The sequence below is a fragment of the Bradyrhizobium sp. SZCCHNR2028 genome (assembly GCF_032380995.1).
Lineage (GTDB): Bacteria > Pseudomonadota > Alphaproteobacteria > Rhizobiales > Xanthobacteraceae > Bradyrhizobium.
In genome coordinates this window covers 56,643-110,844 of sequence record NZ_JAUHJF010000021.1, presented here as the reverse complement: position 1 = coordinate 110,844, position 54,202 = coordinate 56,643, and the positions used below count along the sequence as shown (strand labels likewise).

The window sequence follows — 54,202 nt, the reverse complement described above, 5'->3', positions numbered from 1 at the left end:
GTGGTACCTGCCGCCTGCATTTTTTCTCGCAGGCGGGCCGCAGGCGTCAGCCGACGCCTGGCCTTCCCTGCGCCCTCCGCATGAGAGGGCGAACCATATCAGCAAGCCCCGGGCGTGATTTCGCCGCGGGAACGCCGGATCATGTCATTTGCCTTTGCGCGCAGGCGGGTCTTACGATGCTGCGCGTGACCGAGCCCCTCGGCGGCTTGTTCTTTTGCATCGCACAACATGATGTCGGACGCCGCTTGTTGACTCCCGCGAAGATCGTTATAAAACATAACTATTCTGAACAGGACACAATCAAGCGATGGGAAACGCCGACACCGCCACGCCAGCGGGCGATCCGTCTCTGCTGCAGATCGAGCAGCAGGGCGCCGTCCTGACGATCGGGCTCAACCGCCCGGCCAAGCGCAATGCGCTGAATGACGGCATCATCCTCGCCATCGGCGATTGCTTCACCAGCCTGCCTGAAGACGTCCGCTGCGTCGTGATCCACGGCATCGGCGACAATTTCTCCTCCGGCCTCGATCTCTCCGAGCTGCGCGAGCGCGACGCGACCGAGGGTCTGGTGCATTCGCAGATGTGGCATCGCGTGTTCGACCGCATCCAGTACTGCCGCGTGCCGGTGATCGCCGCGCTGAAGGGCGCCGTCATCGGCGGCGGCCTCGAGCTCGCCTGCGCCGCGCATATCCGTGTCGCCGAGCCGTCGGCCTACTTCGCGCTGCCCGAGGGCCAGCGCGGCATCTTCGTCGGCGGCGGCGGCTCCGTCAGGTTGCCGCGCCTGATCGGCGTCGCCCGCATGATGGACATGATGCTGACCGGCCGGGTCTATTCGGCGACCGAAGGCTCGTCCTACGGCTTCGCGCAATATCTCGTCGAGGCCGGTGCCTCGATGACCAAGGCGATGGAGCTGGCGGCGAAGATCGCGAACAACGCGCCGCTGACGAATTTCGCGGTGCTGCAGGCGCTGCCGATGATCGCCGAGGCCAATCCGCAGACCGGCCTGCTGATGGAATCGCTGATGGCCACCGTCGCGCAGAGCGACAAGGAGGCCAAAAATCGCATCCGCGCCTTCCTCGATCACAAGACCGCAAAAGTGAAGCCGACGTGACATGACCGCACAAACAATAACAAGCACACAGGGAGGAACGGACAACACGGCGCGCAGCGCCAGTGTTCATCCGTTGCGCGCGATCTCGTTCAACGATCCGGCTGTCACGGTCGACCGCCGCGACGACGGCACCATCTATCTCCGTCCGAAGCAGCCGCTCGGCGACTATCCACCGCGGATCACCGACCGGCTGCATCACTTCGCCAAAGCCACGCCTGAGCGTGTGTTCATGGCCGAGCGCGTCGGCCCGGAGGGCTGGCGCGAGCTGACCTATGCCACGCTGCTGGCGGCGAGCCGGCACATCGCGTCGGGGCTGCTCGCGCGCGGGCTGTCGCCGGACCGGCCGGTGATGATCCTGTCGGGCAATTCGATCGACCATGCGCTGGTCGCGTTCGGCGCGCTCTATGCCGGCGTCCCGTTCTGCCCGGTGTCGCCAGCCTATTCGCTGGTGTCACGCGACTATGGCAAGCTCGCTTATCTGATGAAGCTGCTGACGCCGGGCCTCGTCTTCGTCGACGACGCCGACAAGTTCGCCGACGCGCTCGTCGCCAACGTGCCCGAGGGCACCGAGATCGTGGCGTCGTTCGGCTCGGTGCCGGGCCGCAAGATCACGATGCTCGCCGATCTGATCGCATCGCCGCTGTTCGGAGGCCTCGACGCCGCCCACGACAAGATCGGCCCCGACACGATCGCGAAGTTCCTGCTGACCTCGGGCTCGACCGGCAACCCGAAGGCCGTGATCAACACCCAGCGCATGATCTGCGCCAACCAGGTGATGATCCGCGAGACGCTCGCGTTCCTGAAGGACGAGCCGCCCGTCATCATCGACTGGCTGCCCTGGAATCACACCTTCGGCGGCAACCACAACATCGGGCTGACGCTGTTCAATGGCGGCTCGATGTATCTCGACCAGGGCAAGCCGGTGCCCGGCGGGATCGAGGAGACCGTGCGAAACCTGCGCGAGATCTCGCCGACGGTCTATTTCAACGTCCCCAAGGGCTACGAGTCGCTGCTGCCCTATTTCCGCGAGGACCCGGCGCTGCGGAAGTCCTTCTTCCAGCGGCTGCATGCGATGTTCTTCTCCGGCGCCGCGCTGGCGCCGCATGTCTGGAACGAGCTCGATGAGCTCTCGGTGGCCGAGACCGGCACTCGCGTGCCGATGCTGACGGGCCTCGGCTCGACCGAGACCGCACCGTTCTTCATGTCGGTCAATCCGCGCACCAGCCGCTCCGGCCATGTCGGCCTGCCGGTGTCGGGCAACGAGGCCAAGCTCGTGCCCAACAATGGCAAGATGGAGGTGCGGGCCAAGGGGCCGAACGTGACGCCGGGCTATTGGCGCCTGCCTGAGGTCTCGGCCGCGGCCTTCGATGACGAAGGCTACTACAAGATGGGCGACGCGCTGAAGCCCGTCGATCCCGACGACTTCAATGCCGGCTTCGACTTCGACGGCCGTGTCGCCGAGGACTTCAAGCTGGCGTCCGGCACCTGGGTCTCGGTCGGCCCGTTGCGGGCGCGCTTCGTCGCGGCCTGCGCGCCGCTGGCGCGCGACGTGATCATTGCCGGCATCAACCGCGACGAGATCGCTGCCATCGTCGTGCTCGATCCCGACGGCTGCCGGCTGATCAACGCGACCTTGCCGTTCGACGATCTCGCCGCCACAGCGGCCGATCCGCTGATCATCGAGGCCTTCCGTGAGCGCTTCGCAAAATTCCTGCAGACCGCGACCGGCTCGTCGACGCGCATCACGCGCGCCGTCCTGCTCGGCGTGCCGCTGTCGATCGACAAGGGCGAGGTCACCGACAAGGGATCGATCAACCAGCGCGCCGTGCTGGAGCACCGCAAGGACCTGATCGAACGTATCTACGCCGCGACGCCGGACGACGACATCATCATCGCCGGCTGATCGACGCATCCAAGGGAGAAACGACATGTTGTTGAAGGATCAGGCCGCCATCGTCACCGGCGGCGCTTCCGGCCTCGGGGCCGCCACCGCCCGCAAGCTCGCTGCCCAGGGCGCCAAGGTCGCCGTGTTCGATCTCAATGCCAAGCTGGCCGAGGAGGTCGCCGCCGAGATCAAGGGCGTGGCCGTGGTCTGCGACGTTTCCGATGCCGCCGGCGCGGAAGCCGGCGTCGCCAAGGCGGTCGAGGCGCTCGGCCAGCAGCCGCGCGTGCTGGTGAACTGCGCCGGCATCGGCGTCGCCAAGCGCGTCGTCGGCCGCGACGGTCCGATGCCGCTGGCCGATTTCGAGAAGGTCATCAAGGTCAACCTGATCGGCTCGTTCAACATGCTGCGTCTGGTCACCAACGGCATGACCAAGCTGGAGCCGCAGGCGACCGGCGAGCGTGGTGTCGTCATCAACACCGCCTCGGTCGCGGCCTATGACGGCCAGATCGGACAGTCCGCCTATTCGGCCTCGAAGGGCGGCATTGTCGGCATGACCCTGCCGATCGCGCGTGAGCTCGCACAGTTCGGCATCCGCGTGCTGACCATTGCGCCCGGCCTATTCCTGACGCCGCTGCTCGCCAACCTGCCGCAGGAGGCCCAGGACTCGCTCGCCGCCGCGATCCCGTTCCCTCGCCGCCTCGGTCACGCCGATGAGTTCGCCGCACTTGCGCTGCATATGGTCGAGAACGCCTATCTGAACGGCGAGGTCGTCCGCCTCGACGGCTCGCTGCGCATGGCGCCGAAGTGATTTTCCGTCATTGCGAGCAGCGTAGCGACGACGTATCCGCCGCAGCCCATCGGGCGAAGGCGGAAGCAATCCAGAGTCCCGACCCGGCCCTGGATTGCTTCGCTTCGCTCGCAATGACGGAGAGAGCCGTAGGGTGGGCAAAGCGCAGCGTGCCCACCGGCCCGGAAAATGGTGGGCACGGCGCGTCGTGCCTTTGCCCACCCTACCGACCGTTGTTGTTGGCGTAGCGAGGCTTAATCGATGTTCGTTCACCGCCGCGACGTGCAGATCCAGTGGGGCGACTGCGATCCCGCCAACATCGTCTACTATCCGCGCTATTTCGCGATGTTCGACGATGCGACCTCTGTCATGTTCGAGGCGGCCGGGTTTTCCAAGCAGGACATCGTCCGCCGCTACGGCCTGGTCGGGATCCCCATGGTCGACACCCGCGCCAAGTTCTACATCCCCTCCACCTATGGCGACTGGATCACGATCGAGAGCCGAATCGAGAGCATCAAGCGCTCGTCCTTCGACGTCACCCACAAGGTGTTCAAGGGTGAGGGGCTGGCCATCGAAGGGTTCGAGACACGGGTGCTGGTCGGGCGCGATCCGGCCGACCCGGACAAGCTGAAATCGGCGCCTTTCCCGGAGGAGATGCGAGCCAAGTTTCTCGGGGAATGAGGCGCGGAAATGGGTGCGACATGCGGCCGTCTTAAGGATGAATCGTCGTCGTGCTTTGGTCGACTGGTGAGAGGTGATCTTCTCGTGTTCAATGCTATGATCACGTTTGGACACGCATCGGCCAGCCGAGATGGAAGACGCCCCTGTCGGGGCGGGACTGCAAACAGGATCGGCGGATCACGAGCTGAACCGAAAAGATTGAGGGAGGATTTTATGAGGAAGGCCTATCTGGCGGCGGCTGGCGTCATTGCGATGCTGGCATCAGCGCCGGCGCTGGCGCAGACCAGCGAGATCACCATCGGCATCACCACGACCACGACGGGGCCGGGCGCGGCGCTCGGCATCCCCGAGCGCAATGCGCTCGAGTTCGTGCCGAAGGAGATCGGCGGCGTGCCGCTCAAGGTGATCGTGCTCGACGACGGCGGCGATCCGACCACGGCGACGACGAATGCGCGGCGCTTCGTGACGGAGTCGAAAGCCGACATCATCATGGGATCGGCGCTGACGCCGCCGACCATCGCGGTCTCCAACGTCGCCAATGAAGCCGGCATTCCGCATTTCGGCCTGGCGCCGTTCCCGGTCACGCCCGAGCGCACCAAATGGTCGGTGGTGATGCCGCAGCCGGTGCCGATCATGGGCAAGGTGCTGTACGAGCACATGAAGGCGCACAACATCAAGACCGTCGGCTACATCGGCTATTCCGACTCCTACGGCGATCTCTGGTTCAACGATCTGAAGAACCAGGCGGTGCCGATGGGCATCACGATTGCCGATGAGGAGCGGTTCGCGCGTCCCGATACTTCGGTCACCGGCCAGGTGCTGAAGCTGGTTGCCGCCAATCCGGACGCCATCCTGATCGGCGCTTCCGGCACCGCGGCGGCGCTGCCGCAGACCGAGTTGCGCGAACGCGGCTATCAGGGCCTGATCTATCAGACCCATGGCGCCGCGAGCATGGACTTCATCCGCATCGCCGGCAAGGCGGCGGAGGGTGTGATCATGGCGTCCGGTCCGGTGATGTCGCCGGAGACGCAGGACGACAGCGCGCTCACCAAGAAGCCGGGCATGGAGCTCAACAAGGCCTATGAGGGCAAATATGGCCCGAACAGCCGCAGCCAGTTCGCCGGCCACTCGTTCGACGCGTTCGAGATCCTCAAGCGCGTGATTCCGGTGGCGCTGAAGACCGCCAAGCCCGGCACGCCGGAGTTCCGCGAGGCCATCCGCCAGGCGCTGCTGACCGAGAAGGACCTGGCGGCCTCGCAGGGCGTCTACAACTTCACCGAAAAGGATCGCTCCGGCCTCGACGACCGCGCCCGCATCATCCTGACCGTGAAGGACGGAAAATACGTCCCGGCGAAGTGAGCTTGCGGGGACCATAGCTTCGATCAGGAAAGGCCGGCTCGGTGAGCCGGCCTTTCGGCCATCAGGACCATGACTTTTAGAGTTTTTGCCGGAAAGCCCGCCATGATCCCTGCGCCCACTGGAGCCACCCGGCTCCACATCATCATCGGCGATCCCATCGCTCAGGTGCGCGCGCCGGCCGGCGTCAGCCAGGCCTTTGCCGATCGCGGCAGCGATGCGATCCTGGTCGCGGTGCAAGTCGCGCCGGCTGATCTCGCCGACTTCCTGGCGACGATGACCCGCGTGAAGAATCTCGACGGCATCGTCGCGACCATTCCGCACAAATTCGCCTGCTATCGCGCCTGTGCAACCGCGACCGAGCGCGCGCGTTTCATCGGCGCCGTCAATCTGATGCGCCGCAGCCCGGACGGCGGCTGGCATGGCGACATGGTCGACGGTCTCGGCTTTGTCGGTGCTGCGAGGGCAAAAGGCTTCGAGCCCGCCGGTGTGCGCGCGCTGCAGGTCGGCGCGGGTGGTGCCGGCTCGGCGATTGCCCTTGCATTGATCGATTCGGGCGTGCGCGAACTCGCCATTCACGACAGCGATCCAGGTCGTCGTGACGCGCTGATCGCGCGCCTCAATGAACGGGGTAGGGGCCGCGCGCTCGTCGGCAGCACCGATGCCGGTGGCTTCGACATGGTCGCGAATGCGACGCCTGCGGGCATGCAGCCCGGCGATCCCTTGCCCGTCGATATCGCGACGATCAACTCGTCAGCCTATTGCGGCTGCGTGATCACGCGGCCGGAGGTGTCGCCGTTCATCGCCGCCGCACGCGAGCGCGGTTGCCTGACGGCGACCGGGACGGACATGTACCGGGCGCTGGAGCGTGTGATGGTCGATTTCCTGCTGTCGAAGGAGGCGCCCTCCTGAAGCAGCGCCTCACCCCATCGACATCAGGCTCAGCTCGCGGCCGTCTCGGCAAAGCCGAGATAGCTCGCCGCCACGCGCTCGTCGGTGGCGATCTCGCTGGCCTTGCCGTTGAGCACGAACTCGCCCAGCTCCATGACATAGGCGCGATCGGCGACGTTCAGCGCGGCCTTGGCGTTCTGCTCGACCAGCAGCACCGAGACGCCTTCCTGGCGCAGCTTGGCGACGATCTCGAAGATGCCGGCGACGATGATCGGCGCCAGACCGAGGCTCGGCTCGTCCAGCATCAGCATCTTCGGCGCGCCCATCAGCGCGCGGCCCATCGCCAGCATCTGCTGCTCGCCGCCGGAGAGCGTGCCGGCGAGCTGCTTGCGCCGTTCCTTCAGCTTCGGAAACAGCGTGTAGACGTGCTCGAAGCCGCGTGCGGCGTGCGCCTTCGACATTCTGAAAGCGCCGAGCTGCAGATTATCCTCGACGTTCATGGTGGCGAACAGCTCGCGATGCTCCGGCACCAGGCACAGACCGCGCGCGACGCGGTCCTCGATCTCCAGCCGGGCCATGTCCTCGCCGAGGAACGCGACGCGGCCCTTCAGCGGAAACACGCCCATGATGGCACTGAGCAGCGTGGTCTTGCCGGCGCCGTTGGCGCCGATGATGGTGACGATCTCGTTCTCGGCGACGGTGAGCGAGACCGAGCGGACCGCCTCGACCTTGCCGTAGGAGACGTGGGCGTCGGTGACTTCCAGCAGCGTGCTCATGCGGTGGCTCCGAGATACGCCTTGATGACCTCGGGATTGGTCTTGATCGCGGCTGGTGTGCCCTCGGCGATCTTGGTGCCGAAATCGAGCACCACGATGCGGTCGGCGAGGTCCATGACAAATCCCATGTCGTGTTCGACCAGCAGCACCGACATGCCGCCGGCGCGGAGGTCGCGCAGCAGCGCGCCGAGGCGCTGCTTCTCCATGTGGCGCAGGCCCGCGGCCGGTTCGTCGAGCAAGAGCAGCATCGGATCGACGCACAGCGCGCGGGCGATCTCGACGATGCGCTGCTGGCCCAGCGACAACGAGCCGGCGAGCTGGTGCATCTGGTCGCCGAGCCCGACGCGCTCGATCTGGCGCGCGGCCTCGGCGAGCAGCTTGGCTTCGTCGCCGCGGTCGAGCCGGAACATGCTGGAGAGCGCGCCGGAGTGGCCGCGCAGATGCGCGCCGATCGCGACGTTCTCCAGCACCGTCATGTCCGGCACCAGCTTGACGTGCTGGAAGGTGCGGGAAATGCCGAGCTTGACGACGTCCTGCGGCGGGGCGTTGCCGACGGCCTTGCCGAGCACCGCGATGTTGCCGGAGGTCGGCGGCAGCACGCCGGTGATCAGGTTGAAGGTCGTGCTCTTGCCGGCGCCGTTGGGACCGATCAGCGCCACGATTTCGCGGGCCTGGACGTCGAACGAGACGTTGTTGACCGCGACCACGCCGCCGAACTGCTTGCGCGCGTTGTCGACCTGCAACAGTACGTTTGGAGTCGTCGCAGATCGCTCCCGCGCCGGCAGCTTGACCGACGTGTCCGGCTGCTTGGCAACAGGCTTGAACGGCAGCCGCGCCGTCAGCCACGGCCACAGGCCGGTCGGGGCGAGCTGGAGAAGCGTGACGAGGAGGATGCCGAACACGATGGTTTCGAGCTGGCCCTCGCCATGCAGCAGCAGCGGGAGGTAGCTCTGCAGCACCTCCTTCAGGATCACGACGATCGCCGCGCCGAGCACGCCGCCCCAGACATAGCCGGCGCCGCCGACGACGGCCACGAACAGATATTCGATGCCGGCCTGGGCGCCGAACGGCGTCGGGTTCACCGCGCGGGTGAAGTGCGCATAGAGCCAGCCCGAGAGGCCGGCCAGGACGGCCGCGTAGATGAACACCAGGAGCTTGGCGCGAGGCGCGTAGACGCCGAACGCTTCCGCTGCGATGTGACCCCGGCGCAGCGCGCGGATGGCGCGGCCGGTGCGGGAGTCCAGCAGGTTCATCGTCAGCAGCGCGGAGATCAGCACGGCAGCCCAGATCGCGAAATAGATCGTGCCGGGATCGAGCATCTTGAGGCTGCCGATCGACAGTGGCGGGATGCCGGAAATGCCGTCATTGCGGCCCAGGAACGCGAGCTTGCTGAACAGATAGAACAGGCCGAGGCCCCAGGCGAGCGTGCCGAGCGGCAGATAGTGGCCGGACAGCCTGACGGTGACGAGGCCGAGCAGAACGGCGGCGAGGCCGGACACCAGCAGCGACAGCGGCAGGGTCAGCCACGGCGATACGCCGTAATTGGCAGACAGCACCGCAGTCGTGTAGGCGCCGAAGCCGACAAAGGCGGCCTGGCCGAACGAGGTCAGACCGCCGACGCCGGTCAGCAGCACCAGCCCCATCGCGACCAGCGCGGAGAGGCCGATATTGTCGAGCAGCACGATCCAGAACGGCGGCATGCCCGGGATGAACGGGATCGCCGCGACAATGACGGCAAAGACGATGAGAGGCCAACGCTCGCGCACGACTCAATCCTTATCTTCTTCGACCGCGGGCGCGGCGAGCGAACGCAGCAGCAGAACCGGGATCAGCAGCGTGAAGACGATCACTTCCTTGAAGTTCGAGGCGTAGAACGAGGAGAACGCCTCGACGATGCCGACGACGAGTGCGGCGACCGCGGTCAGGGGATAGCTGATCAGGCCGCCGATGATCGCGGCGATGAAGCCTTTGAGGCCGATCAGGAAGCCGGTGTCGTAATAGAGCGTCGTGATCGGGACGATCAGGATGCCCGAGAGCGCGCCGATGGTGGAGGCCAGGAGGAACGCGATCTGGCCGGAGAGCGTGGTGCGGATGCCGACGAGGCGGGCGCCGAGCCGGTTGACGGCGGTGGCGCGCAGCGCCTTGCCGTAAAGGGTCAGGCCGAAGAACAGCCAGAGGCCGACGATGAAGGCGACGGTGATGCCGTAGACCGCCATGCCCTGGCCGGTGAAGCGCAGCGAGCCGAGCGTGGCGCTGGCCGTGAGCAGCGTCGGGCCGCGCTGGCCCTCGGCGCCGAAGAACAGCAGGCCAAGGCCCTGCAGCGCCAGATGCACGCCGACCGAGGCGATCAGCAGCACCAGCACCGAGGTGTGGGCGAGCGGCTGGAACACGATCCGATACAACGACAGGCCGATGCTGGCGACGATCAGCAGCGACAGTACGAGGCTGACGCCGGCCGGCATGCGCTGATCGGCGGCCCACATCGTGGCGAGCATGACGACCACCGGGAAGGCGACGTTGAGGCCGAAGGTGCGAAGGATCTTCGGCATGTGCAGCGTCTTGCGCATCGCATAGAGGTCGAAGGCAAAGGCCACCAGGCCGATCACGACGGCAAGCTTCGCGGTCCCCGGCGTGCGGCCGGCCGCGAGCGAGGCATAGGTGAGGGCGCCGTAGGTGACGAATTCGCCCTGCGGGATCAGGATCACCCGGGTGACGGCAAACACCAGCACGAGCGCCAGCCCGAGCAGCGCGTAGATCGCGCCATTGGTAATGCCGTCCTGCAACAGGAACAGCAAGATCGTTGTGTTCAAGACAGGACGCTCCCCCTCTGTGGTGACCGGGCGCGGCCGGCGCCCTGCGCCATCCACCGGTCTTGGGCAGTTGAATTCGGCTGCCCGTGTTTGATATAGTGGATAACAATTATCGATTATAATCTCAAGGCCGCTGTTCCGGCTGCGGCATTCGGGACCGGGGATGGAAGCCACTGTGATGAATTCGGCGGATCGTGATGGCCGATAGCGCCAAGCCCGTCGGCAAGAGGGAAGGCCGGAAGGAAGCTGCCGTAGCCGTCGAGGAGACGCAAGCGGTCCAGCTCGGCGAGCTGTCGGATCTGCTTGGCTATGTGCTGAAACGGGCGCAGTTGAAGGTGTTCGAGGACTTCCTGCGCTGCGTCGCGCCGCTGCAACTGACGCCGGCCCAGTTCTCGGTGCTGCTGCTGCTCGACGCCAATCCGGGCCGGAACCAGACCGAGATCGCCAACACCCTGGGCATCCTGCGGCCCAACTTCGTGTCCTTGCTGGACAGCCTCGAGAGCCGCGACCTGTGTGCGCGGGTGCGTTCGGCGAACGACCGGCGCTCGCACATCCTGATGCTGACCGAGAAGGGCCGCGCCGTGCTGGCACGCGCCAAGAAGCTGGTGGTGTCGAAGCACGAGGCGCGGCTCAACGAGCTGCTCGGCCCGGATGGGCGCGAGGCGCTGCTGGCGATGCTGACCAAGATCGCAGAGGAGTTCTGAAGGACGCAGTCGCGCCCCTCAATCGACCAGGATGACCCTGACGTCGTTGACGTTGGTGAGCGTCGGTCCCGTCTGCAGCAGGCCACCGGTCGCGGCGAAAAATGCGGTGGCGTCGTTGTTGGCGAGATAGGCCTGCGGATCCAGCCCCTGCGCCCGCATCGCGGCGATGACCTCGGCGTCGACAAGCGCGCCGGCCGGATCGGAGGCGCTGCCACCGCCGCCATCGGCGCCGTCGGTGTCGCCGGCGAGCGCCGCGACGCCCTCCATGTCCTTGAGCAGGTCGGCGAGCGCGAGCGCATATTCCTGGTTCGGGCCGCCGCGGCCCTGGCCGCGCACCGTCACGGTGAGCTCGCCACCGGAGATGATCGCCATGCGGCGGCCGAGCGCGCGGGCCTCCCGCGCCAGCTTGGCGTGATCGGTCGCGACCTCGCGCGCCTCACCTTCGAGGTCGGCGCCGAGATCGAGCACGTCGTAGCCGGCGGCCTTGACACTGGCCATGGCGGCTTTGAGCGAGCTCGCGGGACGCGCGATCAGCTCGAACGAGGCGCGGGCAAAGGCGGCATCGCCGGGCTTGCAGCTCTCGTTGGCAGCATCATCGAGCGCCCGGGCGATGGCCGGGTCGACCTCGAGCTTGTACTTCGCAACGATCGCGCGGGCATCGGCCAGCGTGGTCGGATCCGGCACCGTCGGCCCCGATGCGATGGCCGAGGGATCGTCATGCGGCACGTCGGAGATCGCCAGCGTCACGATCTCGGCCTTCTGCCCGGCCCGCGCCAGGCGTCCGCCCTTGATGCGCGACAGATGCTTTCGCACCGTGTTCATCTCGCCGATCGGCGCACCCGAGCGCAGCAGCGCACGGGTCAGCTGCTGCTTCTGCGCGAAGCTCACGCCATGGGCCGGCGCAATCCAGTTGGCGGAGCCGCCGCCGGAGATCAGCACCAGCATCAGGTCGTCGGCTTCGGCCGTCGCCGCCAGCTGCAACGTGTCGTCTGCCGCTTTCAGCCCGGCCTCGTCCGGCATCGGGTGGCCGGCTTCGATCACCTTGACCCGCCGGGTCGGCACGCCATGACCGTGACGGGTGGTCGCAATTCCGGTCAGCCTCGCCGGATCGAACCCGAGCGTGTCCAGGTAATGCCGCTCGGCGGCCACCGCCATGGCCGCGGCGCCCTTGCCTGCGGCGAGGCAGATGATCCGCCCCCGGGGTGCCACCGGCAGATGCGCCGGAAGCACCACGTTGGGATGCGCCGCGGCGACCGCGGCATCGAAAATGGCGCGCAACAGCGGACGGCGGCCGGTCATGCGGCGCCGCCCGTCTGACGTGCAGGGCCTATTTCAGCTCGCCGCTCATCACGTCGCCGAACAGCTGCCAGCGCTCGCCCTTGAACTGCATCAGCTGCAGTTGCTCGATCGGCTGGAAATCGTCGGGACCCGTGGTCAGCGTGATGCCGGGCAGCAGCCCGCCTTGCGCAAACTGCTTCAGGCTTGCCGCCTGCTTCATGACATTTGCGCGGGTCAGTTCGTCGCCGCATCGCTTCAGCACCTCGACCATCGTGGTGGCGATGTTGTAGCCGGTCAGCGCCGACGAATCCACGGGGTTGATTTCCGGCAGATATTTGGCGAGCAGCTCCCTGAACGCGCCGAGGCCCGGGTCGTTGGTCCATTGCGGATCGGACGCGTCCTTGGCATAGGCCGCCGAGATCACCCCTTGCGAGTTCTCGACGCCGGCCGGGCGCATCACGGCCGCGGTGGAGGCACTGACGTTCGAGATGATGGTCAGCGGCTTCCAGTTCATCTCGCCGAGCTTCTTGATCGCCTGGGCTCCGGACTTCGGCGTGGTGAACAGCACGACGATGTCGGGGTTGGCCGACTTCATCTTGACGATGTGCGATTCAACCGTGGGTTCGGCGATCTCGTAGCTCTCTTCCAGCACCAGGCGCGACGCATCACCGAGCCCGTCCTTGAGGCCCTTCAGGTAGTCCTTGCCCATGTCGTCGTTCTGGTAGAGCACGGCGATCTTGCCGGCGGGCTGCTGCGCGGTGAGATACTTCGCGTAGATGCGCGCCTCGGACTGGTAGCTCGGCAGCCAGCCCATGGTCCATGGAAATGTCTTGGGCTCATTCCACTTGGTGGCGCCGGTCGCGACGAACAGCTGCGGCACCTTCTTGGAGTTGAGATATTTCTGGATCGCTGTATTGGGCGCGGTTCCGAGCACGCCGAACAGGAACAGCACCTCGTCGCTCTCGACCAGCTTGCGCGCCTGCTCGACCGTCTTCGGCGGCGAATAGGCGTCGTCATAGGAGATGAAGTTGATCTTGCGGCCGTTGATGCCGCCGTCGTCATTGACCTTCTTGAACACGGCCGTCATCGCCTTGCCGACCGAGCCATAGGCCGACGCCGGGCCGCTATAGGGCACGATATTGCCGATCTTGATCTCGGTGTCGCTCGCGCCGGTGTCGTATTTCTTGTCGGCATGGGCGCTGCCGGCAACTGCGCCGGCCAGGGCGAGACCGAGCATGCTGGAGACGGTGCGGCGGGTGAGGGCAGTGGTCACGTGGGGACTCCTTCTCGGCCTTGGAGCTTGGCCTTGTTGTTGGATCCGCCCGCAAGGCGGGCGACTCGTTTCACTCCGGACGAGTCCCCATAGCGCAGCCGCGCGCTCGGCGTAACCGCCGCCGCTGCATGACCGCCTCTCTTTCAACTCCTAGCTTAAGAAATTCTTGGCAAAGACAGCAAAGATGCTTGGAGAGAGCGCCGCCTGCGGCGGGAGGCCGCAGGAGGCGGTTTCAACTGCGTTCCGTCGTTAGCCGCCGACGTCGGCGGAGATCACGTCGCCGAACAGCTCCCACTTCTCGCCCTTGAAGCGCATCAGCTGCAACTGGCTGACGGGTGCGAAGTCGGTCGCCGAGGTGTTGATCGTGATGCCAGGCAGCAGCATCTCGGTGCGGAAGTTGCGCAGGGATGCGGCCTGCTTCATGACGTTCTCGCGGGTGAGGTTGTCGCCGCACTGCTTCAGCACTTGGACCAGCGTCTGCGCGACGCTGTAGCCGACGACCGTTCCGCCGTCGAGCTTGTCGCCATCGGGAAAATCCTTGGACATGAAGTCGAGGAATTGCTTCATCCCGGCATCGTCCTTCCATTGCGGATCGGAGACGTCCTTCAGATAGGCCGCCGAGATGATGTCCTGCGAATTCTCATAGCCAGCTGGCTTCAGGACGCTGCCGACGGAGGCGGAGACGTTGTTGAGGATATGCAGCGTCTTCCAGTCGATCTCCTTGACCTTCTTGATTGCCTGCGCCGCAAATTTCGGCGTGGTGATGTTCACGAATACGTCGGCGCCCGTGGACTTGAGTTTGACAATGTGATTGTCGATCGAGGGTTCGGCGGTCTCGTAGCTCTCCTCCATGACGATCATTGAGGCGGCCTTGGCGCCAAGCCCGTCCTTCAGCCCTTTCAGATAGTCCTTGCCGTAATCATCGTTCTGATACAGCACAGCGATCTTGGCGTCCGGCTTTTCCTTCAGCAGATATTTTGCGTAGATTCGGGATTCGCTCTGGTAGTTTGGCTGCCAGCCCATGGTCCAGGGGAAATCCTTCGGGTCGTTCCACTTGGTGGCGCCGGTGGCGACGAACAGCTGCGGGACCTTCTTCGAGTTCATGTATTTGTGGATTGCCGAGTTCGGCGGCGTGCCCAGCGAATTGAAGATGAACAGCACCTCATCGCTCTCGACCAGCTTGCGTGCCTGTTCGACCGTCTTTGGCGGCGAATAGGCGTCGTCATAAGAGATGAAGTTGATCTTGCGACCGTTGATGCCTCCCTCGGCGTTGATCTTCTTGAAGTAGGCCGCTTCCGTCTTGCCGATGATGCCGTAGGCCGAGGCCGGCCCGCTATAGGGCATGATGTTGCCGATCCTGATCTCGGTGTCGGAGGCGCCGGTGTCGTACTTCTTGTCGGCGGCGATTGCGGAGCTCGAGGCGAGGACGATGGCGGCGGCCGAGGCGAGGGCGGCCCTTCGCGTGATCATCATGGTGCGTTTCTCCCGTGTTGGTTTGGTTGACGTGTCGCGGCCGCCTTGATGGAGGCTCTTGTTATGCCCGGAACTATAGCAGAGCTGCACCGGGGTGGTTGCGACATCACGGCACGGTCCGTGTTTTCGCGGTGCCTGGGCGGTCCATGTCATGTGCAACTGCGAGAGATCGGCGCAATCTCCGCGAGTGAGTGCTCTGCAAGAACAGCCTGAGATAAATGGCTCGATGCCGATCCAGATATGAAAAAGCCCTCCGCGCCGATAGCGCGGAGGGCCAGTGGAGATCGGCACCGCTTTCTGCGGCGATGCGCGATTACTCGATGGCGCCGCTGATCGCCTCGCCGAACAGCTCCCACTTCTCGCCTTTGAACCGCATCATCTGCAATTGCTCGATCGGCGCGAAGTCGGTGGCCGAGGTGTTGATCTTGACGCCCGGCAGCAGCGTGTCGGGCGCGAAGTCCTTCAGGCTCGCGGCCTGCTTCATCACATTGGCGCGGGTGAGGTCGTCACCGCACATCTGCAGCACCTTCACCAGCGTCTGCGCGGCGCCGTAGCCATAGACCGTCGAGCTGTCGAGCTTGTTGGCGTCGGGATAGTGCTGCGCGAGGAAGTCGAAGAACTTCTTCATGCCGGGATCATCGTTCCACTGCGGATCCGCAGCATCCTTGGCATAGGCGGCCGAAAGAATCCCTTGCGAGTTCTCGAAGCCGGCCGGCTTGATCACACTGCCGACGGAGGCCGACACGTTGACGACGAGATGGGTCGGATGCCAGTCGATCTCGGCGAGCTTCTTGATCGCCTGTGCAGCGAATTTGGGCGTCGTGACGCTAAAGAACACGTCGGCGCCCGAGGCCTTGAGCTTGACGATGTGGCCGTCGATCGAGGGCTCTGAGGTCTCGTAGCTCTCTTCCATGACGATCATGGACGCGGCCTTGTCGCCCAGGCCGTCCTTGAGGCCCTTGAGATAGTCCTTGCCGAAATCGTCGTTCTGGAACAGCACCCCGATCTTGGCGCCGGGCTTGTCCTTGAGCAGGTACTTCGCGTAGATGCGGCCCTCGCTCTGGTAGCTCGGCTGCCAGCCCATGGTCCACGGGAAGTTCTTCGGGTCGTTCCACTTGGTGGCGCCGGTGGCGACGAACAGCTGCGGGATCTTCTTGCCGTTGAGATATTTTTGGATCGCCGAGTTCGACGGCGTGCCGAGCGGATTGAAGACGAACAACACCTCGTCGCTCTCGACCAGCTTGCGCACCTGCTCGACCGCCTTGGGCGGCGAATAGGCGTCGTCATAGCTGACGAAGTTGATCTTGCGGCCGTTGATGCCGCCCTCGGCGTTGATCTTCTTGAAATACGCCTCCTCGGTCTTTCCGATCACGCCGTAGGCGGACGCGGGGCCGCTATAGGGCATGATGTTGCCGATCTTGATCTCGGTGTCGGAGGCGCCGGTGTCGTATTTCTTCTGGGCGAGTGCTCCGCCCGAGGTGAGGGCGATGACCGCCGTCGCGAGCGCGGCGATTCGTAGTTGCTGAACGAGCTGCAAGAGTTCCTCCTTAGTTCTTTCTGAGTTTGCCGAGCAGCTGCTGCGCCACCATCGCCACTTGCCGCGAGCCGTGCGGCACGAGGAAGATGACGAGGAACAGCAGCACGCCGAACACCGCGCCGGACAGGCCCTTCGAAATGCTTTCGGCGATATTGGGGACGAAGATGATGAAGGCGGCGCCGACGAACGAGCCGGGCAGCCAGCCGACGCCGCCGACCACCATGCCGAGGAACAGCGATATCGCGAGCACGATCGTGTAGCTGTCGGGCGCCACGAACTGCACCGCGATGGCGCCGAGACCGCCGGCGACGCCGGTGATGCCGGCGCTGACGCCGAACGCCAGCGTCTTGTAGGTCGCGACGTCGATGCCCATGGCGGAGGCCGCGATCTCGTTGTCGCGGATCGCCATGAAGGCGCGGCCGGAGCGCGAGCGCAGCAAGTTGACCGAGAACACGTAGATCGCGATCGTGATCGCCAGCGTGAAGTAATACAGCCACATGTCCTGCGACATCGGCAGGCCGAACGGCGCGTCCGGCTTGGTGACGACGAGGCCCTGCACGCCGCCGGTCCATTCCTCGAAGAAGCCGAGCTTGAGGATCTGCGGCATGGCGGTGGCGAGCGCGAACGTGGCGAGCGCGAGATAGACGCCTGACAGCCGCAGCGCCGGCTGGCCGAACAGGAAGCCGAAGCCGAAGCAGATGACGCCGGCGACCGGCAGGGTCAGCGCGTAGTTGACGTTGTACTGCTCCATCAGGATCGCCGAAGTATAGGCGCCGACGGCATAAAACGCGCTGTTGCCCAGCGAGAACTGGCCGGAGCCGCCGGTCAGGATGTTCAGCGCCAGCACGGCCAGCCCGTAGATCAGCAGCATCGTCATCTGGAAGATGATGAAGTTCTTGACGAACAGCGGCACCACCAGGAGCAGCAGCACGATCACGAAGGTCGTACCGGAGCTCAAGGTCATGGCCCGCTTCGGAACGGCCTCGACCGCGGGCGCCTGGGATGTGATGTCCTCGATTGCGCTCATGATCAGACTCGCTTCACGATGCTGCGGCCGAACAGGCCGGCGGGCTTGATGACCAGGACGGAGATGATGAGGGCCAGCGCGATCGGCAGCTTCATCTCGTTGCCGACATGCGGGATGTAGGTTCCGGCGAGATTCTCGAAGATGCCGACCAGGAAGCCGCCGAGCACCGCGCCGAACGGGCTGGTGAGGCCGCCGAGCACGGCCGCGGCGAACCCGTAGATCAGGACGCCGCCCATCATGTTGGGCTCGAGGAAGACCACCGGCGCGATCAGCATGCCGGCGATCGAGCCGATCGCCGCCGCCATGCCCCAGCCGAGCGCGATCATCCAGGACGTGTTGATGCCGACCAGCCGCGCCGATTCCGGCACCGCTGCCGCCGCGCGCATCGCAAGCCCGACCCTGGTGTACTGGAAGAAGAAGTACAGGCCGATCAGCAGCAGCAAGGTGATGCCGATCATGCCGGCCTGATGCGTCGAGATCAGCTGGCTGCCCAGGAACGGCGACGATCCGAACGGTGTCGGATACTGCTTGATGGTGAAGTCCCAGGTCAGTCCGGCAAACGAGTTGATGATCGAGTACAGCGCGATGAAGCCCGCGACCTGGGTCAGGATCGGCGCCTTGGTGAGCGGCTTGAACAGCACGCGCTCGATCGCGATGCCGCCGGCAAAGGAGAAGGCCAGCGTCACCACGAAGGCAACCCAGTAGGGCAGGCCCCATTGCATCAGCTGCCAGGAGATGAAGGTCGAAAACATCGCCATCTCGCCTTGCGCGAAGTTGAGATGGTCGATCGCCTGGTAGATCATCACGACCGCGAGCGCCATGCAGGCGTAGATCGCACCCGTCGCAATGCCGGCCAGGACCTGGTTGGTGAACAGCTCCATTGTCCCGCCTCCGTTAGTAGCCCAGATAGGATTTGCGGACGTTCTCGTCGTTCGCGATGTCCGAGGCGACACCCGACATGACGATGCGGCCGGTCTCGATCACATAGGCCTGGTCGGCGAGCTCCAGCGCGAGCTGCGCGTTCTGCTCGACGACGAGGATCGATACCTTTTCCTCGCGGTTGATCTTGCCGAGGATGCCGAAGAGGTCGCGGACCACCAGCGGCGCGAGGCCGAACGACGGCTCGTCGAGCAGCATCAACCTGGGACGCAGCATCAACGCCCGCGCCACCGCCAGCATCTGCTGCTCGCCGCCGGACAGGGTGCCGGCCTGCTGGGTGTGGCGCTCCTTCAGCTTCGGGAAGTAGGAATACATCCGCTCGATGTCGGCAACGATGCCGGCCTTGTCGCTGCGGGTGATGGCGCCGAGCTGCAGGTTTTCTTCCACCGTCATGTTGGTGAAGGTGCCGCGGCCCTGCGGCACATGGGCAATGCCGAAGCGCACGATGCTCTCGGTCGACTTGTTGTTGAGCGGCTTGCCCTCGAACTCGATCGCGCCGGTCGAGCGCACCATGTTGCAGATCGCGCGCAGGGTGGTGGTCTTGCCTGCGCCATTGGCGCCGAGCAGGGTCGTCAGCGAGCCTTCGTTGAGGGAGAAGGAGAGGCCGTGCAGGGCCTGGACCTGGCCGTAATAGGCGCGCAGGTCCTTGACGTTGAGCAGCGGCGTCATTGATCCTTGCTCCCGAGATAGGCCTTGATGACGTCGGGATCGGCCTGCACCTGGGCGGGCGTGCCCTCGGCGAGCTTGCGGCCGAAATTCAGCGCCACGACGTGGTCGGCGATCGACATCACCAGTCCCATGTGATGCTCGACCAGCAGCACGGTCACCTTGCGGTCGTCGCGGATGCGCCGGATCAGATCGCCCAGCACATGGACCTCCTCGTGATTGAGGCCGCCGGCGGGCTCGTCGAGCAGCAGGATCTTCGGGTCGGCGGCGAGCGCGCGCGCCAGCTCGACGCGCTTCTGGGTGCCGAACGGCAGCCCGGACACGGTCTTGTGCGCGACCTCCTCGAGGTCGAGATAGGCGAGAATCTCGTGAACCTTGGTGTTGACGGAATTCTCGCTGCGCCGGACCCAGGCCAGACGCAACGAATCCGAGATGATGTCGCTGGAGGTGCGCGCGTGGGTGCCGACGCGGACGTTGTCGAGCACGGAGAGATTGGGAAACAGCGCGACGTTCTGGAAGGTGCGGCCGATGCCGATCTCGGCGATGCGGTGCGGCGGTCGCTTCAGGATGCTGCGGCCTTCCATCAGGATGTCGCCGGAGCTCGGTTGATAGAGGCGGCTGAGGCAGTTGAACAGGGTGGTCTTGCCGGCGCCGTTCGGGCCGATGAGGCCGAGGATCTGGCCCTGGCGCATGTCGAACGAGACGCCGTTCAGCGCCACGATGCCGCCGAACACGACGCTGACGTCGCGGACGGCGAGCAGCGGATCGTTGGTCTGGGCGAGTTGTGCCTGCGTCATCTCGTCTCGCCCCTCCCGAATTCGTTCAGGTCAGGACGCGGCGCCAGCCGACCGCGATGATGCAGGCTATCTGATACCCTCGGCAACACGGGCAACTTTTCCTCCTGGCTTCGGCTTCTTATTGAGTTCTTTGTTTGATGGGCTGCTTGTTTGATTAGTTGACAGCGCGAGGCCGCCGAGCGCCGCTTCGATGTTCCTTACCATCGCGACGAGACGAGGTCCAATGTCGGTCCGCAAACGCTCTTCCGTGAAGCGGAATGCCGGTGCTCCGCAATTCACGGCGTAGGGACCGGTTCCGTCGTTCAGCCTCAACGCGACGCCGACCGCATGAACGTCGTCCTGCCATTCGCCGGCCGAGATCGTGAAGCCATATTTCGCGACGGTCTCGCCGGCGCGTTCGATGCCGTCGCGGATCTTCGGCCAACGGCTGCCATAATGCTCGCGCATCTCCCGCATCAACGCGGCGCGGTCCTCGTCCGGCAGCGCCCAGATGTAGGCGCGGCCCATTGCTGTCGTTGCAATCGGAATGCGCGATCCGACGTCGAGTTGAACGTTGACGACGCCGTGACGGCTCTGGCCGAAATAGATCATGCTGAGCCGGTCGCGGCCGCCGATCGCGACCGCGCCGCCGGTCTCGCGCATCAGCTGCTCGCGGAATGGCTCGGAAAGATGGCGGATGCCGAGGTTGGCGAGCGCGGCATAGCCCAGCGCCAGCGCCGATGGCGCCAACTGGTATTTCTCGAAGCGCGGCACTGGGGTGAGATAGCCGAGCTTGGTGAGCGTGTAAGTCAGGCGCGAGACCGTGGCCTTCGGCAGGTTGGTGCGCGCGGCGATTTCCTGATTGCCCAGCAGGCCGTCATTCGGCCGGAATGCCCGCAGCACGTCCAGGCCGCGCGCCAGCGCGACGACGAAGCTCCGATCGGTCGCTGGTTTCTTCCCTGGGCGTTTCATGTCATCGGCTGTTGATTGATGAGCCTCGTTGACAACGCTCGTGCTTCAAAATAACCCTGGATGTCAAGATGTGGAATTAGATTTCGCACTGCGGAATTGACGTTCAGCAGCGGGTAGACGCAAGCAAGGCTGATACTCTGCGCAAATGAAAAGCCAAGAATTGGCCGGCACGTTAACCGGCCGCAAAGAAACGACATCCCAAGGAGCTTACGCGTGAGCGAAGTGGCAAAGCTTGATCGTCATGACATCATCGGCATCGTCACCATCGACAGTCCGCCCGTCAATGCGCTGAGTGCCGCAGTGCGCGGCGGCATCCTGGACAACGTCAAGGAGGCGATCGCCGATCCCGCGATCAAGGCGATCGTGCTCACCTGCGGCGGGCGCACGTTCATCGCCGGCGCCGATATCACCGAATTCGGCAAGCCGCCGAAGCCGCCGGCGCTCAACGACGTCTTGAGCACGATCGAGAACAGCCCCAAGCCGGTGATTGCCGCCATTCATGGAACGGCCCTGGGCGGTGGTCTCGAAGTGGCGCTCGCCTGTCATTATCGTGTCGCCACCAAGGAGGCGAAGCTCGGCCTGCCCGAGGTGAAGCTCGGCCTGCTGCCGGGCGCGGGCGGCACCCAGCGCCTGCCGCGCGCCGTAGGCCCCGAGCTCGCGGTCAAGATGATCGTTGGCGGTGATCCGATCGGCGCAGCGGAAGCGCTGAAGGCGGGCCTGATCGAGGAGATCGTCGAGGGGCTGGCATCGGGCGGCGAGGCCTTCGCGCGCAAGGTGGTGGCGGAGAACCGTCCGCTGCGCAAGTTGCGTGACGACGATTCCAAGCTGGCGGCCGCCAAGGCCGATCGCTCGATCTTCACCAGTGCGGTGGCGGCGATCACCAAGAAGTCGCGCGGCCTCGAGGCGCCGTTCGCGGCCGCCGACGCGGTCGGCTACGCGATCGACCTGCCGTTCGACGAGGGCCTGAAGAAGGAGCGCGAAGGCTTCCTCAAGCTCCTCACCAGCGATCAGTCCAAGGCGCAGCGCTACGCCTTCTTCGCTGAGCGCGAGGCGGCCAAGATCGCCGGCGTGCCCGAGGGCACCAAGGGTCGCAAGGTCGAGCGCGTCGCCATCATCGGGGCCGGCACCATGGGCGGCGGCATCGCGATGTCGTTCGCCAATGCCGGCATCCCGGTCACGCTGATCGAGACCGCCGAGGAGCAGCTCAAGCGCGGCATGGGCATCATGCAGAAGAACTGGGAGGCGACCGCCGCGCGGGGCGGCATCCCGGCCGATGCGCCGGCCAAGCGCATGGCGCTGATCGATGGCAAGGTCGGACTCGAGAACGTCAAGGATGCCGATCTCGTGATCGAGGCGGTGTTCGAGACCATGGCCGTCAAGAAGGAAGTGTTCGGCAAGCTCGATCAATACGCCAAGCCCGGCGCCGTGCTGGCCTCGAACACCTCGTATCTGAACATCGACGCCATCGCCGCAGAGACCAGCCGCCCGCAGGACGTGCTCGGCATGCATTTCTTCTCGCCGGCTAACGTCATGAAGCTGTGCGAAATCGTGCGTGCGGAGAAGACGGCGCCGGATGCGCTCGTCACCGCGGTGTCGATCGCGCGCAAGATCGCAAAGGTGCCGGCCGTGGTCGGCGTCTGCGACGGCTTCGTCGGCAACCGCATGCTGGCGCAGCGCGGCAAGCAGGCCGAGAAGCTGTTGTTCGAAGGCGCGCTGCCGCAGCAGGTCGACGCCGTCGTCACCAAGTTCGGCATGCCGATGGGCCCGTTCGCGATGGGCGATCTCGCCGGCCTCGACATCGGCTGGCGCTCGCGCAAGGACCGCGGCATCAAGAGCGAGATCGCGGACGCGCTGTGCGAGGCCGGCCGCTTCGGCCAGAAGACCGGCAAGGGCTATTACAAGTACGAAGCCGGCTCGCGTGCGCCGCTGCCGGATCCCGATGTCGAGAAGCTGATCGACGAGACGCTCGCCAAGCTCGGCCTCAGGCGGCGCGCGGTCAGCGACGAGGAGATCCTCGAGCGCATGATGTATCCGATGATCAACGAAGGCGCGAAGATTCTCGCCGAGGGCATCGCCGCGCGGCCGTCGGATATCGATGTCGTCTGGCTCTATGGTTATGGCTGGCCGATCTATCGCGGCGGTCCGATGTACTGGGCCGACAGCGTCGGTCTGAAGCACATCGCCGAGCGGCTGGCCTACTACGCCAAGGAGACCAACGATCCGTCGCTGGAGCCGGCGCCGCTTTTGAAGAAGCTCGCCGACGAAGGCAAGACCTTCGCGTCGCTGGCACAGGGGAAGGCCGCTTGAGGCTTCGCTCTAGCTCCGTGCTCAACTGCGCCCCCCTCCCCCTTGCGGGGAGGGGTTGGGGGTGGGGGTCCACAACGGCAGTCTCGCCTGGGGCCACCCCCCTCCCTGGCCCTCCCCCACAAGGGGGGAGGGAACGGAGAGAGCGGGGCCGCCTTACGGCAAGAAATACAGAGTCCTCATGACCCATCCCGGCGAACAGTTCTATCCCGAAGGCGTCCGCTGGGACGCGCCGATCGCGCGCGGCACCTTGCCGGACCTGTTGGCGCAGGCGGTGAGCGAGTTCGGCGAGCGCGATGCGCTCGAATTCCGCGATCGGCCGGTCACATTCAAGCAGCTCGAAGCGCTTGCCAACCAGGCCGCCGCGGCCTTCCTGCGTGCGGGCTTTGGCAAGGGCGCCTCGATCGCGCTGTTCCTCGGCAACACGCCAGATCATCCGATCAACTTCTTCGGCGCGCTCAAGGCCGGTGCCCGCGTGGTGCACCTGTCGCCGCTCGATGGCGAGATCGCGCTGTCGCACAAGCTCAGCGATTCCGGCGCGCGCATCCTGGTGACGTCGAACCTCAGCGCGCTGCTGCCGACGGCGTTGAAGTTCCTGGAGAAGGGCCTGCTCGATCGCCTGATCGTCTGCGAGGACGACCATTGGGGCAAGGTCGGCACGCCGCAAACGCCGTTGCCGGATAGTCCCGCCGTGATCACCCACCGCGCCTTCGTCGATGGCGCCGTCGCGCCAGCCGCGTGGCCGGCCATCTCGCCCGACGACATCGCCCTGCTGCAATATACCGGCGGCACCACCGGCCTGCCCAAGGGCGCGATGCTGACGCATGGCAATCTCACCTCGGCGGTGTCGATCGCGGAGATCTGGGGTCGCGCGACGCGCGCGAACGGCAATGGTTCCGACCGGGTGATCTGCGTCTTGCCGCTGTTCCACATCTATGCGCTGACGGTGGTGCTGCTGACCTCGCTGCGCCTCGGCAGCCTGATCTCGCTGCACCAGCGCTTCGACTTGGAAGCCGTGATGCGCGACATCGAGGTCAAGCGCGCGACCTATTTTCCCGGCGTGCCGACGATGTGGATCGCGATCGCCAACCTGCCGGATCTCGACACGCGCGACCTGTCGTCGCTGACCAGCGTCGGCTCCGGTGGCGCGCCGCTGCCAGTCGAGGTCGCGCGCATCCTGGAGCGCCGCGTCGGCATGAAGCTGAAGAGCGGCTGGGGCATGACCGAGACCTGCTCGCCCGGCACCGCCCATCCCAAGGGTGGGCCGGACAAGCCCGGCTCGATCGGGATCACGCTGCCCGGCATCGAGATGGACGTCGTGTCGCTCGAGGATCCCTCAAAGGTGCTTGGCGTGAACGAGGTCGGCGAGATCCGGATCAAGGGGCCAAACGTCACCAAGGGCTATTGGAACCGGCCGGAGGAAACGGCGCAGTCGTTCGTCGGCGATCATTTCCTGACTGGCGACATCGGCTATGTCGACGCCGACGGTTTCTACTTCCTGGTCGACCGCAAGAAGGACATGATCATCTCCGGCGGCTTCAACGTCTATCCGCAGATGATCGAGCAGGCGATCTACACCCATCCGGCGGTGCAGGAGGTCATCGTGATCGGTATTCCCGACGCCTATCGCGGCGAGGCCGCCAAGGCCTTCATCAAGCTGCGCGACGGCGCAGCACCGTTCCCGGTCGAGGATCTCCGCGCCTTCCTCACCGGCAAGCTCGGCAAGCACGAGCTGCCCGCGGCGCTCGAGTTCGTCGACGAGCTGCCGCGCACGCCGGTCGGCAAGCTGTCGCGCCACGAATTGCGCCAGCAGCAATCACCCACGTCTCACAGCAAACATCCGTAACAACAACAGGAGGTCCGCCCATGACCGATGCCGTCATCGTTTCCACCGCCCGCACGCCAATCGGCAAGGCCTATCGCGGCGCGCTCAACGCCACCGGCGGCGCGACGCTGCTCGGCCACGCCATCGGCGAGGCCGTCAAGCGCGCCAAGGTCGATCCGGCCGAGATCGAAGACGTCGTGATGGGCGCGGCCCTGCAGCAGGGCTCGACCGGCGGCAACATCGCGCGCAAGGCGCTGCTGCGCGCCGGCCTGCCGGTGTCGGTTGGCGGTACCACGATCGACCGCCAATGCGCCTCCGGCCTGCAGGCGATCGCGCTGGCTGCGCGCTCGGTGATCTTCGACGGTGTCGAGATCGCAGTCGGCGGCGGCGGCGAGTCGATCTCGCTGGTCCAGAACGACAAGATGAACGCCTTCCAGGCCACCGATCCGGCGCTGCTCGAGATCAAGGGCGACGTCTACATGCCGATGATCGACACCGCCGAGATCGTCGCCAAGCGCTACGGCATCTCGCGCGAGCGGCAGGACGAATATGCGCTGGAGAGCCAGCGCCGCACCGCGGCCGCGCAGCAGGGCGGCAAGTTCAACGACGAACTGGCGCCGATCACCACCAAGATGGCGGTGACCGACAAGGCCACCGGCAACATCTCGTTCAAGGACGTGACCTTCTCGCAGGACGAAGGCCCGCGTCCGGAGACGACCGCCGAAGGTCTCGCCGGCCTCAAGGCCGTGCGCGGCGACGGCTTCTCGATCACCGCCGGCAATGCCAGCCAGCTCTCCGACGGCGCCTCGGCCTGCGTGATCATGAGCGACGCCAACGCGGCCAGGCGCGGCCTGCAGCCGCTCGGCATCTTCCGCGGCTTCGTTGCGCATGGCTGCGAGCCCGACGAGATGGGCATCGGCCCGGTGTTCGCGGTGCCGCGGCTGCTCAAGCGCCATGGTCTCACGGTCGACGACATCGGCCTGTGGGAGCTCAACGAGGCGTTCGCGGTGCAGGTCCTCTATTGCCGCGACAAGCTCGGCATCGACCCGGACAAGATCAACGTCAATGGCGGCGCCATCGCGGTCGGCCATCCCTACGGCATGTCGGGCGCGCGCCTGACCGGCCATGCGCTGATCGAAGGCCGCCGCCGCAAGGCGAAGTACGCCGTCGTCACCATGTGCGTCGGCGGCGGCATGGGCGCCGCCGGCCTGTTCGAGGTGCTGCAGTAACTTGATTGTCGTCCCGCGCGAATCTCGCGCGGGATTTTAACAGGTGTCGTCCCGGGCAAGCTTGCGAGCGCGCGAGCGCTCGCAAGTGCAGACCCGGGACCCATACCGCGTGTTCTAACTTGGGGCATTCCGTCAGAGGCCCGTGCCCCCAAACGTGAGCCGGTGGATATGGGTCCCTGCGTTCGCAGGGACGACAGTGGAGCAAGACGCGCCAACCGAATACCGAATTGAATAGTCAGGGAGGATCCGATGGATCTTGCATTCACGAAGGAAGAGCAGGCGTTCCGCGAGGAAGTGCGGCAGTTCTTCAGGGACAATGTGCCGCCGGAGACGCGGCGGAAGATGATCGAAGGCCGCCATCTGTCGAAGGACGAGATGGTGACCTGGTGGCGCATCCTCAACAAGAAGGGTTGGGGTGTCTCGCACTGGCCGGAGGAATATGGCGGCACCGGTTGGACCTCGGTGCAGCACTACATCTTCAACGAGGAGCTGCAGGCCTATCCGGCGCCGCAGCCGCTCGCCTTCGGCGTCAGCATGGTCGGTCCCGTCATCTACACCTTCGGCAACGAGGAGCAGAAGAGGAAGTATCTGCCGCGCATCGCCAATGTCGACGACTGGTGGTGCCAGGGCTTCTCCGAGCCGGGCTCGGGCTCCGACCTCGCCTCGCTGAAGACCAAGGCGGAGCGCCGCGGCGACAAGTGGATCATCAACGGCCAGAAGACTTGGACCACCTTGGCTCAGCACGCCGACATGATCTTCTGCCTGTGCCGTACGGATCCCGCGGCGAAGAAGCAGATGGGCATCTCCTTCATCGTCTTCAGCATGAAGTCGAAGGGCGTGACGGTGCGTCCGATCCAGACCATCGACGGCGGCCACGAGGTCAACGAGGTGTTCTTCGACGACGTCGAGGTGCCCATCGAGAACCTGATCGGCGAGGAGAACAAGGGCTGGGACTACGCCAAGTTCCTGCTCGGCAACGAGCGCACGGGGATTGCCCGCGTCGGCGTCTCCAAGGAACGCATCCGCCGCATCAAGGAGCTCGCCGGCAAGATCGAATCCGGCGGCCGTCCGGTGCTGGAGGATCCGTCGTTCCGCGAGAAGCTCACGGCCTGCGAGGTCGAGCTGAAGGCGCTGGAACTGACGCAGCTGCGCGTCGTCGCCGACGAAGGCAAGCACGGCAAGGGCAAGCCCAATCCGGCCTCCTCGGTGCTGAAGATCAAGGGCTCCGAGATCCAGCAGACCACGACCGAGCTGTTGATGGAGGTGATCGGCCCGTTTGCCGCGCCGTATGACGTGCACGGCGACGACGACAGCAACGAGACCATGGATTGGACCGCCCAGATCGCGCCGAGCTACTTCAACAACCGCAAGGTCTCGATCTACGGCGGCTCCAACGAGATCCAGCGCAACATCATCGCCAAGGCGGTGCTGGGGCTCTGACATGTGAGCCGCAGCGCCTCGACGACGCACGCTGTCATGGCCGGGCTTGACCCGGCCATCCACGCCGCCCGCACAACGGCACGACGTGGATGCCCGCGACAAGCGCGGGCATGACGGAGAATGGGGATACTGGAGAGTCAACCAATGGATTTTGATCTCACCGAGGAGCAACGCCTCCTCAAGGACAGCATCGACGGCCTGCTGGCGGATGCCTATGATTTCGACAAGCGCAAGAAGTACATGAGCGAGAAGGGCGGCTGGAGCCATGCGATGTGGTCCAAGCTCGCCGAGCAGGGCCTGCTCGGGCTGCCGTTCTCCGAGGACGATGGCGGCTTCGGCGCCGGCGGCGTCGAGACCATGATCGTGATGGAGGCGATGGGCCGCGCGCTGGTGCTCGAGCCGTATCTGGCGACCGTGGTGCTCGCTGGCGGCTTCCTGCGTCATGGCGGCTCGGCCGCGCAGAAGGCGGCGCATCTGCCGGGAATCATCGACGGCAGCAAGACGTTTGCCTTCGCCCAGCTCGAGAAGCAGTCGCGCTACGACCTGTTCGATGTCGCCGCCTCAGCGAAGAAGAAGGGCGACGGCTATGTCATCGACGGCGAAAAGTTCGTCGTCCTCAACGGCGAGAACGCCGACACCCTGATCGTCACTGCGCGCACCTCGGGCGGCCAGCGCGACAAGTCCGGCATCGGCGTCTTCATCGTGCCGGCGGATGCGAAGGGCGTCACCCGCAAGGGCTATCCGACCCAGGACGGCCTGCATGCCGCCGACATCACCTTCACCGGCGTCGAGGTCGGCGCTGACAGCGTGATCGGCGATCCCGCGGGCGGCCTGCCGCTGATCGAGCGCGTCGTCGACGAAGCCCGCATCGCGCTGTGCGCCGAGGCGGTCGGCCTGATGGACGAGTCGCTCAAGACCACGGTCGAGTACATCAAGACGCGCAAGCAGTTCGGCGTCGCGATCGGCTCGTTCCAGTCGCTGCAGCACCGCGCCTCCGACATGTTCGTCGCGCTGGAGCAGGCCCGCTCGATGTCAATGTTCGCCACCATGGCCGCCGAGTTCGACGACGCCAAGGAGCGCGCCACATCGATTGCCGCAGCCAAGGTCCAGATCGGCAAATCGGCCAAGTTCGTCGGCCAGCAGTCGATCCAGCTCCATGGCGGCATCGGCATGACCATGGAGGCCAAGATCGGCCACTACTTCAAGCGGCTGTCGATGATCGAAACGACGTTCGGCGACACCGACTACCACATGCGCCGCGTCAGCGAGGCCGGCGGGTTGATCTAAGCGAATGCGTCGTTGCCGGGCTTGGCCCGGCAACCCATCGCTCTCTGAGATGGATGCGCGGGCCTTCGCCGCGCCGAAGGGGCTTCGGCCCCGCAGGCGGGTCAAGCCCGCGCATGACGGATTTGAGAGAGCTACGTTGCCGGCGTCGACTGGCTCCGGAGCAATTTGATCGTCGAGCCGTCATTGCGAGCGGAGCGAAGCAATCCAGGGCGTCACGCGCAACTCTGGATTGCTTCGTCGCTTCACTCCTCGCAATGACGCGGAGGAAGCAGATATGACCCCCAATCCCTTCGACCTCTCCGGACAGGTCGCCGTCGTCACCGGCTCCAGCCGCGGCATCGGCCGCGCCTCGGCGGAGCTGCTCGCGCAGCTCGGCGCCAAGGTGGTGATCTCCAGCCGCAAGCTTGACGCCTGCGAGGAGGTCGCGAGCGGCATCCGCGCCAACGGCGGCGACGCCCATGTCATCCCCTGCAACATCTCGCGTCGCGCCGAAGTCGACGCGCTGATCGACGGCGCTGTGAAGCGCTACGGCCAGGTCGACATCCTCGTCTGCAATGCGGCGGTGAACCCGTATTACGGTCCGCTGCTCGACATATCAGACGAGGCCTTCGACAAGATCATGGCCTCCAACGTGAAGAGCAATCTCTGGCTCTGCGCCAAGGCGATCCCGCCGATGGCCGCGCGCGGCAAGGGTTCGGTCATCATCGTCTCCTCGATCGGCGGCCTGCGCGGCTCGACCGTGATCGGCGCCTACGGCATCTCCAAGGCCGCCGATTTTTCGCTGTGCCGCAGCCTCGCCGGCGAATGGGGTCCGCAGGGCGTCCGCATCAATTGCGTCGCGCCGGGCCTGGTCAAGACCGACTTCGCCCGCGCGCTGTGGGAGGACGAGGCCCGCCTGAAACAGCGCTGCGCCACCACGCCGCTCCGCCGCATCGGTGAGCCGCACGAGATCGCCGGCGCGGTCGCCTACCTCGCTTCGGATGCGTCGACCTTCATGACCGGCCAGACCATCGTCGTCGACGGCGGCGTGACCACGGCGGCGGTGTAGCGGGCTCCTACCTAACCGAGCAGCAGCGATCGATTTCCTCACCCTCCCCTGGAGGGGGAGGGTCGCCTCGCGACGAGCGAAGCGAGACGTGAGGCGGGGTGGGGTGATCTCTTCACAAGCACCAGCTCACAAGCACCAGCGTCCGTGGCTTCACCCCACCCCGCTCGCCCGCTGCGCGGTCGATCGACCCTCCCCCTCCAGGGGAGGGTGGACAGGGCACGTGCTGCTCGACCTTGACCTCGCCCGCCTGATCCGCTTGCTTGTCGGCCCAACGTCGTCAACCTCCCGGGAAGAAACCCCATGTCCTTCGTGCTGGCCATCGATCAGGGCACCACGTCCTCGCGCGCGATCGTGTTCCGCTCCGACATCTCGATCGCCGCGGTGGCGCAGCAGGAATTCCCACAGCATTTCCCGGCGTCGGGCTGGGTCGAGCACGAGCCGGAGGACATCTGGACCTCGACCGTGATGACCTGCCGCGACGCGCTGACGAAGGCGGGCCTGGCCGCGAAGGACATCGCCGCGATCGGCATCACCAACCAGCGCGAGACCACCGTGGTGTGGGACCGCGCCACCGGCCAGGCGGTGCACCGCGCCATCGTCTGGCAGGACCGCCGCACCGCCGACATCTGCGCGCGGCTCAAGGCGGACGGCCATGAGCCGGATGTCAGCGCCAAAACCGGCCTGATCATCGATCCCTATTTCTCCGGCACCAAGGTCGCCTGGATTCTCGACCACGTGCCGGGCGCGCGCGAGCGGGCCGACCGCGGCGAGCTGATGTTCGGCACCGTCGACTGCTACCTGCTGTGGCGCCTGACCGGCGGCAAGGTCCACGCCACCGACGCCACCAACGCCTCGCGCACGCTGCTGTTCAACATCCACACCGGGCAGTGGGACGAGACGCTGTTGAAGCTGCTGCGCGTGCCGCGCTCGATGCTGCCCGAGGTGAAGGACTCCTCCGCCGATTTCGGCACCACCACGCCCGACCTGTTCGGCGGCCCGATCAAGGTCGCGGGCATCGCCGGCGACCAGCAGGCCGCGACCATTGGACAAGCCTGCTTCACGCCGGGCATGATGAAGTCGACCTACGGCACCGGCTGCTTCGCGCTGCTCAACACCGGCGCCACGCCGGTGAAATCGAACAACAAGCTGCTGACGACCATCGCCTATCAGCTCGACGGCGTCAGGACCTATGCGCTCGAAGGCTCGATCTTCGTCGCCGGCTCCGCCGTGCAATGGCTGCGCGACGGGCTCGGCATCATCAAGCATGCCGCGGAAACCGGCCCGCTCGCCGACAAGTCCGACTCGATGCAGTCGGTCTATCTGGTGCCGGCCTTCGTCGGCCTCGGCGCACCCTATTGGAATCCGCGCGTGCGCGGCGCGCTGTTCGGCCTCACCCGCAACACCGGGCCGGCCGAACTCGCGCATGCGACGCTGGAAAGCGTCTGCTACCAGACCTACGATCTGTGGGCGGCGATGCGCGCCGACTGGCCCGATGCGTCCGCGGCCACGATCGTGCTGCGCGTCGATGGCGGCATGACCGCCTCGGACTGGACCATGCAGCGTCTCGCCGACCTGCTCGACGCACCGGTCGACCGTCCCATGATCCAGGAGACCACCGCGCTCGGCGCCGCCTATCTCGCCGGCCTGAATGCGGGCGTCTATCCGGAGCCGGAGAAGTTCGCCGACAATTGGCGGCTCGAGCACCGCTTCCGGCCGGCGATGAGCGCGGCGACCCGGCAGCGCAAGCTCGCCGGCTGGGCGCGCGCCGTGAAGGGCGTGCTGGCGAGCGACGAGGGCGAGTAGGGCGCTCACGTCCCACAGCAGCTAAGCCAGGAACGCAGCAAGGTCGGCATTGACCTGCTTCATGTGGGTCACGAACAGCCCATGCGGGCCGCCGGGATAGACCTTCAGCTCGGCGCCCTTGATGCCCTTGGCGGTCGGCCGTCCCGTCATGTCGAGCGGCGCCGAGACGTCCTTGTCGCCGTGCAGGATCAGCACGGGACGGTCGATCTTCGCAAGCACCGGCCGCAGGTCGGTCGCGATCAGCGCGCGGTTGGTGGCGACCGCGACGGGAATGGGCATCTGGCGCATCATCGCCGCGACCCATTCCATCATCTGCGGCGAGGCGTCCTTCGTGAAGAACGGCAGCTTGTTGTCCTCGATCCATTTCGGAAAGTCGCTCTGCCACGCGGCCCAGCACTGCTCGAAATAGCCGTGGGGCGCGCCGAGCGCATTGTCCGCGGTCTGCAGCGGAAACGGCGTCGTCGGTCCGAGCATCGCGATGCGCGAGATGCGTCCCGTGCCGTGCCGCGCGACGTAGTTGAGGATCTCGTTGCAGCCCATGGACATGCCGACCAGCGCGACGTCATCAAGGTCGAGCTGCGCGATGACCTCGGCGATGTCGTCCGCCAGGCGGTCGAGCTCGTAGCCGCTGCCCGGCACGTCGGAGCGTCCATGGCCGCGGCGGTCGAAGGCAATGCAGCGCAGCCCGCGCTGGCTGAGATCGGAGATCTGGTAGGTCCACATCGCGCTGGTCAGCGCCCAGGCATGTACGAACAGCACCGGCCGGCCGCTGCCCCACTCCTCGTGATAGAGCGTCACGCCGTCGCTGCAGCGGATACGCGGGCGCGCCGCGGTCGGTGCGGCGGCGAGGCTCGCTCCCGTCGCCGCGAAGCTGGCTGCTGCCGCGGTCAGCAGCACGTCTCGTCGTTGCATGGGCATGGCTCCTGATGTTGAATGCGCCGACCATGCCGGGACCGCTGTGCGGTTCCAATTACGTCCGGGGTAAGCAAGTTGCCGATCACTCTTCAATCAGGTCGTCTTGAGTGACCATTCCCGACGGATATTTCGACGTCCCGCCCGGCAAGGTCGCGGCCGTGGTGACCTCGCTGGAAATGCTGGCACCGCCAGTGCTGCCGCCCGATCCGATCGGCGACTGGAGCATTCGCCGCGTCGCGCAGCCCGATCTCGCTTGGTACCGCGACCTCTATGCCCGCGTCGGCTGGGAGTGGCTGTGGTCGCAGCGCACGCGGATGAGCGATGCGGAGCTTGCCAAGACGATTCGCGCTGACGGAGTCGAGATCTACACCTTGGCGCATGACGGCGGTGATGAAGCCCTGCTGGAGCTCGATTTCCGCAAGAAGTCCGATTGCGAGCTGGTGCTGTTCGGCGTCACGTCGAAGCTGATCGGCACCAGCGCCGGCCGCCTGCTGATGAATCACGCACTGCGCCGCGCCTGGGCGCAGCCGCTGACGCGGCTCTGGGTCCACACCTGCAGCTTCGATCATCCGCGCGCGCTCGCCTTCTACCAGCGCTCCGGCTTCCGGCCCTATCGCCGCCAGATCGAGATCGCCCCCGATCCGCGCCTCGACGGCACGCTGCCGTGCGATGTCGCACCGCATGTGCCGCTGCTCGCCTGAACATGGGAGCTGACAACGGCGCCGAACGGCGCTTCAATGCGCCGCACAGGAGGATAACCGATGTTCCTGATCGGCCAATACGACTCGCCTTTCGTCCGTCGCACCGCGATTGCGCTCAGGCTCTACAGCCTGCCGTTCGAGCACAAGCCGTGGTCGACCTTCGGCGATGCCGACAAGATCGCGCCGTACAATCCGCTGCTGCGCGTGCCGGTGCTGGTGCTCGACGACGGCGAGGCGCTGATCGATTCGGTCGCGATCCTCGACCATCTCGACGAGACCGTCGGGCCCGAGCGCGCGATGCTGGCGCGGAGCGGCGCGCTGCGCCGCAGGCAGCTGCATACGATCGCGCTCGCGACTGGCTTGGGCGACAAGGCCGTCAGCCTGATCTATGAGCGCGTGCTGCGCAAGGACCGCCTGGCCCTGTGGGTCGCGCGTTGCGAGACGCAGATCTCGGGCGTGCTGGTGATGCTCGAGGCGGAGCGCGCCGCAATCACGACAGACTACTGGCATGGCGAGCGAATCGGCCATGCCGACATTGCCGTCGCCTGCGTGCTGCGCTTCACACGCGAGGCGCATCCGCATCTGTTCGACGCCACGCGCTATCCGGCGCTGGCCGCGCATGCCGCAAGGTGCGAGGCGCTGCCGCCATTCCAGGAGATCGTCCAGCCGCTGGCCCCGCCGAGCGGGGATTGATGGAGTCCATCGAGACGTCAGACCGTGCCGCTTGCTCGGTGCTCACCCTCCCCTGGAGGGCCTGGAGGGGGAGGGTCGCCTCACGATGAGCGAAGCGAAACGTGAGGCGCGGTGGGGTGATCTCTCCATCAGCAGCAGTGCTCGTGGCTTCACCCACCCCGCACGCCCGCTGCGCGTGCGAGCGACCCTCCCCCTCCAGGGGCGGGTGGGCAGCAGCGCGCGAGGCGTGGGCCGAACGGCGCGCCCCTCACGGCCGGAAATACACGTCCACCTTCATGCCCACCGCGAACGGGCCCGGCTCGGCCAGATCGACCAGCACCTCGACGACATCGACATCGGTCATGTTGCGCTGGCTGAGCGCAGCAGCGCGGCTGCTCTCGACCAGGGGGGCGATGGCGGCGACCTTGCCGGCGACGTCGCGGCCGCGGAAGGCGTCGGAGCGGACCACGGCCTGCTGGCCGACCTTGATCTTGTCGAGGTCGCGCTGGTCGAGCTCGGCGCGCACGCGCAGCGACGACGTGTCGCCGAGCAGCACCATCGGCTGGGTCGCCTGCGGCGAGGCGATCTCGCCGGTGCGCGCATTGACCTGCAGCACCGTGCCGTCGAGCGGTGCGCGGATGGTGAGCTTTTCCAACGTGGCGCGGGCGCCCTGCAGTTCGCTGCGGGCGACGTTGAGCTGGCCCTCGGCGCTGATCGGCAGTGGCGCATCAGCGGTGACCTTGCGCAGCTCGTCGGCCTGCTGCTCCAGCTTCGCCTGCGCGACTGTCAGTTGCGTGCGTGCGGTGTCGACATCGGCATCGGCGCCGTGCCCTGCGCGCCGCTCGGCCACCGCCTTGTCGAGCGCAGCACGCGCGTCGAACACGGCCGCCTGCGCGTCGGCGACGCCGTCTTCGGCCCGGCGCCGCGGACCCGCGCCAGACGGTGTCGACTCCTTGTTGCGCACGCGCTTGCGCATCGCGACCTGCGCCTCGGCGCTGGCGAGCTGCGCGCGGGCTTCGGCGTCGCCGAGCCGCACGAGGGCCTGGCCGGTGAACACGGTCTCGTTCGGCTTGACCAGCACCTCCTGGATCGGCCCGACCACGGGCGCGCCGAGCTTGATCAGGCCGGATGCCGGCTCGACCCGGCCGGGCGCGACGGCCAGCCAGCGTTCCTCCTGGGCATTGGCGGCGCGCGCTGTCGGCGGAATCGAGGTCGGCGTGACGATGATAGCAAGTGCGGCCGCTGCGACGAGCCCGAGCAGGTGAGCGCGTTCTGGAATTCCCGATATCATGCGTGCGAGACTTTCTTCATGGACTCGCCGCCGCTCTCCTCGCGGACGATGCGGCCGTCCTCGATGTGAATGACGCGATTGGCGAACGGCAGGATGCGCGGATCGTGCGTGACCACCAGCACCGCGCGTGAGGGATCCTTGGCGATGTCCGCGAGCAGGGTCATGATCGCATGGCCATTGGCCGTATCGAGCGCGCCGGTCGGCTCGTCGGCGAGAATGACCTGCGCCTTGCCGACGATGGCGCGGGCAATCGCGACGCGCTGCTGCTCGCCGCCCGAGAGCTCGCGCGGGAACGACCGCTTCTTCGGACCGAGGCCGACCCTCTCGAGCACCTCGCGCGCCGCCTTCTTCGCAGACCCCGCGCGTTCGCCGCGCACATCGAGCGCGAGCCGCACATTGTCCTCGGCGTTCAGCGTCGGAAACAGATGATAGGATTGGAAGATGAAGCCGATGCGCTCGCGGCGCAGCTTCGCCAGCGCCTCGGGATCGAGCCCCGCGACCGGCTGGTTGGCAACCCGCACGGCACCGCCATCCGGCGTCATCAGGCAACCCAGGATCGACAGCAGCGTCGTCTTGCCGCTGCCCGAAGGGCCCATCAGCAGCGCCAGCTCGCCGCCCTTCAGCGACAGGCTCACGCCCTTCAGTGCCTGCACCCTGCCGGCCCCCTGGCCGAGGTGATGCACGAGATCGGTGGCCTCGAGCACGGTGTCGGTCATCGCGAGAATACCAGGGTCGGGTCGATGCGCATGACCTTGAGGATCGCCGCGATCGCCGAGCCGACGCACATCGTCACCGTCAGCACGAACAGCGCGACCGTCAGCGTCGGTGTCATGATGACCGGCAGCGCTGATTCCGCGGTCGCCGCCGCCACGATCTTGCCGATCGCCGCAGCGCCGGCGAAGCCGACGATGGCGCTGAGCAGCGCCTGCCAGATGATGACGGTGTAGATGTAGCGGCTGGACGAGCCGATCGCGCGCAGGGTCGCGAACTCGTTGATGTGATCCTTGGTGCTGGAATAGAGCGTCTGCGCCACGATCACGGTGCCGACGATGAGGCCGAGCAGGGCACCGGCGAACAGCGCGGCACCGGCGCCGGTGCCGAACAGCCAGAACGAGCGGCTGCGGCTCGCGAACTCGGCTGCGGTCAGTACCTCGACATTGGACAGGCTGTCGCGCAGGGCCCGCTGCACGGTCCAGAGGTCGGCCTCGGCCGCCAGCTTGACCACCAGATAGGACGCCTTGTTCGAGGCGATGCCGGTATAGGCGCGGGCGCGGTCGACGTCGGTGAACACGTAAGGCGTTGTCGTGAACGAGCGGATGCCTTTGGTGACAGCCATCACCTGCACCTTCTGGTCGCGGAGCTCTGCAGCCTGGCCGGCGCCGCCGATGCCGAGCCGCTCGAAATAGGTCTGGTCGATAGCGACCGCGCCCGGCACGGACAGGTCGTCCAGCCGTCCCTCCACCACGTTCCAGGGATGCAGCCCGAGCCCGCGCAGTTCCGAGCCGACCACGAAGACCGGCGTCGTGGTGCCCTGCGGCAGCCGCCATTGCGCATAGCCGATCACCAGCGGCGTCGCCTCCGCCACTCCAGGAACCGCCAGCGCCCGGAACCGCTGCCGCTCGTCGAGCAGCGAGGGATCCTCGAAGCATTTGGTGCCGACCGGCATGATCCACAGCTCGGCCGGGGAATGGTCGATCATGGTCGTGACCATCCGGCGGAAGCCGACATAGAGGCCCATCTGCACGGTCACCAGCACGATCGAGAAGATGATGCCGATGATGGTGGCAATGAAACGAAGCCTGTCATGGAACAGGTTTCGGGACGCAAGCCTGAACTGCAACGACATGAACGAAAAACCACCCGGAGGCCCCGGCGGCATTTCAGCCGGTTAGCGGGGATAAGTCCACGCTGCATCGCATGGCGCCGGCTGTGGCGCTTTGTCATTCGCGGCGGCCGTGGCGCGGGGGACACGGGGACGGGTCACATGCGGTGCTGCCCCTGCGAACGCATATGGGAGGCGACGGCGGTCCGCCATAACTGGTGTCGTCCCGGCGAACGTCGGGATCCATAACCATAGGGAGGTGTCGTTGCGCTCGGTATCGACCACGGCGGCCGACAGATGCATCACGCGGTATGGGTCCCGGCGCGAGGCCGGGACGACAGTTTGGGGTGGGAGACTGCGCGCCGGCTACTTTGCGCCGACCGCCTTCTTGCGCCAGGCGAGATGAACGGCACAGGTGCAGCCCACCGGATGGCTCGCGAGCTCGGCGGGTGCGGCGTCGTTGGCCGGAGCGGGCGAAGCGACGGCGCGCGCTGCCGCGTCCGCCTGCTGTCCACTCCTTGCCGGAATGTAGTTCAGGATCGGCGCCAGCCAGCGCTCGACCTCGGCCACCGTCATGCCCTTGCGCGCGGCGTAGTCCTCGACCTGGTCGCGCTCGATCTTGCCGACGCCGAAATAGAAGCTCTCCGGCGAGGCGAAATAGAGGCCCGACACCGACGAGCCCGGCCACATCGCAAAGCTCTCGGTCAGCCGCACGCCGGCATTCTTCTCGGCGTCGAGCAGCTCGAACAAGGTCGCCTTCTCGGTGTGGTCGGGCTGCGCCGGATAGCCGGGCGCGGGACGGATGCCGTGATACTTCTCCAGGATCAGATCGTCCGGCGAGAGCGCCTCGTCCGGAGCGTAGGCCCAGAACTCGCGGCGGACGCGGGCATGCAGCCGCTCGGCGAACGCCTCGGCGAGCCGGTCGGCCAGCGCCTTCACCAGGATCGAGGAGTAGTCGTCATTGGCATTCTTGAAGCGGTCGGCGACGGCATCCTCGCCGAGGCCTGTCGTGACGACGAAGCCGCCGACATAGTCCGGCACGCCGGAACCCACAGGCGCGATGAAGTCGGAGAGTGCGGTGTTGAAGCGACCCTCGCGCTTCTCGAGCTGCTGGCGCAGGGTGTGCAGAGTCGCGACCGCCGTGGTGCGGCTGTCGTCGGCATAGAGCACGATGTCGTCGCCCTTGGCATTGGCCGGCCAGAAGCCGATCGCGGCGCGCGCCGTGAACCACTTCTCGGCGACGATGCGCTTCAGCATCTTCAGCGCGTCGTCATAGAGCGCCCGTGCGGCTTCGCCGACCTTGGCGTCGTCGAGAATCGCAGGGAAACGGCCGGCGAGCTCCCAGGTCTGGAAGAACGGCGTCCAGTCGATATAGGGCACCAGCTCGGCGAGGTCGTAATCAGCGAAGGTCTTGACGCCGAGGAAGGTCGGCTTCACCGGCTTCGCCTTGGCGAAGTCGATCTTCGGCGCGTTGGCGCGCGCGTCCGCGAGCTTCAGCCGCTTCTTGTCGGCCTGGCCGCGCAGATGCGCAGCGGCGATCTTCTGATACTCGCTGCGAACCTCCGTGGCGTAGGTATCCTTGCGCTCCGGCGACAGCAGCGAGGAGGCGACGCCGACGGCGCGGCTGGCGTCGTTGACGTGAACGACCGGGCCATTCTGGTAGTTCGGATCGATCTTGACTGCGGTATGGACGCGGCTCGTCGTGGCGCCGCCGATCAGGAGCGGCACGTTCAGGCCCTGGCGCTCCATCTCGGCAGCGAGATAGGCCATCTCGTCGAGCGACGGCGTGATCAGGCCGGATAGCCCGACGATGTCGGCGTTCTCGGCCTTCGCCGTCTCGATGATCTTGGCCGCGGGCACCATGACGCCGAGGTCGATGACCTCGAAATTGTTGCACTGGAGCACGATGCCGACGATGTTCTTGCCGATGTCGTGGACGTCGCCCTTGACGGTGGCGAGCACGATCTTGCCGGCGTTGGAGCGCTCGTTGGCGCGGCCCTTGTTGGCGGCCTTCTCGGCCTCCATGAACGGCATCAGATAAGCCACCGCCTGCTTCATCACGCGTGCGGACTTCACGACCTGCGGCAGGAACATCTTGCCGTCGCCGAAGAGGTCGCCGACCACGTTCATGCCGGCCATCAGCGGGCCTTCGATGACGTCGAGCGGGCGCGTCGAGGCGGCGCGCGCCTCCTCCGTATCCTGCTCGATGTATTCGGTGATGCCGTGCACCAGCGCGTGGCTCAGCCGCTTGCCGACCGGCCATTCGCGCCAGGCGAGATCGGCCTCCTTGGTCTGCTTGCCCTGGCCACGGAATTTCTCGGCCAGCGCCAGCAGCCGCTCGGACGCGCCGGGGTCGCGGTTCAGCACCACGTCCTCGCACACCTGGCGCAGCTCGGGATCGATGTCGTCATAGACGATCATCTGGCCGGCATTGACGATGCCCATGTCCATGCCGGCCTTGATGGCGTGATACAGGAACACCGAGTGCATCGCCTCGCGCACCGGCTCATTGCCGCGGAACGAGAAGGAGAGATTGGACACGCCGCCCGAGACATGCGCATGCGGCAGGTTCTGCCGGATCCAACGTGTCGCTTCGATGAAGTCGACGCCGTAATTGTTGTGTTCCTCAAGTCCGGTCGCGATCGCGAAGATGTTCGGGTCGAAGATGATGTCCTCGGGCGGGAAGCCGATCTGTTCGACCAGGATCTTGTAGGCGCGGGCGCAGATCTCGGTCTTGCGCTTGTAGGTGTCGGCCTGGCCGGTCTCGTCGAACGCCATCACGACGACGGCGGCGCCGTGGCGGCGCGCGATCTTCGCTTCATGGATGAACTTCTCCTCGCCTTCCTTCAGCGAGATCGAGTTCACCACCGGCTTGCCCTGCACGCATTTCAGGCCGGCCTCGATCACGTGGAACTTCGAGGAATCGACCATCACGGGAACGCGGGCGATGTCCGGCTCGGCAGCGACGAGGTTGAGGAAGGTCCGCATCGCGGCTTCCGAATCCAGCAGGCCCTCGTCCATGTTGACGTCGATGACCTGGGCGCCGTTCTCGACCTGGTCGCGCGCGACCTGCAGCGCCGCGGTGTAGTCGCCCGCCGTGATCAGCTTGCGGAATTTGGCGGAGCCCGTGACGTTGGTGCGCTCGCCGACATTGACGAACGGAATCTCCGGCGTGAGCTCGAACGGCTCCAGGCCCGACAGCCGCAGCCGCGGCGCGATCTCCGGCACGGCGCGCGGCTTGTGCGGGGCGACCGCGGCGGCGATCGCGGCGATGTGGTCCGGCGTGGTGCCGCAGCAGCCGCCGACGATGTTGACGAGGCCGGCGCTCGCGAACTCGCCGATCAGCCGCGCCATGTAGGCCGGCGTCTCGTCATACTGGCCGAACTCGTTGGGCAGGCCGGCATTGGGATAGGCGCAGACCAAGGTATCCGCGACGCGGCCGATGTCGGCGACATGGGCGCGCAGATCCTCGGCGCCGAGCGCGCAGTTGAAGCCGATCGTCAGCGGCTTGGCGTGACGCACCGAATTCCAGAACGCCTCCGGCATCTGGCCCGAGAGCAGGCGGCCGGACTTGTCGGTGATGGTGCCCGAGATCATCACTGGCACGTCGACGCCGCGCTCCTCGCAGAGCTCAGCGATGGCGTACAGCGCCGCCTTGGCGTTGAGCGTGTCGAAGATGGTCTCGAGCAGCAGGATGTCGGCGCCGCCGTCAAGGAGACCGCGCGCCTGCTCGCCATAGGCGAGACGCAGGTCGTCGAAGGTCACGGCGCGGTAGCCGGGGTTGGACACGTCAGGCGAGATCGAGGCGGTGCGGTTGGTCGGGCCCATCGCGCCGGCGACGAAGCGCTGTTTGCCGTCCTCGATCGCAACACGCGTGGCCGCATTGCGGGCGAGCCGGGCGCCCTCGCGGTTGAGCTCGTAGATGATGTCGGACAGGTCGTAGTCGGCCTGCGCGATCGATGTCGCCGAGAAGGTGTTGGTGGCGACGATGTCGGCCCCGGCGCGCAGATATTGCGCGTGGATGTCCTCGATGGCTTCGGGCTGGGTGAGGATCAAGAGATCGTTGTTGCCGCGGAGGTCGCGATGGAAGTCCTTGAACCGCTCGCTGCGGAACGCGGCCTCGTCGAGCTGCAGCGCCTGGATCATCGTGCCCATGGCGCCGTCGAGAATCAGGATGCGCTTGGCTGCAGCGGCAAGGAAGGCGGTACGCGCTGGGGATACGGGGGCGGGCATCAGGCAGCAGCCTTGTTGGCGGACTTCGGACGGATGCCGAGCAGATGGCTGATCGCGAACACGAGGTCGGCGCGGTTCATGGTGTAGAAATGGAAGGTGTCGACGCCATGCTTGGCGAGCTTTTGCACCTGGCCCGCGGCGACGGTCGCCGCGACCAGCTTGCGGGTCTCTGGATCGTCGTCGAGACCGTCGAATTTTTCGGCCAGCCAGTGCGGCACCGTGGTGCCGGCGCGGGTGACGAAGCCGCGCGCCTGCTTGAAATTGTGCATCGGCATGATCCCTGGCACGATCGGAATGTCGATGCCGCGGGCGCGGACACGGTCGAGGTAGCGGAAGTAGAGATCGTTGTCGAAGAACACCTGGGTGATGGCGCGGGTGGCGCCGGCGTCGACCTTGGCCTTGAGCATGTCGATGTCGGCGTCGAAATCGCGGCTCTCGGGGTGCTTCTCCGGATAGGCCGAGACCGAGATCTCGATGTCGGGGTGGCGCTTCTTGATGCCGGCGATCAGCTCGGGCGAGGTCTGGTAGCCGTCGGCACGGGTGGAGTAGGGCGTGCCGATGCCGCCGGGCGGATCGCCGCGAAGTGCTACGATGTGGCGGACGCCGACCTCATGATAGCGGTCGACGACCTCGTCGATCTCCCGGCGCGAGGCGCCGACACAGGTGAGATGGGCCGCCGGCAGCAGCGCGGTCTCTTTCAGGATGCGCGCGATGGTGGCGTGGGTGCGCTCGCGGGTCGAGCCGCCGGCACCATAGGTTACCGAGACGAAGCTCGGCTCCAGCGGCGCGAGGCGCTCGATCGAGGCCCACAGCGTCCGGTCCATCTCCTCGGTCTTCGGCGGAAAGAACTCGAACGAGATCTTCGGCCTGGGAATCGCGGTGTGGCCGTCGGCGATGGCGGTGGCGAGGTCGGTCATGGCAACGCAGGTTCCGAATGGGGCGTAAATTTCAACTCAAGAGGGGCGTCCCCCTCGTGATGTGCCAAGATAAGGGAAGTGCGTCGCAAGTGACAGCCCACCGTAAATGGGATTTGGCCCATCGGGCCGCGAATATTGCTGTTTTTGTCGCTGAGCCTGGCTTGATTGTGGGCGAAGAAACATGAGTTATGTCAAAGGGTGTCTGTGTGTCCCGGACGGCTCTCGCTGAAATATCCAGTGGGAGATGCCAGATATCATCCTGTATACAGGCAGAATGTCCCAACTTCGTTGCGGTCGATCTCTGCATTCGCGGCAGGTCACGGTCGCGGTCAGCCCATTGTGGCGCGACGCGCAGGCATTAGGTTGGGCCAATGATCCCGCTTTCCGTCCTCGACCTCTCCGTCACCACCACGGCCACCAGGCCGTCGGTGGCGTTGCGCAACAGCATCGATCTGGCCCGCCATGTCGATCAGCTCGGCTACGTCCGCTATTGGCTGGCCGAGCATCACAGCCTGCCGTCGGTGGCGAGCCCGTCGCCCGACATCATGATCGGGCAGATCGCGGCGGTGACGCAGCACATCCGCGTCGGCTCCGGCGGCGTGATGCTGCCCAACCACGCGCCGCTGGTGGTCGCCGAGCGCTTCAAGATGCTGGAGGCGCTGTTTCCCGGCCGGATCGATCTCGGTCTGGGACGCGCGCCCGGCACCGACGGCACCACGGCCTATGCGCTGCGGAGCCGGCTCGACCGCCGCGAGGGCGACGACTTCCTGGAGCGGCTGCATGAGCTGATGCTGTGGGAGACCCGCGAGTTCCCTGCCGGTCATCCCTACAACAACGTCATCGCCATGCCCGACGATGCGCCGCTGCCGCCAATCTGGCTGCTCGGCTCCAGCGACTATTCCAGCGAGCTGTCGGCGCAACTCGGCATGGGGTTTGGCTTCGCGCATCATTTCGCCAGCCACGATGCCGTCGACGCGATGCGAACCTACCGCGCGCATTTTACGCCGTCGCGCTGGCGCTCGCAGCCGCATGCGATCCTGGCGGTCGCGGTGGTGACGGCCGAGACCGACGCCGAGGCTGAGCGGCTGGCGTCGTCGATGGACCTCAACCGCCTGCGGCGCGACCGCGGCCAGTTCCTGCCGCTGCCGAGCCCCGAGGAGGCGGCGGCCACCATGTATACAGACGCGGACCGCGCCTCGATCGCACGCAACCGGTCGCGGCTGTTCGTGGGTAGCCCGGCGACGGTGCGAGCCAAGCTCGATCCGATGATCGCGGCAAGCCAGGCCGACGAGCTGATGGTGATCACGGCGACCTTCGACCACGACGCCCGCAAGCGCTCTTACAGCCTGCTTGCCGACGCCTTCGGCCTGGAGCGGAAGGCGGCGGCGTGAGCATCGACGCCGCGCGTCGCTGGTCTCACCACGTGATCAGGGGCGAGCGATGCAGGAAGCTGTCGTCGCTCACCTGATCCAGGACGAAGCGCGCGACGTCGGCCCGCGCGATCGTGCCGCCATGAAAGTCGGTGAGATCCGTCAGCGCGCGCACTGTGTGTCCGCCCGGCTTGTCGTTCAGCACCGAGGGACGAACGACTACCCAGTCGAGCCCGCTATTGCCGATGATCGCCTCCTGCCGATTCTTATCGGCGTAGACCTTGCGCAGCAGCAGCGGAAAGATCAGCCTGTCGAACAGAAAGCCGCCGTGCCCGGCGCTGTCGCCGGCGCCAATTCCGGTGATGGCAACCAGCCGCGAGACGCGCTCAGCCCGCATTGCGTCGAGCAGCGAGCGCGTCACGGTCGAGAGCAGCGTCACCTCCCGGAATGGACCGGCCGGCGTGCCCAAGGCACTGATGACGGCGTCCTGACCCTTCGGCGCCTTCCGCAACGTCGCTTCGTCACGGGCGTCACCGACGATCAGATGCGCGCCTTGCAGATCGCCGGCCTTCCCCGGCGAGCGCACCAGCGCGGTGACATTGTCGCCGCGCGCCAGCGCCTCGCGCACGATCAGCCGGCCGGTGCCGCCGGTCGCGCCGAGAACCAGGATGTTCGGCTTCGCGCCATTGGCGCTATCGCGTGAGGAATGAGTCATGATGAGCTCCTGAGACTTGGCATGGGACGCGTCCGCGGAGGCGCCCCACAGTTTGGCTTTGGTGGATGATCAGGGCTTGTTGCCGTCAGGCGGCGGTCGCGATGTCAGCGACGAAGTCGCGATAGGAGCGCAGGGGACGACCCAGCAGCGCCGTCAGGCGCGCGACGTCGCCGGCCTCAGGCACCATGCCGTCGGTGAGGAAGCGCTCGGCCATCAGCCGCATGTCGAACGCCATCCAGCTCGGCATGATCTGCCGGAGGTTGGTCTCGAACTGCGTGGTGTTGTCGCCGCCATAGGCGATCGTGCGGCCCAGCACGTCAGACCAGATCGCCGCGGCATCAGCGCCGGTCAGCGTGTCCGGGCCGACCAGGTTGATCCGTGTCAGCGGCAGCGGCACGGCTGACTGCTCGCGGCGGATCAGCTCGATCGCTGCGATCTCGCCGATGTCGCTGACGTCGATCATGGCAAGGCCCTTGGCTCCGATCGGCATCGGGTAGATGCCGTAGCCGAGCACGACATTCTTGATCGTGAGATCGTTGGACATGAAGTAGGCCGGGCGGAGGATGGTGGCGTTCAGGCCCATCTGCTCGATCATCCGCTCGACGGCGAACTTGCCGGCGAAGTGCGGCACGTTGACGTAGACGTCGCTGTGGATCACCGAGAGATAGACGATCCGCGCGATGCCGGCCTCGCGGGCGACGTTGAGTGCGATCAGTGCTTGGGTGAATTCATCGGGCGCGACGGCGTTCAGCAGGAACAAGGTCGAGACGCCCGAAAAGGCAGAGCGCAGCGAATCGATGTCGAGCAGGTCGCCCTGCGCGACCGCGACGCCCGCCGGAAACCTCGCCTTGGCAGGATCGCGGACGAGGGCACGGACGTCGGCGCCGCGCTTGATGAGCTGGTCGACGACGTGACGGCCGACGGTTCCAGTGGCGCCGGTGACGAGGATGGTCATGGGATCACTCCGGGTTGGTTGTTGAGACACCCCGAAAATAGCGATCCACATGCGAGCCAATAGACGCTATAAATGGACAGGTCGTCTCATTGGCGGAACAGATGGATCTGCTGGCGCTCGCCGATTTCACACTGGTCGCCCGTCACGGCGGCTTTGGCCGCGCCGCCCGCGCCAGCGGTCGCCCCAAGGCGACGCTGTCGCGTCGGGTCGCCGAGCTGGAGGCGAGCCTCGACATCAGGCTGATCGAGCGCGGCGGGCGCGCGCTGAAGCTGACCGAGGAGGGGCGGGCGCTGTTCGAGCGGGCGGGCGCGCTGCTCACCGAGCTCGACGAGACCGTGGCTGCGATCTCCTCGGGCGGCGACACGCCGCGCGGCCGCCTGCGGATCAGCGCGCCGCTGCTGTTCTCGCAAACCGCGATGGGCAAGCTCGCCGCGTCGTTCGCGCTTCGATATCCCGAGGTCCGGCTCGACGTGACGACCGACGACCGGGCCGTCGACATGGTCGAGCAGGGCTATGATCTGGTGATCCGGGTCAATCCCGATCCCGATGACAGCTTGGTCGGGCGCATCTTCCTGCGCGACCAGATGGTGGTCGTGGCGAGCCCAGCCCTGACGAGGCCGGCGGACGGCGCGCGCGTTCCTGCTGTCGTTCGCAGCACCGAGCAGATCGCAGCGTGGGACGTCACGGCTGCAACGGCACGATCGCGCATCGCAATCGATCCGATCCTGCGGCTGTCATCGCTGATCATGGTGCGCGATGCGGTCCGTGCCGGGGTCGGCGCCGCATGTCTGCCGCTCTCGCTCGCCAGCCACGACCTCGCCGCAGGCCGGCTCGTGCAGTGGGCGGATCTCGAGGCGCCAGCGGTTGCGCTGTGGGCGCTGTATCCGTCGCGGCGGCTGTTGAGCGCGCGCGTCTCCGCCTTTCTCGACCATCTGAAGCAGGCGTTCCCGATGGGAACGCCGGCCGAGCTGGCGGCCTATCTGGAGCCGCGAGATGACGGTCCGATCACTCCATCCGCTCGCTGAATGTCGCGCGGAACGGGTGCGCCGGATAGACGCCGACGATGCGCAGCTCGCGGGAGAAGAACTTCAGCTCCTCCAGCGCGAAAGCGAGGCCCTTGTCGTTCGGGTGGCCGTCGACATCGGCATAGAATTGCGTGGCGAAGAAGTTGCCGTCGACCATGTAGCTTTCGAGCTTGGTCATGTTGACGCCGTTGGTGGCGAAGCCGCCGAGCGCCTTGTAGAGCGCGGCCGGCAGGTTGCGCACGCGGAACACGAAGCTCGTGACCAGCGGCCCGGAATTCTGCTCCGCCCACTGCTCCTGGCGCGCCAGCACGACGAAGCGCGTGGTGTTGTGGGCCTCGTCCTCGATGTCCTCGGCGAGGATGTCGAGGCCGTAGATCTCGGCCGCCAGCCGCGAGGCGATCGCCGCGACGCTCCTGTCGCCGCGCTGGGAGACGTCCCGCGCGCTGCCCGCGGTGTCGCCGGCCACGATCGGCCGGACGCCGAGCTGGCGGATGATGCGGCGACACTGGCCGAGCGCGTGGACGTGGCTTTCGACGGTCTTGATGTCGGCGAGCTTGGTGCCCTTCAGCGCCATCAACTGGTGGCGGACCGGCAGGAACCACTCGCCGATGATGTAGAGGCCCGAGGCCGGCAGCAGATGGTGGATGTCGGCGACGCGGCCGGCGACCGAATTCTCGATCGGGATCATGCCGAGATCGGCCTCGCCGGAGGAGATCGCGCTCAGCGCGTCCTCGAAGGTGGCGCAGGGCATGGCCTCGGCGGTCGGATAGGCCTCGGAGATGGCGATGTGGGAATTGGCTCCCGGCTCGCCCTGGAATGCGATTTTCAAGATCTTGCTCATGTGGGGCCTTGTAGCAGCAGCTTAAGACTTGGACAGCAGCCGGCGTGCGGTTTCGAGATCGGCCGGGGTGTCGACGCCGCGGGGCACGGCGTCGACGACCATCACGTCGATGCGCATGCCGGCTTCCAGCGCCCGCAGCTGTTCCAGCTTCTCCTGCTGCTCCAGCGGGGATGGCGGCAGGCTGACGAAGCGCTCCAGCGCCGCCCGGCGGTAGGCATAGAGGCCGATATGATGGTAGCGCGGTCCGTCGCCATGCGGCGCCGTGGCCCGGGTGAAGTACAGCGCGCGCATGCGCCGCCCGCCGAGAGGCGACCCGACCGCCTTGACGACGTTCGGATTGAGGCTCTCCTCCTCGGTGTGGATCTGCGCGGCAAGGGTCGCGATGTCGACGGCGGGATCCTCGAGCGGGGGCAGCACGTCGCTGATGTTCTGCGGGTCGATGGTCGGAAAGTCGCCCTGCAGGTTGACCACGATCTCGGCCTCGCGGGCCGGGTCGAGCTTGCACATGGCCTCGTAGATACGGTCGGACCCGGAGGGATGATCCGGCCTGGTCATCACCACCTCGCCGCCCGCGGCCGTGACGGCCGCAGCAATCTCGGGCGTGTCGGTGGCGACGGCCACCCGCCCGATCGCGGCCTCCTGCGCGCGCCGGAGCACCTGCACGATCATCGGCTGGCCGGCGATGTCGAGCAGCGGCTTGCCCGGCAGGCGGGTCGACGCCATGCGGGCGGGAATCAGCACGAGAATTCGGGATTTGGTCATCCGGGAACGGCAGGTCGGAGCCGGTCGCAACAGCGCGGGCCGGACTGGATGGGGACAGCAGAAGCGGCCCGCTTATACGGGTTGCCAGAGCACGGGCAAACCGATATCTCACTTCTGCCGCAGGGGGAGGCGCGACGGCTCGATTCCGCTCGATGCCTTGACGAGTCCTTATCTCGACTCCTGGGGCGATTCGCGGTCGCGGCCTCGCGGCCTCCGACAGAACAATGAAATCCGCCCTCGGAGCCTGATTCCAAGATGGACTCCTTCGAACTGAACAAAATCATCGGCGCCGTGCTGGCTGCCTGTCTGGTCGTGCTGGTCACGAGCTTCTCCGCTGGCGCGATCTTCGCGCCGAAAATGCCGGAGAAGCCGGGTTTTGAGATCGCCGTGAAGGAGGCCGAGGGCGCCGCCAAGGGTGGCGCGGCGCCGGCCGCGGCCGAGCCGATCGAGAAGCTGCTGCAGACCGCCTCGGTCGAGAAGGGCGCTGCCGCCGCCAAGAAGTGCGCGGCCTGCCACACCTTCGCGAAGGGCGAGAAGAACGGCGTCGGTCCCAACCTCTACGGCATCGTCGGCGACAAGATTGGCGAAGGCCGCGGCTTCAACTTCTCGGCGGCGATGAAGGCCAAGGGCGGCACCTGGACGATCGACGACCTCAACAAGTTCATCGCCAATCCGAAGGGCTACATCCCGGGCACCGCGATGGGCTTCGCCGGCATCCAGAAGGACTCGGAGCGGGCCGACGTGCTGGCCTATCTGAACTCGCTGGCCGACAGCCCGGCGCCGCTGCCCACCGCAGCCAAGTGATCGGCTGCTGACCCACCAATTTCCGACGGCCGGGCCCCAAGCCCGGCCGTTTTGCTTTGCGGGGCGAATTTCGCCGCATTTGGGACCTTTGGTCGCATCCACCTCGTTCACAACCCGGTATCATGAGGAAAAAGCAAGGTTATTGGTCGAAACCTTGCCGTATATTGGTCCCCTGAATGGAACGGGTTCGCGGGAGCACCTCGCTGAGGCCGGCGAAACCTGCCCTTGCGAATTGGGTTACGATCAGACGTTGGATCTGGGAGCAGCAGCGGCCACGGCTACCACCTGCTTCAAGCGGTCTTATTCAGAGGAAGTCTCATTTGACGATTACCCGACGACAGCTCCTGCAGAGCAGCGTGCTCGCTGCGATGACCCCGGCGCTCGGCACGGCGGCCAGCCTTGCCCCTCTCGACGCCGCCCGGGCGCAGGCCGGCGAGCAGCTGGTCTGGCGCCACGGCCTGTCGCTGTTCGGCGAGATCAAGTATCCGGCGGACTTCAAGCGCTTCGACTACGTGAATGCGGATGCGCCGAAAGGCGGCGTCGCGCGGATGATCTCGCTCGGGACCTTCGACAATTTCAACATCGTCGTGATGTATGTGAAGGGCAACATCGCGTCTGCGGCGGGGCTGGTTTACGAGACCTTGATGACGCGGTCGCAGGACGAGGTGTCGACCGAATACGGCCTGCTCGCCGAGTCGGCGGCCTATCCGGACGACTACTCCTGGGTCATCTACCGCCTGCGCAAGGAAGCGCGCTGGAACGACGGCAAGCCGGTGACGCCCGAGGACGTCATCTTCTCGCTCGAGGCCCTGAAGAAGAACAGCCCGCACTACTCATCCTACTATCGTCATGTGGTGAAGGCCGAGAAGACCGGCGATCTCGAGGTCAAGTTCACCTTCGATGGTCCGGGCAATCGCGAGCTGCCGCACATCGTCGGCGAGCTGCTGGTGCTGCCGAAGCACTGGTGGGAAGGCACCGACGCGCAGGGCCGCAAGCGCGACGTCACGGCGACCACCCTGGAGCCGCCGCTCGGGTCGAGCCCGTATCGCATCAAGGAGTTCGTGCCCGGACGCTCGATCAAGATGGAGCGCGTCAAGGACTATTGGGGCGCCAACCTGCCGGTCCAGATCGGCCAGAACAATTTCGACGAGCTGCAGTTCGAATACTTCCGCGACAACATCGTCGCCCTCGAAGCCTTCAAGGCCGACCAGGCCGACTGGATCAACGAGAACTCGGCCAAGCAGTGGGCCACGGCCTACGACTTCCCGGCCATCAACGACAAGCGCGTGGTCAAGGACGAATTCCCGATCAGCGATTCCGGCCGCATGCAGGGCTTCGCCTTCAACCTGCGGCGTCCGCAATTCCAGGATGCGCGGCTGCGGCGCGCCTTCAACTACGCCTTCGATTTCGAGGAGATGAACAAGCAGCTGTTCTACGGCCAGTACAAGCGCATCAACAGCTACTTCGAAGGCACGGATCTGGCCTGCTCCGGGCTGCCGCAGGGCCAGGAGCTGCAGATCCTCGAGGGCCTGCGCGACAAGGTGCCGCCGGAAGTGTTCACCACGGTCTACCAGGCCCCGGTGGGCGGCAATTCCGAGAACGTTCGCGCCAATCTGCGCGAGGCCACCAAGCTGCTGAAGGACGCAGGCTTCGAGATCAAGGACCGCAAGCTCGTCGATCCCGCCGGCAAGCCGGTCACGGTCGAGCTGCTGGTCCAGGACCCGTCGTCCGAGCGCATCGTGCTGTTCTACAAGCCGTCGCTGGAGCGCCTCGGCGTCGCGGTGACGGTACGCCAGGTCGACAACGTCCAGTATGAGAACCGGGTGCGCACCTTCGACTACGACATGATCATCGATGTCTGGGGGCAGTCGCTGTCGCCCGGCAACGAGCAGCGCGATTTCTGGGGCTCCAAGGCTGCCGACGAGTCCGGCTCGAAGAACACGATTGGCATCAAGAACCCCGCTGTCGACGCGCTGATCGAGAAGATCATCTACGCCAAGGATCGCGCCTCTCTCGAAGCGGCAACGCATGCGCTCGACCGGGTGCTGCTTTGGAATTTCTACGTCGTTCCGCAGTTCACCTATCCATTTGCCCGCAGCGCACGCTGGGACCGCTTCAGCCATTTCACGCCGTTCCCGAAATATGCGCGGTCCGGCTGGCCGAATCTGTGGTGGTACGACGCCGACAAGGCTGCCAAGGTGAAGCGCTCTTGAGCACGCTCCATCACCTGTCGCGCCGTGGCGTGCTCGGGCTTGGGCTCGGCGCGCTCAGCGTCCCCCTCCTGAAGCCGGCCATGGCTGCGGAGTTCGGCGCAGACTCGCACGGCACGTCGGCGTTCGGAGACCTGAAATACCCGGCCGATTTCCACCATTTCGATTACGTCAATCCGGATGCGCCGAAGGGCGGGCTGTTCTCGCTGATCCCGTCGGTGCGCGCCTACAACCAGTCCTATCAGACCTTCAACTCGTTCAATGCCTACGTCCTGAAAGGTGAGGGCGCGCAGGGCATGGACATGACGTTCGCGTCGCTGATGGTGCGCGCCAGCGACGAGCCGGATGCGGTCTATGGCCTGGTCGCGAAGTCGGTCGCGATCTCGCCGGACAAGCTGACCTATCGCTTCACGCTGCGTCCCGAGGCGCGCTTTCACGACGGGTCCAAGATCACGGCGCACGACGTCGCCTTCTCGCTGAATACCTTGAAGGAGAAGGGCCATCCGCTGATCGTCGTGCAGTTGCGCGATTTCGTGAAGGCCGAGGCGCTCGACGATGCGACGGTCGTGGTGAGCTTCGTCGAGAAGCGCGCCCGCGATGTGCCGCTCTATGTCGTGACCCTGCCGATCTTCTCGAAGGCCTGGTACGCCAACCGCGCCTTCGACGAGGGTCCGCTCGACGTGCCGCTCGGCTCGGGGCCGTACAAGGTCGGCAAGTACGAGATCAACCGCTATGTCGAGTTCGAGCGCGTCAAGGACTGGTGGGCGGCCGACCTGCCGGTCAGCCGTGGCATGTATAATTTCGACATCGTGCGCTACGAGTTCTATCGCGATCGCGACGTCGCCTTCGAGGGCTTCACCGCCAAGAGCTATCTGTTCCGCGAGGAGTTCACCTCGCGCATCTGGGCGACGCGCTACGATTTCCCGGCGATCAAGGACGGCCGCGTCAAGCGCGAGCTGCTGCCGGACGAGACGCCGTCGGGCGGGCAGGGCTGGTTCATCAACACCCGCCGCGACAAGTTTGGGGATTCGCGCGTCCGCCAGGCGCTGACCTACGCGTTCGATTTCGAATGGACCAACAAGACCATCATGTACGGCGCCTATGCGCGCACCGTGTCGCCGTTCCAGAACTCGGACATGGTCGCGGTCGGCATGCCGTCGGCGGAGGAGTTGAAGCTCCTGGAGCCGTTCCGCGGCCAGGTGCCTGACGATGTGTTCGGCGAGCCGTTCGTGCCGCCGGTCTCGGACGGATCAGGGCAGGACCGCGCGCTCCTGCGCAAGGCCTCGCAGCTCTTGCAGCAGGCGGGACTGCCGGTGAAGGACGGCAAGCGGCTGCTGCCGAATGGCGAGGTCTTCAGCATCGAGTTTCTGATCGACGAGGTCTCGTTCAAGCCGCACCACGGCACGCTGATCAAGAACCTGCAGACGCTCGGCATCGACGCCGATCTGCGCATCGTCGATGCCGTGCAGTACCGCAAGCGGGTCGAGGATTTCGATTTCGACATCACGGTGGAGCGGCTGTCGATGTCGCCGACGCCCGGCGACAGCCTGAGGCCCTATTTCACCGCCGAGGCGGCCAAGACCAGGGGCTCGCACAATCTCGCCGGGATCAGCAATCCTGCGGTCGATGCGCTGGTCGAGAAGGCGATCGCCGCTTCGACCCGCACCGAGCTGACCTTGGCCTGCCGGGCGCTCGACCGCGTGTTCCGCGCCGGCCGTTACTGGATACCGCAATGGTATCGGCAGACGCATCCGATTGCCTATTGGGATCAGTTCGGCCACCCGCCGAAGTCGCCGAAATACGCCTCGGGCGTCGGCGCCCCCGACATCTGGTGGTACGATGCTTCCAAGGCCGCAAAGCTGGAGCAGGCGAAGTAGTTCATGGCCGCCTATATTGCCCGTCGCATCTTGCTGATGCTCCCGACGCTGCTCGGGATCCTCTTCATCTCCTTCGTCGTGGTGCAGTTCGCGCCGGGCGGTCCGGTGGAGCGCGTCATCGCGCAATTGACCGGCGCCGACACCGGCGGCACCTCGCGCATTTCAGGCGGCAGCGGTTCGGATTTCGGCGCGCGTCCGCCGGGACAGGTCGGATCCGGCGGCGAGCTGAACTCGAAATATCGCGGCGCGCAGGGGCTCGATCCCGCCTTCATCAAGCAGCTCGAAAAGCAGTTCGGCTTCGACAAGCCGGCGCCGGAACGGTTCGCGCTGATGGTCTGGAACTTCGCGCGCTTCGATTTCGGCAAGAGCTATTTCCGCGACACGTCAGTGCTGCAGCTCATCAAGGAGAAGCTGCCGGTATCGATGTCGCTCGGCCTCTGGATGACCCTGCTGACCTATTTGATCTCGATTCCCCTGGGAATTCGCAAGGCGGTGCAGGACGGCTCGCGCTTCGACGTCTGGACCTCCGCCGTGATCATCGTCGGCTACGCCATTCCGGGCTTCCTGTTCGCGATCCTTCTGATCATCCTGTTCGCCGGCGGCTCGTTCCTCAACATCTTCCCGCTGCGCGGGCTGACCTCGGATGGCTGGTCCGACTTCCCGTGGTACTGGAAGATCATCGACTATTTCTGGCATCTCACTTTGCCGCTGGTGTCGATGGCGCTCGGCGCCTTCGCGACCATGACCTTGCTGACCAAGAACTCGTTTCTCGACGAGATCCGCAAGCAATATGTCATGACCGCGCGCGCCAAGGGGTGCAGCGAGAACCAGGTGCTGTACGGCCACGTCTTCCGCAACGCCATGCTGATCGTGATCGCCGGCTTTCCGGGCACCTTCATCAACGCCTTCTTCTCCGGCTCGCTCCTGATCGAGACCATCTTCTCGCTGGATGGGCTCGGCCTGCTCTCGTTCGAGAGCATTCTCAATCGTGATTATCCCGTCGTGTTCGGCAATCTCTTCATCTTTTCGCTGCTCGGCCTCGCGATCAACCTGATCTCGGATCTGACCTACATGTGGATCGATCCGCGGATCGACTTCGAGGCGCGGGAGGTCTGATGACGATCACGGCCCCCCCTCCGGTCGAGACCACGGCGCAGGCTCCGCTCGGCGAGGCTGTGCCGCCGACGCGGCATCGTTTCCGGCCGTCGCCGCTG

General features: G+C 65.9%; 45 protein-coding genes (1 of these 45 running past the window's edge). 23 read left to right on the top strand and 22 right to left on the bottom strand.

The window, feature by feature from the left end; all coding sequences use genetic code 11:
• Positions 1-307 precede the first annotated feature (307 nt).
• From QX121_RS26535 to QX121_RS26510, 6 genes are all read left to right on the top strand, one after another.
• Positions 308-1,111 (top strand): crotonase/enoyl-CoA hydratase family protein, encoded by an 804-nt coding sequence (locus tag QX121_RS26535; RefSeq protein WP_315772634.1) that lies wholly within the window; start codon positions 308-310, stop codon positions 1,109-1,111.
• 1 nt (position 1,112) lies between these two features.
• Entirely contained in the window at positions 1,113-3,014 is a 1,902-nt protein-coding gene (locus tag QX121_RS26530; RefSeq protein ID WP_315813436.1) for a feruloyl-CoA synthase, read from the top strand.
• A 25-nt stretch (positions 3,015-3,039) separates the two neighbouring features.
• A complete protein-coding gene (locus QX121_RS26525) occupies positions 3,040-3,804 on the top strand; it encodes an SDR family NAD(P)-dependent oxidoreductase (RefSeq protein ID WP_315783751.1) in 765 nt (254 codons plus the stop codon).
• 240 nt (positions 3,805-4,044) lie between these two features.
• Complete coding sequence (locus QX121_RS26520) at positions 4,045-4,464, top strand: thioesterase family protein (protein ID WP_315813435.1); 420 nt, start codon at positions 4,045-4,047, stop codon at positions 4,462-4,464.
• 213 nt (positions 4,465-4,677) lie between these two features.
• Entirely contained in the window at positions 4,678-5,823 is a 1,146-nt protein-coding gene (locus QX121_RS26515; protein WP_315813434.1) for an ABC transporter substrate-binding protein, read from the top strand.
• A 102-nt stretch (positions 5,824-5,925) separates the two neighbouring features.
• On the top strand, positions 5,926-6,732 hold the full coding sequence (locus tag QX121_RS26510; protein ID WP_315813433.1) for a shikimate dehydrogenase: 807 nt from the start codon (positions 5,926-5,928) through the stop codon (positions 6,730-6,732).
• Between the two features lie 29 nt (positions 6,733-6,761).
• On the opposite strand, the gene QX121_RS26505 is transcribed toward QX121_RS26510, so the two are convergent.
• From QX121_RS26505 to QX121_RS26495, 3 genes are read right to left on the bottom strand one after another with little or no spacing between them, the layout of a single operon-like run.
• Positions 6,762-7,487: an ABC transporter ATP-binding protein gene (locus QX121_RS26505; RefSeq protein ID WP_315734720.1), complete on the bottom strand. Its 726-nt coding sequence runs from the start codon at positions 7,485-7,487 to the stop codon at positions 6,762-6,764.
• Positions 7,484-9,253 carry a branched-chain amino acid ABC transporter ATP-binding protein/permease gene (locus tag QX121_RS26500; RefSeq protein ID WP_315753525.1) on the bottom strand — a complete coding sequence of 590 codons (1,770 nt, stop codon included), beginning with the start codon at positions 9,251-9,253 and terminating at the stop codon, positions 7,484-7,486. Before QX121_RS26500 ends, QX121_RS26505 begins: the two co-directional genes overlap by 4 nt.
• Before the next feature lie 3 nt (positions 9,254-9,256).
• The gene (locus QX121_RS26495; RefSeq protein ID WP_315813432.1) at positions 9,257-10,297 is read right to left on the bottom strand and encodes a branched-chain amino acid ABC transporter permease; all 1,041 of its coding nucleotides are present in this window, start codon (positions 10,295-10,297) and stop codon (positions 9,257-9,259) included.
• Between the two features lie 197 nt (positions 10,298-10,494).
• Between QX121_RS26495 and QX121_RS26490 the strand changes: the two genes are divergently transcribed.
• The gene (locus QX121_RS26490; protein WP_315734713.1) at positions 10,495-11,001 is read left to right on the top strand and encodes a MarR family winged helix-turn-helix transcriptional regulator; all 507 of its coding nucleotides are present in this window, start codon (positions 10,495-10,497) and stop codon (positions 10,999-11,001) included.
• Between the two features lie 18 nt (positions 11,002-11,019).
• Here QX121_RS26490 and QX121_RS26485 read toward each other — a convergent pair whose 3' ends face one another.
• The 9 genes from QX121_RS26485 to QX121_RS26445 all read right to left on the bottom strand — a co-directional run bounded on the left by QX121_RS26485 (position 11,020) and on the right by QX121_RS26445 (position 20,942).
• The gene (locus QX121_RS26485) at positions 11,020-12,300 is read right to left on the bottom strand and encodes a glycerate kinase (protein ID WP_315813431.1); all 1,281 of its coding nucleotides are present in this window, start codon (positions 12,298-12,300) and stop codon (positions 11,020-11,022) included.
• A 28-nt stretch (positions 12,301-12,328) separates the two neighbouring features.
• Positions 12,329-13,552 carry an ABC transporter substrate-binding protein gene (locus tag QX121_RS26480; protein WP_315813430.1) on the bottom strand — a complete coding sequence of 408 codons (1,224 nt, stop codon included), beginning with the start codon at positions 13,550-13,552 and terminating at the stop codon, positions 12,329-12,331.
• A gap of 249 nt (positions 13,553-13,801) precedes the next feature.
• The gene (locus QX121_RS26475; RefSeq protein ID WP_315813429.1) at positions 13,802-15,025 is read right to left on the bottom strand and encodes an ABC transporter substrate-binding protein; all 1,224 of its coding nucleotides are present in this window, start codon (positions 15,023-15,025) and stop codon (positions 13,802-13,804) included.
• 313 nt (positions 15,026-15,338) lie between these two features.
• Entirely contained in the window at positions 15,339-16,562 is a 1,224-nt protein-coding gene (locus tag QX121_RS26470) for an ABC transporter substrate-binding protein (protein ID WP_315775507.1), read from the bottom strand.
• A 10-nt stretch (positions 16,563-16,572) separates the two neighbouring features.
• The gene (locus tag QX121_RS26465; RefSeq protein ID WP_315813428.1) at positions 16,573-17,589 is read right to left on the bottom strand and encodes a branched-chain amino acid ABC transporter permease; all 1,017 of its coding nucleotides are present in this window, start codon (positions 17,587-17,589) and stop codon (positions 16,573-16,575) included.
• 2 nt (positions 17,590-17,591) lie between these two features.
• On the bottom strand, positions 17,592-18,470 hold the full coding sequence (locus QX121_RS26460; protein ID WP_315753504.1) for a branched-chain amino acid ABC transporter permease: 879 nt from the start codon (positions 18,468-18,470) through the stop codon (positions 17,592-17,594).
• Positions 18,471-18,483: 13 nt separating this feature from the next.
• Complete coding sequence (locus tag QX121_RS26455; RefSeq protein WP_315753502.1) at positions 18,484-19,197, bottom strand: ABC transporter ATP-binding protein; 714 nt, start codon at positions 19,195-19,197, stop codon at positions 18,484-18,486.
• Entirely contained in the window at positions 19,194-19,991 is a 798-nt protein-coding gene (locus tag QX121_RS26450) for an ABC transporter ATP-binding protein (protein ID WP_315734696.1), read from the bottom strand. Before QX121_RS26450 ends, QX121_RS26455 begins: the two co-directional genes overlap by 4 nt.
• A 66-nt stretch (positions 19,992-20,057) precedes the next feature.
• Positions 20,058-20,942, bottom strand: a complete 885-nt coding sequence (locus QX121_RS26445; protein WP_315734694.1) for an IclR family transcriptional regulator — start codon at positions 20,940-20,942, stop codon at positions 20,058-20,060.
• Between the two features lie 213 nt (positions 20,943-21,155).
• On the opposite strand from QX121_RS26445, the gene QX121_RS26440 reads away from it, so the two are divergent.
• The 7 genes from QX121_RS26440 (at position 21,156) to glpK (ending at position 31,878) form a co-directional block, all read left to right on the top strand.
• A complete protein-coding gene (locus tag QX121_RS26440) occupies positions 21,156-23,249 on the top strand; it encodes a 3-hydroxyacyl-CoA dehydrogenase NAD-binding domain-containing protein (protein ID WP_315813427.1) in 2,094 nt (697 codons plus the stop codon).
• Positions 23,250-23,427: 178 nt separating this feature from the next.
• Positions 23,428-25,092, top strand: a complete 1,665-nt coding sequence (gene pimA, locus QX121_RS26435; protein WP_315813426.1) for a dicarboxylate--CoA ligase PimA — start codon at positions 23,428-23,430, stop codon at positions 25,090-25,092.
• A gap of 20 nt (positions 25,093-25,112) precedes the next feature.
• On the top strand, positions 25,113-26,300 hold the full coding sequence (locus QX121_RS26430; RefSeq protein ID WP_315813425.1) for an acetyl-CoA C-acyltransferase: 1,188 nt from the start codon (positions 25,113-25,115) through the stop codon (positions 26,298-26,300).
• Between the two features lie 249 nt (positions 26,301-26,549).
• Positions 26,550-27,740, top strand: coding sequence for a pimeloyl-CoA dehydrogenase large subunit (gene pimC / locus QX121_RS26425; protein WP_315813424.1), 1,191 nt, complete (start codon positions 26,550-26,552; stop codon positions 27,738-27,740).
• A 144-nt stretch (positions 27,741-27,884) separates the two neighbouring features.
• Positions 27,885-29,027 (top strand): pimeloyl-CoA dehydrogenase small subunit, encoded by a 1,143-nt coding sequence (pimD, locus tag QX121_RS26420; RefSeq protein WP_315813423.1) that lies wholly within the window; start codon positions 27,885-27,887, stop codon positions 29,025-29,027.
• A gap of 274 nt (positions 29,028-29,301) precedes the next feature.
• Positions 29,302-30,075, top strand: a complete 774-nt coding sequence (locus QX121_RS26415) for a glucose 1-dehydrogenase (RefSeq protein WP_315813422.1) — start codon at positions 29,302-29,304, stop codon at positions 30,073-30,075.
• 300 nt (positions 30,076-30,375) lie between these two features.
• A complete protein-coding gene (gene glpK / locus QX121_RS26410) occupies positions 30,376-31,878 on the top strand; it encodes a glycerol kinase GlpK (protein ID WP_315797085.1) in 1,503 nt (500 codons plus the stop codon).
• Between the two features lie 21 nt (positions 31,879-31,899).
• Here the strand turns inward: glpK and QX121_RS26405 are convergent, their stop codons facing one another.
• On the bottom strand, positions 31,900-32,790 hold the full coding sequence (locus QX121_RS26405; RefSeq protein ID WP_315734679.1) for an alpha/beta hydrolase: 891 nt from the start codon (positions 32,788-32,790) through the stop codon (positions 31,900-31,902).
• Between the two features lie 110 nt (positions 32,791-32,900).
• On the opposite strand from QX121_RS26405, the gene QX121_RS26400 reads away from it, so the two are divergent.
• A complete protein-coding gene (locus tag QX121_RS26400) occupies positions 32,901-33,494 on the top strand; it encodes a GNAT family N-acetyltransferase (RefSeq protein WP_315813421.1) in 594 nt (197 codons plus the stop codon).
• A gap of 60 nt (positions 33,495-33,554) precedes the next feature.
• A complete protein-coding gene (locus tag QX121_RS26395) occupies positions 33,555-34,187 on the top strand; it encodes a glutathione S-transferase family protein (protein ID WP_315813420.1) in 633 nt (210 codons plus the stop codon).
• Between the two features lie 247 nt (positions 34,188-34,434).
• Here QX121_RS26395 and QX121_RS26390 read toward each other — a convergent pair whose 3' ends face one another.
• The 5 genes from QX121_RS26390 to metF form a co-directional block, all read right to left on the bottom strand.
• A complete protein-coding gene (locus QX121_RS26390) occupies positions 34,435-35,457 on the bottom strand; it encodes an HlyD family secretion protein (RefSeq protein WP_315813419.1) in 1,023 nt (340 codons plus the stop codon).
• Entirely contained in the window at positions 35,454-36,173 is a 720-nt protein-coding gene (locus tag QX121_RS26385) for an ABC transporter ATP-binding protein (RefSeq protein ID WP_315797079.1), read from the bottom strand. Before QX121_RS26385 ends, QX121_RS26390 begins: the two co-directional genes overlap by 4 nt.
• A complete protein-coding gene (locus QX121_RS26380) occupies positions 36,170-37,303 on the bottom strand; it encodes an ABC transporter permease (protein WP_315775496.1) in 1,134 nt (377 codons plus the stop codon). Before QX121_RS26380 ends, QX121_RS26385 begins: the two co-directional genes overlap by 4 nt.
• Before the next feature lie 342 nt (positions 37,304-37,645).
• Positions 37,646-41,512 (bottom strand): methionine synthase, encoded by a 3,867-nt coding sequence (metH, locus tag QX121_RS26375; RefSeq protein ID WP_315813418.1) that lies wholly within the window; start codon positions 41,510-41,512, stop codon positions 37,646-37,648.
• Positions 41,512-42,429 (bottom strand): methylenetetrahydrofolate reductase [NAD(P)H], encoded by a 918-nt coding sequence (gene metF, locus QX121_RS26370; RefSeq protein WP_315772623.1) that lies wholly within the window; start codon positions 42,427-42,429, stop codon positions 41,512-41,514. Before metF ends, metH begins: the two co-directional genes overlap by 1 nt.
• 371 nt (positions 42,430-42,800) lie before the next feature.
• Here metF and QX121_RS26365 point away from each other — a divergent pair, with 371 nt between their 5' ends.
• Complete coding sequence (locus QX121_RS26365) at positions 42,801-43,820, top strand: LLM class flavin-dependent oxidoreductase (protein ID WP_315734662.1); 1,020 nt, start codon at positions 42,801-42,803, stop codon at positions 43,818-43,820.
• 25 nt (positions 43,821-43,845) lie between these two features.
• On the opposite strand, the gene QX121_RS26360 is transcribed toward QX121_RS26365, so the two are convergent.
• The gene (locus QX121_RS26360) at positions 43,846-44,514 is read right to left on the bottom strand and encodes an SDR family oxidoreductase (RefSeq protein WP_315813417.1); all 669 of its coding nucleotides are present in this window, start codon (positions 44,512-44,514) and stop codon (positions 43,846-43,848) included.
• 85 nt (positions 44,515-44,599) lie between these two features.
• Positions 44,600-45,469, bottom strand: a complete 870-nt coding sequence (locus QX121_RS26355; RefSeq protein ID WP_315813416.1) for an NmrA/HSCARG family protein — start codon at positions 45,467-45,469, stop codon at positions 44,600-44,602.
• Positions 45,470-45,570: 101 nt separating this feature from the next.
• Here QX121_RS26355 and QX121_RS26350 point away from each other — a divergent pair, with 101 nt between their 5' ends.
• On the top strand, positions 45,571-46,494 hold the full coding sequence (locus tag QX121_RS26350; RefSeq protein WP_315813415.1) for a LysR family transcriptional regulator: 924 nt from the start codon (positions 45,571-45,573) through the stop codon (positions 46,492-46,494).
• On the opposite strand, the gene QX121_RS26345 is transcribed toward QX121_RS26350, so the two are convergent.
• Positions 46,475-47,335: a prephenate dehydratase gene (locus tag QX121_RS26345; RefSeq protein ID WP_315734654.1), complete on the bottom strand. Its 861-nt coding sequence runs from the start codon at positions 47,333-47,335 to the stop codon at positions 46,475-46,477. The two genes, QX121_RS26350 and QX121_RS26345, sit on opposite strands and share 20 nt — an antisense overlap.
• A 21-nt stretch (positions 47,336-47,356) precedes the next feature.
• A complete protein-coding gene (locus QX121_RS26340; RefSeq protein WP_315772617.1) occupies positions 47,357-48,097 on the bottom strand; it encodes a 3-deoxy-manno-octulosonate cytidylyltransferase in 741 nt (246 codons plus the stop codon).
• Between the two features lie 255 nt (positions 48,098-48,352).
• Between QX121_RS26340 and QX121_RS26335 the strand changes: the two genes are divergently transcribed.
• From QX121_RS26335 to QX121_RS26315, 5 genes are all read left to right on the top strand, one after another.
• A complete protein-coding gene (locus QX121_RS26335; protein WP_315734650.1) occupies positions 48,353-48,901 on the top strand; it encodes a c-type cytochrome in 549 nt (182 codons plus the stop codon).
• 368 nt (positions 48,902-49,269) lie between these two features.
• On the top strand, positions 49,270-51,114 hold the full coding sequence (locus QX121_RS26330) for an extracellular solute-binding protein (RefSeq protein ID WP_315813437.1): 1,845 nt from the start codon (positions 49,270-49,272) through the stop codon (positions 51,112-51,114).
• Positions 51,111-52,988, top strand: a complete 1,878-nt coding sequence (locus tag QX121_RS26325) for an extracellular solute-binding protein (RefSeq protein WP_315813414.1) — start codon at positions 51,111-51,113, stop codon at positions 52,986-52,988. Before QX121_RS26330 ends, QX121_RS26325 begins: the two co-directional genes overlap by 4 nt.
• Positions 52,989-52,991: 3 nt before the next feature.
• Positions 52,992-54,104: a microcin C ABC transporter permease YejB gene (locus QX121_RS26320; RefSeq protein WP_315813413.1), complete on the top strand. Its 1,113-nt coding sequence runs from the start codon at positions 52,992-52,994 to the stop codon at positions 54,102-54,104.
• On the top strand, positions 54,104-54,202 hold the start of the coding sequence (locus tag QX121_RS26315) for an ABC transporter permease (protein ID WP_315813412.1). It continues 1,080 nt past the right edge of the window; only the first 99 of its 1,179 coding nucleotides appear in the window; the start codon lies at positions 54,104-54,106; its stop codon lies off the right edge, out of view. The genes QX121_RS26320 and QX121_RS26315 overlap by 1 nt, the downstream gene beginning before the upstream one ends.

Excerpts from the sequence above, each read along its gene's own strand:
- QX121_RS26535 (WP_315772634.1), top strand. The coding sequence starts at position 308 with ATGGGAAACGCCGACACCGCCACGCCAGCGGGCGATCCGTCTCTGCTG.
- QX121_RS26530 (WP_315813436.1), top strand. The coding sequence starts at position 1,113 with ATGACCGCACAAACAATAACAAGCACACAGGGAGGAACGGACAACACG.
- QX121_RS26525 (WP_315783751.1), top strand. The coding sequence starts at position 3,040 with ATGTTGTTGAAGGATCAGGCCGCCATCGTCACCGGCGGCGCTTCCGGC.
- QX121_RS26520 (WP_315813435.1), top strand. The coding sequence starts at position 4,045 with ATGTTCGTTCACCGCCGCGACGTGCAGATCCAGTGGGGCGACTGCGAT.
- QX121_RS26515 (WP_315813434.1), top strand. The coding sequence starts at position 4,678 with ATGAGGAAGGCCTATCTGGCGGCGGCTGGCGTCATTGCGATGCTGGCA.
- QX121_RS26510 (WP_315813433.1), top strand. The coding sequence starts at position 5,926 with ATGATCCCTGCGCCCACTGGAGCCACCCGGCTCCACATCATCATCGGC.
- QX121_RS26505 (WP_315734720.1), bottom strand. The coding sequence starts at position 7,487 with ATGAGCACGCTGCTGGAAGTCACCGACGCCCACGTCTCCTACGGCAAG.
- QX121_RS26490 (WP_315734713.1), top strand. The coding sequence starts at position 10,495 with ATGGCCGATAGCGCCAAGCCCGTCGGCAAGAGGGAAGGCCGGAAGGAA.
- QX121_RS26485 (WP_315813431.1), bottom strand. The coding sequence starts at position 12,300 with ATGACCGGCCGCCGTCCGCTGTTGCGCGCCATTTTCGATGCCGCGGTC.
- QX121_RS26475 (WP_315813429.1), bottom strand. The coding sequence starts at position 15,025 with ATGATGATCACGCGAAGGGCCGCCCTCGCCTCGGCCGCCGCCATCGTC.
- QX121_RS26465 (WP_315813428.1), bottom strand. The coding sequence starts at position 17,589 with ATGAGCGCAATCGAGGACATCACATCCCAGGCGCCCGCGGTCGAGGCC.
- QX121_RS26460 (WP_315753504.1), bottom strand. The coding sequence starts at position 18,470 with ATGGAGCTGTTCACCAACCAGGTCCTGGCCGGCATTGCGACGGGTGCG.
- QX121_RS26455 (WP_315753502.1), bottom strand. The coding sequence starts at position 19,197 with ATGACGCCGCTGCTCAACGTCAAGGACCTGCGCGCCTATTACGGCCAG.
- QX121_RS26450 (WP_315734696.1), bottom strand. The coding sequence starts at position 19,991 with ATGACGCAGGCACAACTCGCCCAGACCAACGATCCGCTGCTCGCCGTC.
- QX121_RS26445 (WP_315734694.1), bottom strand. The coding sequence starts at position 20,942 with ATGAAACGCCCAGGGAAGAAACCAGCGACCGATCGGAGCTTCGTCGTC.
- pimA (WP_315813426.1), top strand. The coding sequence starts at position 23,428 with ATGACCCATCCCGGCGAACAGTTCTATCCCGAAGGCGTCCGCTGGGAC.
- QX121_RS26430 (WP_315813425.1), top strand. The coding sequence starts at position 25,113 with ATGACCGATGCCGTCATCGTTTCCACCGCCCGCACGCCAATCGGCAAG.
- pimC (WP_315813424.1), top strand. The coding sequence starts at position 26,550 with ATGGATCTTGCATTCACGAAGGAAGAGCAGGCGTTCCGCGAGGAAGTG.
- pimD (WP_315813423.1), top strand. The coding sequence starts at position 27,885 with ATGGATTTTGATCTCACCGAGGAGCAACGCCTCCTCAAGGACAGCATC.
- QX121_RS26415 (WP_315813422.1), top strand. The coding sequence starts at position 29,302 with ATGACCCCCAATCCCTTCGACCTCTCCGGACAGGTCGCCGTCGTCACC.
- glpK (WP_315797085.1), top strand. The coding sequence starts at position 30,376 with ATGTCCTTCGTGCTGGCCATCGATCAGGGCACCACGTCCTCGCGCGCG.
- QX121_RS26405 (WP_315734679.1), bottom strand. The coding sequence starts at position 32,790 with ATGCAACGACGAGACGTGCTGCTGACCGCGGCAGCAGCCAGCTTCGCG.
- QX121_RS26395 (WP_315813420.1), top strand. The coding sequence starts at position 33,555 with ATGTTCCTGATCGGCCAATACGACTCGCCTTTCGTCCGTCGCACCGCG.
- QX121_RS26390 (WP_315813419.1), bottom strand. The coding sequence starts at position 35,457 with ATGATATCGGGAATTCCAGAACGCGCTCACCTGCTCGGGCTCGTCGCA.
- QX121_RS26385 (WP_315797079.1), bottom strand. The coding sequence starts at position 36,173 with ATGACCGACACCGTGCTCGAGGCCACCGATCTCGTGCATCACCTCGGC.
- QX121_RS26380 (WP_315775496.1), bottom strand. The coding sequence starts at position 37,303 with ATGTCGTTGCAGTTCAGGCTTGCGTCCCGAAACCTGTTCCATGACAGG.
- metH (WP_315813418.1), bottom strand. The coding sequence starts at position 41,512 with ATGCCCGCCCCCGTATCCCCAGCGCGTACCGCCTTCCTTGCCGCTGCA.
- metF (WP_315772623.1), bottom strand. The coding sequence starts at position 42,429 with ATGACCGACCTCGCCACCGCCATCGCCGACGGCCACACCGCGATTCCC.
- QX121_RS26365 (WP_315734662.1), top strand. The coding sequence starts at position 42,801 with ATGATCCCGCTTTCCGTCCTCGACCTCTCCGTCACCACCACGGCCACC.
- QX121_RS26360 (WP_315813417.1), bottom strand. The coding sequence starts at position 44,514 with ATGACTCATTCCTCACGCGATAGCGCCAATGGCGCGAAGCCGAACATC.
- QX121_RS26355 (WP_315813416.1), bottom strand. The coding sequence starts at position 45,469 with ATGACCATCCTCGTCACCGGCGCCACTGGAACCGTCGGCCGTCACGTC.
- QX121_RS26350 (WP_315813415.1), top strand. The coding sequence starts at position 45,571 with ATGGATCTGCTGGCGCTCGCCGATTTCACACTGGTCGCCCGTCACGGC.
- QX121_RS26345 (WP_315734654.1), bottom strand. The coding sequence starts at position 47,335 with ATGAGCAAGATCTTGAAAATCGCATTCCAGGGCGAGCCGGGAGCCAAT.
- QX121_RS26340 (WP_315772617.1), bottom strand. The coding sequence starts at position 48,097 with ATGACCAAATCCCGAATTCTCGTGCTGATTCCCGCCCGCATGGCGTCG.
- QX121_RS26335 (WP_315734650.1), top strand. The coding sequence starts at position 48,353 with ATGGACTCCTTCGAACTGAACAAAATCATCGGCGCCGTGCTGGCTGCC.
- QX121_RS26330 (WP_315813437.1), top strand. The coding sequence starts at position 49,270 with ATGACCCCGGCGCTCGGCACGGCGGCCAGCCTTGCCCCTCTCGACGCC.
- QX121_RS26320 (WP_315813413.1), top strand. The coding sequence starts at position 52,992 with ATGGCCGCCTATATTGCCCGTCGCATCTTGCTGATGCTCCCGACGCTG.